The sequence below is a fragment of the Streptacidiphilus neutrinimicus genome (assembly GCF_000787815.1).
Taxonomy (GTDB): domain Bacteria; phylum Actinomycetota; class Actinomycetes; order Streptomycetales; family Streptomycetaceae; genus Streptacidiphilus; species Streptacidiphilus neutrinimicus.
Window position 1 is genome coordinate 91,127 of the sequence record NZ_BBPO01000002.1, and the last position, 54,023, is coordinate 145,149.

Sequence of the window (54,023 nt, forward strand, 5' to 3'; positions counted from 1 at the left end):
CCTCCGGGGGAGGCCCGCCCCGCCTCACCCGTTCACCGCGCGTGGTGGTCGGGACGGACCTCGATGTGGTCCGGGGCGAGACGGTCGCGCCGAGCTCGCGGTTGACGGTCCGGAAGGCCTCGAAGATGCCGGCCCCGGTCTCCGAGGGCGTCACGGTCCTGGTGGCCACCCACGACCCGAACCTGATGGAACTCGCAGACCGGTTAGTGGAGTTGCGCGACGGGCACCTGGTGGAGTGATCCGGGCGGGACGAAGGCCGAATGCTCAGGAGGGGAGCCCGGGCAAGGATGCGAGATAGCGCATGGTCGCCTCCGGGGTGCCGAGCCAGCGCGGGAAGTCCGTGGGGTCGGCGTAGGTCTGGGCGAGCCGGGCGGCGACCGCCGGGTGGGCCGCGGCCTGGGCGAAGGCGAGGCCGATGTGGTCGGGCAGCGGGCCCAGCATGGTGGCGGTGAAGTCCACCGTGTGCCGCGCCTCCTCCCAGTACGCGGCGAAGAGCCCCCGCAACCACGGCTCGTCGAAGGGCAGTTCGCCGCGCTCGGTGACGGCGGCGGCGTAACGGGCAGCGCAGCGAGCGGCGTTGTTGGCGCCCTGGGCGGTGATCGGGTCGTTGAGCACCAGGGTGTCGGCCATGCCGAGGACCGCCGGTCCGGCCGCACCGCCCGGTCGCGCGACGGGATGCCGCACGGTCGGGGTGACCGCGCCGACGAGTGAGGCGCCGCCGTCCGTCGGCTCGGCTGCGGCCAGCGCGTCGTACTCCCACGGGACGTGGCGACGGATCAGTTCCCGCGTGCGGGACAGCAGTTCCTTCGGGTCGGGATCGTCGCCGAAGACGTCCAGCGGTCCGCCCGGCACAGCCTCCCACAGCAGGATCATGCAGGGGCCGCTCAGCGTCACGCCGGGCTGCAGCACGAGCTCGCCCGCGCCCGCGACGATGTGGATCCGCGCCGGGTCGCCCGCCTCGGGGCCGAGATCGGCGGCGGGACCCACGCCGTGCAGGTAGACGGCGGCCAGCGTCCGCTGCGGGGCGTCGAAGCGGCTGCGCGCGTCGTCGCGCGCGAAGACGCCGCCGAGCGCGCCGCGTCCGGCGGCGACCACGGTCAGGTCGTGCCGCTCCGCCAGCGGGACCAGGTCCTCGGCCGCGGCCCGGCGGTACTCCACCCGGCCGCCGCGCTCCTCGAACAGCTCCAGCCACGCGGCGGTCTTGACCCGCTGGTCCACCGAGTGGGCGGGCTGCTGCGGGGCGGCGTCGATCGTGAGCGCCGCCTGCCCGTCCACGCCGACCACGACGTGCAGCGAGCCCGTGTCCGGCGCGACCCCGTCCCACAGGGCCAGCCCGGCGGCGCGCTCCAGCGCCCGCGCCGGGCCGAACATCGCCTGCGTGGAGAGCACCCGTCCGGCCCGGATCTGCTCCGGCGTCCGCTCGGCGACGACCGTCACCCGATGCCCGGCCGACTGCAGCGCCAGCGCCAGATGGAGCCCGGACTGCCCGGCCCCGACGACCGCCACCTCACGCATCCGCCCCACCCCTTCTCATGGCCCACCGACGGCTCCCCGTAAGGCCGTCGGACTCATGCTCGCGGTGGACCGGGCCCAGGGCAAGGAGGCCCGCCTTGCGCCATATGCCGGTCGCCGATATATGTGAGCGACATGAGTCACAGCGCACGGCCCATGCAGGAGCCCACCCTGCTCCTGCTCACCGCCCTGGCCGACGAGCCCCGGCACGGCTACGCCCTGATGCGGGAGGTCGCCGAGATCTCCGACGGACGCGTGCGGCTGCGGACCGGCACGCTCTACGGCGCGCTGGAGCGGCTGCAGCGCGAGGGGATGGTCCGGGTGGAGCGCGAGGAGGTCGTCGACGGCCGGGCCCGCAAGGTGTACGCGCTCGCCGAGCCGGGCGTGACCGCGCTCGCGGAGGAGACGGCGCGGCTGCGCGCGCTGGCGGTGGAGGCCGAGCGACGCCTGGCCCTGCGGCCCGGCTTCAGGGGGGCGACGGCGTGACCCACCACCGGACGAGCGACGCACCGCGCCTGCTGCGCGCCGCCCTGCTCGCCTACCCCAGGACCTCCCGGGCGGCCCATGCGCAGGAGCTGACGGCCATCTTCGCCGAGGCCACGGGCGGTGCGGGCCGGATCGCCACGCTCCGCGAGGCTGTGGACGTCGCCGGGCACGGACTGCGGCTGCGCGGCGGACTGGGCGGCCCGGGCCGCGCCGACGAGGTCGTGGCCCGGGCGGCCCCCGCGGCGGTCGCCCTGTGCGCGGCCCAGGGCGTCGCCTACGTCGTGGCGTTGGGCGTCATGCTGCTCGACCCACCTCAGTTCCGGGGGCTGGGGACGGCCTACGCCCTTGTGCTGGGCGACGCCGTCGGCGCGACCGTCGTCTGGCTGGGCGTCGTCGCCCTGCTGCTGCTCGGCCGCTGGGGAGGTGCGCGGATCCTGGGAGCGCTCGGCACGGCCGCTCAGGTGCCCGTGGTGCTCGCGGCCCTGCCCGGCCTCCAGATGGACCGCACCTACGCGGTGTGCCAGGCGCTGCTCCCGTCCCTGTTCGTCGCGGCGCTGCTGCTTGCCGTGCCGCGCGACCTGACGGGGCCGCTGGGGCCGCGCGACCGCTCCGCGATGGGCTGGGCGGTCCTGTCCGCCCTGGTGCTCGACGCGCTCATGTTCGTGGTCGAACTCCCCTACGTGACCGGGATCCTCATCAGCTTCGTCTGGTTCGTGCCGGTCGCCTGGGCGCTGCTGCGGGTCCGCCGGGACGCCACGGGCCCGGCCGCCCTCGCCCTGACGGCGGTCGTCGGCCTGCTGCGCTTCGGCGTGCCGATGCTGGCCCAGCTGACCTCGCCGCGGGAGGTCGCCGCAGCCGCCGTCGTCCTGGCCGCCGTGGCCTTCGCCTGGCGGCGCCGGTCTCTCCGCAACGCGGAACGGCCGCGTCCTTCCCGATCCACTGGACCGAGCCGACCCTCGAGTGATCTCCACCACCCGTGAACAGTACGAGCTGGTCGAGCGGGACCGCTTGATCAGCCGTCAGGTGGTGGCGGAGCTGTACGGCCTCCCGGTGGCGGACGCCGGCGAGCCGATCTTCTCGAATCCGGCCCGCGCCGTGAAGGTCAACCTGCGCCGACCGCTGCCGTCGGGGAACGTAGGCGAGACGGACGTCTACGGCGTGCAGCAGCACGGCCCCCTGCTCGCGCTGCGCCTGCCGCTCCCGGAGTAGGGCACGCCCGCGTCGTAGGGTGGGCCGGGTGAGTGCACGAACCGGCCCGGGGGTGCTGCGGATGCGGATACGACGGACGGGCGCGGCCGCGGCCGCCGCCCTGCTGTGCGCCGGGCTCGCTGGGTGCGGCGGCTCCGACCGGCCCGCGACGCCGGCCTCGTCGAACCGGCCCGTGCTGGTCGGCTCCGGCCCCTCTTCGCCGTCGTCCCGGCCCTCGCCCTCGGCGACGCCGCTCGCGTCCGGGCCCTACGTCGCCCTCGGCGACTCGTACACGGCCGGGCCGGGCATCCCCGCGCGGACCGGCGTCCCGCTCGGCTGCGACCGGTCCAGCCAGGCCTACCCGGCCCTGCTCGCCGCGCGCCTGCACCTGAGCGCGGCCCAGTTCCGAGACGTGAGCTGCAGCGGCGCGCGGATCGCCGACCTGGACGGCGAGCAGTCCACCTCCGACGGCGTCAATCCGGCCCAGCTCTCCGCGCTCTCGTCGTCCACCCGGCTGGTCACCCTCGGCATCGGCGGCAACGACATCGGCTTCGCGGACCTGGTCGAGCGCTGCGTCGCCGCCGGGCTGCTGCGGCAGACGCCCTGCCGCGAGCAGCTGACCGCAGGCGGCGACAGCGTCGAGGCGCGGATCCGCACGGCGGGGGAGCAGCTCGCGGTCGCCCTGGCCGCGATCCACCGCCGGGCCCCGCAGGCGCGCGTCTACGTCGTCGGCTACCCGGCGATCCTCCCGGCCGACGGCGGGGTCTGCGCCTCGGGCCTCGCGATGACGGTCGACGACGTGGCGTACCTGCGGGTCAAGGAGCAGCATCTGAACGCGATGCTGCGGAAGCGCTCCGAGGCCGCCGGTGTGCGCTTCGTGGACACCTGGACGCCCTCGCTCGGCCACGACGCCTGTGAGACGGCGGGAACCCGGTGGATCGAGCCGCTGTTGCCGAGCGCCCCGGCGGCCGCATTGCACCCCAACGCCCGTGGTGAACAGGGCATGGCGGAGGCGGTCCTGGCAACGCTGGGTGACGATTCCTGAAAACTCCCTGGGAGTCGTCGAACTGATTTGCGGCCCCTCATCAGGGGTTTTACGTACAGGTGACCGAGTTGTGTGCGTCTCCTCTGAAAATCCTCAGAGCTTCTGTTGACGCGTCAGATGACGCACTGCTTGTCTTGGGCGCAGCAAGGCACACCCCCACCTTGTGGTGTCATAAATCCCTGTCCGCCCTGGTTACGACATGCCGCTCAGCAGGTCCTCGCTTGGCATGCTCACGACACTCTGCTGCCTACCGGCAACAGGGCGGCCGACCCCGAAAGGACCCCGCAACCCCATGGGCAAGGGATCTGTTTCGCATCGGAAGACGACGGCCATCGGCATCGCCGTGGTCGCCCTCATCGGCGGCGCAGCCGCCATAGCCGCACCCGCGACCGCGAGTTCGGTGCCGATACAGCCGGCGGCTGCCAGCGCGGCCGGCCACCACGCGCATGCCCGGCACCTCTGCGGCGCTCCCAAGAAGGCCCGCATGATGTCCTGCCTGGCGGAGGTGCGCACCGACGTCGCGCAGCCGCACGTCTTCGCCGCGCACGCCGTCTCCGCCGCCGCCACCCCCTCCGGCTACGGCCCCGGCGACCTGCTCAGCGCCTACAACCTGCCCGCCGACGGCGGCGCGGGCCAGACGGTGGCCATCGTGGACGCCCAGGACGACCCGAACGCCGAGTCCGACCTGGCGACCTACCGCAGCCAGTACGGCCTGCCGGCCTGCACCAGCGACAACGGCTGCTTCAGCAAGGTCGACGAGAACGGCGGCACCAACTACCCGAGCGCGGACTCGGGTTGGGCCGGGGAGATCTCCCTCGACCTCGACATGGTCTCCGCGATCGCGCCCGAGGCGCACATCGTCCTCGTCGAGGCCAACTCGGCGAACATGAGCGACCTGGGCACCGCCGTCAACCAGGCGGTCTCGATGGGCGCGAAGTTCGTCTCCAACAGCTACGGCGGCTCCGAGGACTCCTCCGACCTGTCCGCCGACAACAGCTACTTCAACCACCCCGGCGTCGCCATCACCGTCTCGGCCGGCGACTCCGCCTACGGCGCGGAGTACCCGGCGTCGAGCCAGTACGTGACCTCCGTGGGCGGCACCTCTCTCACCAAGGACTCCAGCGGCCGCGGTTGGAGCGAGAGCGTCTGGTCGACCTCCAGCACCGAGGGCACCGGCTCGGGCTGCTCGGCCTACGAGCCGAAGCCCAGCTGGCAGACCGACACCGGCTGCTCCAACCGCACCGTCGCCGACGTCTCCGCCGTCGCGGACCCGGCCACCGGCGTCGCGGTCTACGACAGCTACGGCGCCTCCGGTTGGCAGGTCTACGGCGGCACCAGCGCCGCGTCGCCGATCATCGCGGGCGTCTACGCCGACGCGGGCGCCCCGGGCGCCAACGACTACCCGGCGCAGTACCCGTATCTGCACACCGACGCGCTCAACGACGTCACCAGCGGCAGCAACGGCACCTGCGACCCGTCCTACCTGTGCACCGCCGGCACCGGCTACGACGGCCCGACCGGCCTCGGCACCCCGAACGGCCTGACCGCCTTCACGGCGGGCTGACCTTTCGCAGCCGCCACTGACCGAAGGGGCGGACGACCGCGGACCCCACGCCGCGGCTCGTCCGCCCCTTCTCCGTGTCGTCGCGCTCCCCGTGGCGTGGGGGATCAGAGGAGTTGAACGTGTTCAAAAACAGGTCCATGATGGTGCGCATGAGCGAAGGGGAGCGCCTCCGGCGCGCGCGGGTGTGGATCGTCCTGTTCCTGTTCGGGCTGGTACTGGCTGGGCTGACGGCCTTTCCGCTGGTCACCGAGTCCGGGTGGCTGGTGTGGTGGGCGAGCGACCGCGGCTCGCCGCTCGCGGGCTTCGCGGGGCACTTCCCCGCCGGGGTGGAGTGGGCCCGGCACGTGCACGCGGGGCTGGCCGCCACCGCCCGCAGCTACCCGTTCCTCGCTTACGGCACCGACTGGCTCGCCTTCGCGCACCTGGCCATCGCCGTCGCGTTCGTGGGGCCGCTGCGCGACCCGGTCCGCAACGTGTGGGTGCTGGAGTTCGGGCTGATCGCGTGCGCCGGGATCCTGCCGCTCGCCGCGATCTGCGGGCCGCTGCGCGGACTGCCGCTGTGGTGGCTGCCGATCGACATGTCCTTCGGCGTCTTCGGTGCGGTCCCGCTCTGGCTGGCCCGACGCCACGTCAAGGCTGCCGAGCGCGCGCGGACCGGGACCGCCGCCGGGGTCACGGCCGCTGTCAGTGCCCTGTGATGGGGTTGGGCAGTGTCCCGGCGAACTGCAGGGCGCCGGCCGGGTCGGTCAGGTCGACCATCTGCCGGTTGTTCCGCAGTTGCAGCCGGTTGAGACACGAGAGCGCGAACCGCTCGGCGAAGAGGTCCAGCTCGGCCAGACGGTCCGCCAGTTCGGGGTGCGCGGCCTCGTAGTCGCGCAGCACGCGGGCCACGACGGCCCAGAAGGCGTCCTGGTCCAGTGTGCCGCCCGCGTGCAGCTCGGCCGAGAGGAAGCGAAGGAAGCAGTCGAAGACGTCGGTGTGCAGGGAGAGCGCCCACTGCTCCCTCGGCACCTGGGCCCGGATCCGCGCGACCTGCGGCGGCAGCGGCGTGCCCGGGTCCAGCACGGCGATCTCCTCGGCTATGTCCTTGAAGAAGACCCGGACCGGCGCGCCCTCGGGGGTGAGCACGAGGATCACGTTCTCGCCGTGCGGCATGAAGGTGAGGCCGTACGCGCAGAGCGCGTGCACCACGGGGGTGAGGTAGGCGGTGAGGTAGCGGCGCAGCCACTCCTCGGGGGCCAGGCCCGAGGAGGCGATCAGCGCCGCGGCGAGTGAGGCGCCGTCACGGTCGGTGTGCAGCAGCGCCGCCATCGTCGCCGTCCGCTCGCCCGCGCGCAGGAACGGGGCCGGGCTCTCCCGCCACAGCGCGGCGAGCTGCTTCTGCTGCGGCGTGCTTTTGGGGTAGCGCGGGTGCCGGTAGCCGACGGCCGCGTGCTCGCGCAGGATCGAGAAGCCGCAACCGGTCAGCGTCGGATCGGCGGCGACGAGGTCGGCGAGCCAGTCGTTGATGGCGGGCGTGTGCTCCATGTAGTCGGCCGAGAGACCGCGCGTGAAGCCCATGTTGAGAACCGACAGGGCCGTCTTCACATACGGCCGCTCGGGCGCGGCGGAGTTGAAGAAGGTACGGATCGACTGCTGGGCCAGGTGGCTGTCGCGTCCCTCCCCGAGCGGCACGATGCGGCCGCGGGCGATCTCGTCCGCGTAGGAGACGCAGAGCCGGTGCCGCCACTGCCACGGGTGGACGGGGATCGGGACGTAGCCCGCCAGCTCCGGCGGCAGCGGCGGCGCGCCCAGGGCGTCCTGGTCCACGTCGCGTGCCCGCGCCCGCACGGCGTGGTCCGGGTGGACGGCCACCCACAGCAGCCGCACCGGCGCGCCCGCCTCCGGCGCGTACCGCAGCTGGTCGACGGCGTCGAAGCCGAGCCGGCCGCTGTTGGCGACGAAGCAGGGGTGGCCCTCGGTCATGCCCGCCTCGATCGACTGGAAGTCCGCAGCGGCGAGCTCGGCCGCGCCCACGGACGGAAGGGAGAGCTTGAACGCCGTCGCGGCCAGGGTGCTGGTGATCTCCTCCAGGTAGAGCGGCAGCACCTCGTCCGACAGCCCGAGGCTGCGCCGCAGCTCCAGCACCAGCTCGCCCGCGTCGAGAGGCAGTTCCACGCCGTCGACGGCGCGCCGCCGCAGCATGCTGTCCGCCTCGATCCGCCAGTGGTCGAGCGCCAGCAGCTCGGCGCGGAAGCGGTAGGCCACCGCGTCGTCGTCGCTCGTGACGCCGTACCAGCCGCCGTTGTCCGGCAGCGGCACGGGCGTGATCAGCCGCTCGTGGGCGAACTCGGCCAGCGCCTTGCGCACCAGCAGCCGGTTGGCCCGCGCCCACAGCTCCGGTGTCAGGTGGGCGAGCGGATCGCGCTCCCGCTCGCCGCTCGCGGCGCGGAACTGCTCCCGGGTGCAAGTGCTGAGCAGAGCCCGCTTGCCGGACTCCGGCAGTGTCACCGGCCGCACCGGCCGGAAGCCGACGGCCGCGTTGAGCCGGTGCACGGCCCGGTTGCGCACGTCGGGCTCGACGACGACCCGGCGCACCGCCGGATCGGCGAACAGGTGCCGCATCACCGCGGTGAGCGCGGCCCGGGTGAAGCCGGGGACGGGCCGCTCGGTCGGCGCCGTCAGGAAGTGCATGCCGACGTCCCCGTCGTCGGTGCGGTGCACGGCGCCGACCTCGGTGTCGACCGGGTTGTAGCGCTCCGTCAGCACCGCCGGCGCGCCGCGGAACCAGCCGATCCAGGCGTCCAGCTTCGCGTACTCCTCGCCGATCTGGGCGACCGTCGCGTCCTGCAGGAGCCAGAAGACGGCCTTGGGATGGGTCACCCAGCCGTGCAGCAGGGCGGCGTCCGCGTCCGGGTCGACGCGGCGGAAGGTGAACTCGTCGGGAGTGGGGGTGTCGTTCATGCGGCGGAGAACTCCTGGAAGGCGATGCGGCGCTCGATCGGGTAGACCTCGCGGCCGGTGAGGGCACGGAGCAGGACGGAGTTGCGGTGGGCGCCCATGCCCAGATCCGGGTCGGAGAGGCTGTGGGTGTGCAGGGCGGCGTTCTGCACGAAGATCTCGCCGCGCCCGACCGCGTCCACCGACCAGTCACGGCGGACGGCCAGCCGGCCCTGCTCGTCCCGGGCGATCCGGTCCGCGATCCCGGCGAGGAACGCGGGTTCGCGGTAGCGGTAGCCGGTGGCGAGCACGAGCGCGTCGGTGCGCAGGGTGTGCGTCACGTCCTGTTCGCGCTGGTGCAGCGTCAGTTCGTAAGCGTCGCAGGATTCGTCGTAACGCGCACGGGTGAGCGCCGTGTTGGTCAGCAACCGGGTCGGCACGGGGCCGCGCAGCGACTTGACGTAGAGCAGTTCGTGGACGGCGTTGACGGTGTCGGCGCTGATGCCCTTGTAGAGCGCCTTCTGCGCCGCGCCCAGCCGGTCGCGGACGGGCGTCGGCAGGGCGTGGAAGTAGTCGATGTACTCCGGGGAGGTGAGCTCCAGCGTCAGCTTGGTGTACTCCAGCGGAAAGAAGCGCGGTGAGCGCGTCGCCCACACGAGCTCGTAGCCGTGGCGGTCGATGTCCCCGAGCAGGTCGAGGTAGATCTCCGCCGCGCTCTGCCCGCTGCCGACGACGGTGATCCGCTCCCGCTTGCGCAGCTCCTCGGCATGGTCGAGGTAGCGGGAGCTGTGCACGGCGGGCCCGCCGACCCCGTCGAGGGCGGCCGGTCGGTGCGGCGGCGTCCCCGTCCCGAGCACCAGCCGACGGGTCCGGTACGTCTCGCCGTTCGCGCAGCGGACGGTGTAGCAGCCGTCCGAGCCGTCGTGCTCGACCGCCGTCACCTCGCGCCCGAAGCGGACCGAGCGCAGCCGGGACGCCGCCCAGCGGCAGTAGTCGACGTACTCGCTGCGCAGCGGGAAGAAGTTCTCGCGGATGTAGAAGGAGTACAGACGCCCCTGCTGCTTCAGGTAGTTGAGGAACGAGTACGGTGAGGCCGGGTCGGCGAGCGTCACCAGGTCGGCGAGGAACGGCGTCTGCAGACTCGCCCGCTCCAGCATCATGCCGGGATGCCAGTCGAACTCCCGCTTGCGCTCCAGGAAGACGCCGTCCAGGTCCGCGAGGGGTTCGCTCAGGCAGGCGAGCCCCAGGTTGAACGGGCCGAGGCCGATCGCGACGAAGTCGTGGATCCCGTGGTGCGTCATGGCGTCCCCTCTCAGGCGGCCTGGTCGGCGGCGAGGTAGGCGGTGGCGTGGGCGTCGAGCAGGTCGAGGACGACGGCGAGGTCGGCGACGGTGCTCGCGGGGTTGAGCAGCGTGAACTTCAGGTGGTGCCGTCCGTCCACGACCGTGCCGGCGACCACGGCCGCGCCGCTCGCCGCGAGCGCCTCGCGCGCGTGCAGGTTGGCGGCGTCGAGCAACGACGCGTCGGCGGGCGCGTGCGGGGGCTGCCAGCGGAAGACGAGCGTGCTGAGCTGCGGTTCCACGACGACGCGGAAGCGCCGGTCGCGGGTCAGCAGCGCGTGGCCCTCGGCGGCCAGGTCCAGCACGGAGTCGAAGAGCGCGCCGACGCCGTCCGCGCCCATCACGCGCAGCGTGAGCCAGAGCTTGAGCGCGTCGAAGCGGCGGGTGGTCTGCAGGCTCTTGTCGACCTGGTTGGGGATGCCGCGCTCGGCCATCCGCCGGGGGTTGAGGTAGTCCGCATGGTGTCCGGCGTGCCGGAGGGCGGCCGTGTCGCGCACCAGCAGCGCGCTGGAACTGACCGGCTGGAAGAAGGACTTGTGGAAGTCGACGGTCACCGAGTCGGCCCGCTCGATCCCGTCCAGCCGGTCACGGCGGGTGGGCGAGACCAGCAGCCCGCAGCCGTAGGCGGCGTCGACGTGCAGCCGGACGCCGTGCCGGGCGCAGACGTCGGCGACGGCGGACAGTGGGTCGATGCTGCCGAAGTCGGTGGTGCCGGCCGTGGCGACGACGGCCGCGGGCAGCTCGCCCGCGCGGTGGCAGCGCTCCAACGCGCGCTCCAGCGCGACCGGGTCCATGCGTCGCTCGTCGTCGGCGCGGACGGCGACCACCGCGTTCGCGCCCATGCCGAGCAGGCGTGCCGACTTCACCACGCTGAAGTGCGCGGCGTCGGAGGCGAGGATCCGCAGCCGGGGGAGGCGGGCGAGGTCACCGCCGAGCGCCTCGTCGCGGGCGATCAGCAGCGCCTGGAGGTTGGACTGCGTGCCGCCGCTGGTGAACACCCCGTCCGCGCCCGGCCCGAGACCGATCCGTCCCGCCGTCCACGCGATCAGCCTGCGCTCGACGAGGGTGGCGCCGGCGCTCTGGTCCCAGGTGTCGAGGGAGGAGTTGACGGCGGTGAGCACCGTCTCGCCGAGGAGCGCGGGCAGCACCACCGGGCAGTTGAGATGCGCGAGGTAGCGGGGGTGGTGGAACCACACCGCGTCGCGCAGGTAGACGCGCGCCAGCTCGTCCAGCGCCGCGTCGGCGTCCCCGAGCGGCGCGTCGAGGTCGATCGGCGCGAACTCGCGCTCCAGGGCGCGGTGATCGATGCCGCTGAACGGGCTCCGGGCGGCGGCGACATGCCGCGCGACGAGGTCGGCGCCCTCGCCGACGAGACCGCGGTAGGCGTCGACGGACGCGGAGTTGAACAGCTGAGCCTGCGGGTGCGGCTTCATGATTTCCCTTCGGGAGCCGGGCGTCGGGGAGGACGCCATGAGGGGGATGCGTGATCGGGGAGACGGGGACGCGGGCGCCTCGGCCGGCGGTCCCGGCGGCAGCCCGGCCCGAGGCCCGGGCGCGAGGCGCAGGGCCCAAGGCGCGGGGCGCGTGGCGCGGTGACGGTGCCACGCGGCCGGGCGAGGCCCACGGTTCGGGCTTGGCCTGGGGCCCGGGGTGTGGGGCGCGGTGCCGGTGCTACGAGGGCGCTCGGCCGGGCGAGGTCCATGGTTCGGGCTGGCCTGGGGCACGAGGCGCGGGGCGCGGTGCCGGTGCCACGCGGCCGGGCGAGGCCCGTGGTTCGGGCTTGGTCCGGGTGTGGCGCGGTGCCGGTGCCGGGCGAGGCTCAGGGTTCGGGCTTGGCCCGGGGCCCGGGATGTGGTGTGGGGGGCGGTGTCGGTGCCACGCGCCCGGGCGAGGCCCCCCACGGTTCGGGCTTGGCCCGGGGCCCGGGATGTGGTGTGGGGCGTGGTGCCGGTGCCGGGCGAGGCCGGCGGTTCGGGCCTGGTCTGGGTGGAGCCCCCTGGCTTCGGGCGGTCGGGAGGCTTGAGACAGAGCCGCGTGACACGGCGGGCCACGTTCAGCGGTGCGCCGGCCAGGGCGCGTGGGTGCGGCTCGGCGGCTCGGCGGGTGGTGACTGCGGTTCGTCCCCAGGACGGTGCGGTTACGCGGCCTCGGCGAGGAGGTCCTCCTCGGTCGCGCCGCGGCGCCAGTAGCCGGTGAAGGTGACGCGGGCGCGGTCGAAGCCGCGTTCTCGCAGCAGGTGGCGGCGCAGGGCGCGGACGCAGCCCGCCTCGCCCGCGAGCCAGGCGTACGGGGTGCCGGGCGGGAGTGCACCCGCGGTCAGTACCGCGCACGGCAGGCCGCCGCGGGCGACCCAGCGCACGTCCACGTCGCCGGGCGCGCCCTGCGCGGCCAGCTCCTGCCGGTCGCGCTCGAACGGCACCTCGATCCAGGCCCGCACCGGTAGTTCAGGGCGTTCGGCGCCCAGCCACGCCATGATGCCCGCGACTGCGGGCAGCGCGGTGAGGTCGGCCGTCAGCAGGATCCAGTCCGTGCCCTCCGGCGGCCGGAAGTCGATGCCGGCGTTGTCCGGCTCCGTCGGTCCGAGCGCGAGGACCCGGTCGCCCGGGGCGGCCGCCGCCGCCCAGCGGCCGGCCGGGCCGGTCCCGTCGTGGAGGGCGAAGTCGACGGCGAGTTCGCCCGGCCGCTGCGCGCGCACGGTGTAGCTGCGCATCACCGCGCGGCGCGCCGGGTCGAGCCGGCGCCAGTGCGCGTACCACTCGGCGCCCGCCGACGTGGGCACCAGCGGCGTCGACTCGCCCGGCTGCGGCAGGAACAGCTTGAACCGCTGGTCCCGGCCGCCCGAGCGGAAGCGGTCGACGTCCGGGCCGCCGTAGACGATCCGGCGCATGGAGGGGCCGAGCGCCTGCGCCCGCAGCACGCGGAGGTCGAGGAACTCCCACGCGGCCCCCATCAGACGACCTTCTTCGCGCGGTCCAGCGCACCGGCCAGCTGCTCGACGAGCGGCGCGCAGCCGGTGTACGAGAACCGCACCTCACTGAGCCACGGCACCACCTGTCCGGCCCGGACGGCCGGCAGCCGCTGCCAGGTGGGCTTGCCGGTCAGGTCCTTGGGCTGGAGCGCCGAGCTGCGGCTGTCGAGCAGGATCAGGTCCGCGCCGTACTTGTCGGCGTTCTCCCAGCTGAGCGGTTCGAAGAAGCCGCCCTGCACCTTGTTCGGGGTCACCAGCTCGACGCCGAGGCTGCGGTAGTAGGCGAGGTCGGGGTAGACCGCGGGGTCGGAGACGTACAGCAGGTCGGCGCTGGCGGAGGCGGCCAGCACCTTCAGTCCGTCACGCGCCTTCGCGGTGCGGCGCAGCGTCTCGACGGCCTGCTGGAAGCGCCGCTTGGCGGCGACCACCGAGGCGGCGGCCAGGTCCGCACCCAGCAGCCCGGCCAACTCCTCGTGGCGCCGCAGCGGTTCGGGCAGCGGCACGTTCGCGATGGTGATCCCGGCGGTCGGGGCGAGGGCGGCGATCTTGTCCTTGCTCGCGTCCGGCACGTACCAGAGCTGCTTCGGCTGCCACATGTCGGTGACCAGCAGTTGCGGGCGCAGCTCGGCGTACTTCTCCAGGTCGAACTCGCCCCAGGCGTTGCCGAGGACGGTCACCCTCGCGATGTCGAGCTGTCCGGCCATCGGGTCGGCCTTGCCGTCGGCGAGCCTGGTCGGCCCGAAGACGCCGACGACGCGGTCGGCCGCGCCGAAGTCGTGGAGGGCGGCGGCGGTGCCGGTGTAGGCGACGACCCGGGTGGGGGCCTGCGGGAGCGAGACGGTGGCACCGCGGTCGTCGGTGAAACGCCAGGGCCCGCGGGCGGCGGATCCGGACGCGGCGGCGTCACCGCTCCGCGTTCCGGAGCTGGATCCGGCGGCGCAGGCGGCGAGGAGCGCGCCGAGACCGGCGACGCCGCCGGCGGCGAGCAGGGTACGGCGGGAGGGCTGAACGGGCATGGCGCGGAACGCTTTCTTGGAGGAAGGCGGAGGAGGAGGAGCCGTGGGCTCAAGGTCAACTTAGGGTAGCCTAACCTAAGTTTCGATGCCGCTGTCCACCCATCCGCCGTCCAGCCCGCGTCGACTCCGCGCTCCACCTCGCCGACCACCCCCGCTGTCCACCGATGTCGACCACCGCCGGAGGCCCTCCGCCATGACCGCGCTCACCGCTGATCCACCCTCACCCGCGCTGCGCGCCCGGCGGCTGCCGCTGGCCTCGGCCGCCCTGCTGCTCGCCGTGCTCGCGCTCTCCCTCGCCCTCGGCGCCAGGCCGCTGTCGCCGACCGCGGTCTGGCAGGGCCTCACCGACCCGGCCGCGCCCGCCTACGACGTCGTCCACGGCATGCGGCTGCCGCGCACCCTGCTCGGTCTGCTCGCCGGAGCCGCGCTCGGCCTCGCGGGCGGCGTCATGCGGGCGCTGACCCGCAATCCGCTGGCAGACCCGGGCCTGCTCGGCGTCAACGCGGGCGCCTCGGCCGCCGTCGTGACCGTCTCCGCCGTCTTCGGGCTCTCCGGATTCGGCGGGGCGGTCTGGTTCGCCTTCGCGGGCGCCGCGCTCGTCGCCGTGCTGGTGCACGCGGTCGGCGGAGGGCGCACGGCCACCCCCGCGCGCCTGGTCCTCGCCGGAACCGCCGTCAACGCCGCCCTGTTCTCCTACGTCAGCGCGATCGAGCTCGTCGACACCGACGCCCTCGACCGGATGCGGTTCTGGACCGTCGGCTCGCTGGCCTCCGCCCAGCTCGGCACCGTCGCCGCGATGACGCCGTTCGTCGTCGCGGGCCTCGTGCTCGCGTTGGCGCTCGCCCGCCCGCTCGGTGCGCTGGCCCTCGGCGAGGACTCCGCCCGCGCCCTCGGCTCCCGCCTCCCCGCGACCCGTGCGGGAGCGACCCTCGCCGTCACGCTCCTGTGCGGCGCGGCGACGGCGGCCTGCGGGCCGCTGGTCTTCGTCGGCCTGTTGACGCCGCACCTCGTCGTCCGCTTCACCGGGCCCGACCCGCGCCGCCAACTGCCCTACTGCGCCCTGTTCGGCCCCGTCCTGCTGCTCGGTGCGGACGTCCTCGGCCGCCTGGTCGCCCGCCCGGGGGAGGTGCAGGTCGGCGTCGTGACGGCGGTCGCGGGCGGACTGCTGCTGCTCGCGTTGGTCTGCCGCCGAGGAGTCGTCGCATGAGCGCCCTGCTCCGCTCCCGGGCCGGCGACGCCGCCCCGGTCCGCGCGGTGGACCGGTCCGTGCGCCGTGCGCGCCTGGTGACGACGCTGCTGCTGCTCGCCGCGCCGACGGTCGCGGTGCTGGCCCTCGCGGGCGGCGGCGATCTGGCCCTCGCACCGGCCGACGTCGTGCGCGCCCTGGTCGACCCGGGCTCCGCGACCGCCGACCCCGCCACGCACTTCGTCGTCTGGGAGCTGCGGCTGCCCCGGGTGACGACCGGTCTGCTCGCGGGCGCTGCCCTCGCGTTGTCCGGCGCGGTGTTCCAGTCACTGACGCGCAACCCGCTCGGCAGCCCCGACGTGCTCGGGTTCACCCAGGGCGCGGCCACCGGCGCGCTCACGGCGACCGTCCTCCTCGGCGGAGGCGGCGGCGTGCTCGCGCTCCCGCTCCCGCTGGGCGCGGTCGTCGGCGCGCTGGCGGCCGGGGGAGCGGTGGTGGTACTCGCCCGGGGCGGCCGGCAGCAACTGGTGCTCGTCGGCATCGCCGTCGGCGCGGTGCTCAGCGGCGTCAACGGGTACCTGCTGACACGCGGCCAACTGACCGACGCCGCCCGCGCGGTGCTCTGGCTGACCGGCAGTCTCGACGGCGGCGACGGGACGGACGCGGCGGTGATCGCGCTCGCGCTGGCGCTGCTCGCACCCGTGGTGCTGGCCCAGGCGCGCTCGCTGGCTCTGCTCGAACTCGGCGACGACGCGGCCACGGCGCTCGGCGTCCCGGTGGCCCGCACGCGTCGCGCGCTGCTGTGCGCCGCGCTGCTGCTGGCCGCGGCGGCGGCCGCCACCGTGGGGCCGGTGGCCTTCCTCGCGCTGACCGCGCCGCAGCTGGCGCGGCGGCTGACGCGCGCACCGGGCCCGAACCTGCTGCCCTCGGCGGCGACGGGCGCGCTGCTGCTCGTCCTCGCGGACTGGGCCGCGCAGCGGGCCGTGCCGGGACACCAGCTGCCCGTCGGTGTGGTCACCGGCCTGCTCGGCGGCGGGTACCTGGTCCGGCTGCTGGTCAAGGAGCGCCGGTCGGCGAGGGTGTGACGGCGGCGGCGTCGCTGTGCGTGGTGCCGCTCCGCACGGCGCCGCTGTGCGTGGTGCCGCTCCGCACGGCGTCGCTGTGCGTGGTGCCGCTCTGTGCGGCGTCGCTCTGGACGGTGCTGCCGGTCCAGGCGCCGCCGTGGCGGGCGCCCGGGACGACGAGCGGGGTGCCGGTCTCCGGGTCCGGCACGACCCGGCACTCCACCTCGAAGACCTCCGCGACCAGCCCGGCGTCCAGCACCTCGCGTGGTGGACCCGCCGCGACGAGGCGGCCTGCGCGCAGCACCACCAGGTGGTCCGCGTAGCGGGCGGCCTGGGCCAGGTCGTGCAGCACCATCACGACGGTCCGGCCCGACTCGCGCTGCAGCCGGACGACCAGGTCCAGCACGTCGAGCTGGTGTCGCAGGTCGAGAAAGGTGGTCGGCTCGTCGAGCAGCAGCAGCTCCGTCTCCTGAGCGAGCGTCAGCGCGATCCAGGCCCGCTGGCGCTGCCCGCCGCTGAGCCGGTCCACGGGCCGGTGGCGCAGTCCGGCCGTCCCGGTGCGGTCGAGCGCGCGCTCGACCGCATCCTGGTCGGCCGCGCTCCAGGCCCCGAACAGCCCCTGGTGCGGATGCCGTCCGAGGCGGACCAGCCCCTCGACGGTGATCCCCTCCGGGGCGACGGGCTGCTGCGGCAGCAGCCCGAGCCGCCGGGCCACCTCCCGCGAGGGCAGCCGGTGCAGGTCGGCCCCGTCCAGCAGCACCGACCCGGAGGCCGGCCTCAACAGCCGCGCGAGCCCGCGCAGGAGTGTGGACTTGCCACAGCCGTTCGGCCCGACGATCGCGGTGACGGCATCGCGGGGCAGCTCGACATCGAGGTCGGCGACGACGGGCGCTGGCGTGGCCGCGGACGAGCGGGCGCGGTCGTAGGAGAGGCGGAGGGCGCGGGTCTCTAGCATATAGTCAACTTAGGGTTGCCTAACCTAAGTATGTCAAGCGCGCCCTGTGCGCCCTGTGCGCCCTGCGCCCATTGGCCTGGCGGCCCTGGCGGACGGGTGTTGTCAGTCGTAGCTGGTAGGACGGAACCCGAGCTGGCAACGGATCGGAAAACCTGGGGGTGGGGGCATGGAGACGACCCTGTCGGACCGTGAGGCGGAGGCGCGGCGGGCGTACGACGCCGTCGCGGAGACGTACGCGACGACGGTCCCCGCGCTGTTCGCGCAGGACGTGTGCGGGCGCGCGATGATCGCGGCGTTCGCCGAGCTCGTGGTCGCGGGCGGGGGCGGGCCGGTCGCCGACCTCGGCTGTGGCCCTGGCCACGTCACGGCGCACCTGCGCGGCCTCGGCGTGCCGGTCTTCGGCGTCGACATCTCGCCCGCGACGGTGTCGGCCGCCCGTCGTGCCCACCCGGAGCTCCGCTTCGAGGTCGGCACGCTCACCACCCTCGACGCGGCCGACGGCGCGCTCGGCGGCGTGTTGTCCTGGTGGTCGCTGCTGCACACGCCGCGGGCCGAGCGGCCCGCCGTCTTCGCGGAGTGGCACCGCGCTCTTGCTCCGGGCGGGCACGCGCTGCTCGGCTTCCATGTCGGCGCGGGGCAGTCGCGCGTCCGGGGAGCTTACGGACACGACGGGGTCGACTACACCATCGAGTTGATACAGCCCGAGGAGGTCGCGGCCGAGCTGGCGGCGGCCGGTTTCGTGCGTCAGGCGCTGATGCGGCTGCCCGGCACGCGTCGCGAGCAGGCCTGCCTGCTCGTCCGCAAGGCCTGACCGCCCGAAGGGCGCCCGGTGAGCCCCGGAGGGCGGTGTCGGTTACCAGTCGGTAGCGCTACAGTGCTGCCCATGGTGTCTGATCGAGTGTCGGAACGTGCCTACGACCTGGTCCTCTTCGGAGCCACGGGATTCACCGGAGGGCTGACGGCGGAGTACCTCGCCGGACACGCCCCGGAGGGCTGCCGCTGGGCGGTCGCGGGTCGCAACCGCGCCAAGCTCGAGGCGCTGCGGGCGCGGCTCGGCCTGCCCGAGCTGCCCGTGCTCGTCGCCGACAGCGCGGACGCCGACGCCCTCGCCGAGGTGGCGCGCTCGGCCCGGGTCGTCGTGACGACGGTCGGTCCCTACCAGCGCTACGGCGAGCCTCTTGTGAAGGCCTGCGCCGAGGCGGGCACCGACTACGTCGACCTCACCGGCGAGCCGGAGTTCGTCGACACCATGTACACCCGCTACCACGCCCGCGCCGTCGAGAGCGGGGCCCGCATGCTGCACGCCTGCGGCTTCGACTCCGTCCCGCACGACCTCGGCGTCCTCTTCACCGTCGGCGAACTCGCCCGCGCCACGGGCCGGGAGGAGCTCGACGGCCCGGTGGCCGTCGAGGGCTACGTCCGCGTCTCCGGCACCTTCTCCGGCGGCACCTTCGCCTCCACGCTGACGGCCTTCTCGCGCCCGGTCCAGATGGGCCAGGCGGCGAAGGCCCGCCGCGCGGTCGAGCAGCGCCCGGCCGGGCGCAAGGCGCGCGGGGTCGCGGTCGGCCCGCGCTGGTCGGGGGACGCGCACGCGTGGGTGGTCCCCATGCCCGCCATCGACCAGCAGGTCATCGTGCGCAGCGCCGCCGCGCTGCCCCTCTACGGTCCGGACTTCCGCTACGGCCACTACGCCGCGGTCAAGCGCCTGCCGATCGCGCTCGCCGGCATCGCGGGCGTGGTCGGCGTCGCCCTCGGCGCGCAGATCCCGCCGCTGCGCCGCAAGCTCGAGGAGCTCCGCCCCTCCGGCGCGGGCCCCGACGAGGCGCAGCGCGCCCGCAGCTGGTTCACCGTCAGGTTCTCCGGCACGGCGGGCGGCCGCCACATCTGGACCGAGGTCTCCGGCGGCGACCCGGGCTACGGCGAGACGGCCAAGATGCTGGCCGAGACCGCCCTCTGCCTCGCCTACGACGACCTCCCCAAGACGGCCGGTCAGCAGACCACGGCGTCGGCCTGCGGCACCGCCCTCATCGGTCGCCTGCGCGCGGCGGGCCTCTCCTTCCGCGTTCTCGCCGCCCGACCTACTGCGGCCCCCGCCCGCTTCCTCGGCTGAGGCCGGACCGGACACCCGGCCCGGTCGCTCATCCGATGGTGATCACCGGGTGGTCGGCCGGGTCGATCCACCGCAGGATGTGGCGCATCACGCTCGCCGGGACGGCCACACAGCCCGCCGTCGGGCCGGCGGAGGCGCTGAGGTCGTGAAGGAAGATGCCCGCGCCGCGCCCCGGGACGGCCGGGTGCCTGTTGAAGTCGATGACGAGCGCGTTGTCGTACTGGACGGGGTAGTTCGCCAGGTGTTCGCTGCCCCGGTCCCCTGCCTCCGTCAGCGGGAAGCCGCCTCGCCACGACTTGCGCAGTGAGTTGTAGTACGGCGACTGCGGGTCCTCCACCCACCAGTCGTCCGGCGTCACCCGGTGGTAGGGAATCCGGGTCCCCTCCGGAGCCGGGCCGTTCCCGAAGCCCTGGGTGATCGTGTAGGTGCCGGTGGGCGTGGTCAGCGTGCCCTGTTTGCGCGTCGTGCCGTCCGCCAGCCCGTGCGCGCCGATGCGTGCCGCCGAGGTGGCGAAGACCTGCTGCCAGCCCAAGGGGCTGAGCTGCCAGGCCGTCACCGTGGCGTGGCTGCCCTGCGCATGGACGGAGATCACCTGCCGGGCGTTCCCGACACCCGGCGCGGTGGCCGTCGGTCCCGACGCCACGGCGGTCGGCGCGACCGTCGCCGCGGCCAGGAGCGCGACGGCGCCGAAGAGGACGGAAAGGCGCACTCCGGTGCGGCGACGATGGGACCCGTGCGACATGACGGCGTGCCTCCTGATGTGGCATCACAGTTCGAACCCCGCACTGCCTATGGTGTTGATCACGGCCCTCGCGGCGTGAGCGACACGGCGGTTCGTCCCCCGGAAGCGGTAGCGTGTGGATCAACGGGAGGAGCTGCATGACGCAGGGGTTCAACGAGGAAGAACAGCGCTCGACGGGCCGGATCGCCCTGGTGACGGGAGCGGGTTCGGGCATCGGCCGGGTCACGGCGCGGGCGCTGGGCCGCGCCGGCTGGACGGTGGTGCTGACCGGACGCCGCGAGGACGCGCTCAGGGAGACCGCCGCGGAGATCGCCCAGGCGTGGGTGCAGCCCGCGGACGTCACCGACGAGGCCGCGGTCGCCGCGCTCTTCGACCGGATCGCCGACCGCTACGGCCGGTTGGACCTGCTGTTCAACAACGCCGGCTCCTTCGGCACCTCCGCCCCCGCGGCCGAGCTGCCTGCGGACCGCTGGCGTGCGGTGATCGACGTCAACCTGACCGGCGCGTTCCTCGTCGCCCAGCGTGCCTTCGTCCTGATGCGCGAGCAGAGCCCGTCCGGTGGCCGCATCATCAACAACGGCTCCATCTCGGCCCAGGTCCCGCGCCCCAACAGCGTCGCCTACACGGCGACCAAGCACGCGATGACGGGTCTCACCAAGTCCCTGGCCCTGGAGGGCCGCTCCCACCGCATCCCCGTGGGCCAGATCGACATCGGCAACGCCGCGACCGAGATGACCGAACGAATGACCCAGGGCATCCTCCAGGCCGACGGCCGGATCGCAGTGGAGCCGGTCATGGACGCAGCGCACGTCGCATCGACGGTGGTCCACCTCGCCTCACTGCCCCTGGACGTGAACGTCCCCTTCATGACCGTCATGGCCACGGGCATGCCCTTCGCCGGACGCGGCTAGGCCGGTTCTGACGGCAGTTGACCGACGGTGTACGGGTCCGGGGCGGGCAGGACCGGCCAGGCGCGCGCCTCAGAAGCCCGGCCCCCGCGGCGGCCGGCTACCGTGCTTCGACCCAGCCGACTACCGCGAGCGCCACGCCCGGGCCCGCGCCTCGCGCAGGGAGGCGGATCAGCCCAGCAGGGCGATCAGCTCCGCGGTCGTGCCCGTCTCGCCGAGCTTGGGGAAGACCCGGGCGAGGCTGTGCTCGTGGGAGACCGGGTCCATGTCGGTGACCGCGTCGGTGGCGATGGTGACGTGGTAGCCGTGCTCGTGGGCGGCGCGCGCCGTCGACTCGACGCCCATGCTGGTGGCGACGCCGGTGACGACGACCTGGGTCACGCCGCGCTCGCGCAGGGCCGCGTCCAGGTCGGTGCCGTGGAACGCGCCCCAGGTCTGCTTGGTGACGGTGACGTCACCGTCCTCGACGGGCAGCACGAGCTCGGCCCAGTCGGCCGGAAGCTCGCGCGGCGGCCGGGAGAAGGAGGTGCGGCCCGGGGCCCCGCCGGTGACGTTGACGTGGACGACGAGGAGGCCGCGCTCGCGGAACGCGGCGGCGAGCTTCTCGGAGTTGGCGAGCACCTCGTCCACGCCGTGCTCGGCGGCGAACGCGGTGATGCCCTTCTGCAGGTCGATCATGATCAGCGCGGTGGTCGGGTCGAGCGTGGTGGCGGTCATCAGGGGCCTTTCGGATTCTTGGACTCAGGGGTGGTCGTGGTTGTCGGGGGGATCAGCGGCCGGGGCGCAGGGCCCGGTCCGCGACGGTGAAGAGCAGGAGCGCGCCGCAGAGGGCGACCATCACGGCGGCGATGTCGTGCAGGCCGCCGTCCGTGGCCCGGGAGCCGTAGAGCAGGGCCAGCACGGAGGACGACAGGATCGCGCCGAGATAGATGGACGTGCGCTGGAGTCCGGCCGCCGAGCCGGTGCCGTCGGCGGGGGCCTGTGCGTAGACGGCGGCCTGGTTGCAGCTCGAGGCGAGGCCCTGGCCGACACCGAAGACGGTGCTGGCGAGCACCAGCACGGCGATCGAGGTGCGGCCGTCGAGGAGCAGCAGCATCCCGGAGCCCGCGCCGAGCAGCAGCGTGAGCGCGACCAGCGGCCTGCGCAGCGTCTTCGTCCGCGCGCCGAGCAGGGAGAAGACCGCGGCGGTGAGCGACATCGGTAGCGCGATCAGGCCCGCGTGGAAGGAGCTGAGGCCGTGCGACTCCTGGAGCCACTGCGAGAAGCCGTAGAGCATGCAGTAGAGCACCAGGTAGGTCAGACCGCTGCGGACGAACGTCCTGGTCAGACCGGGGCTGCGGCCCAGCAGCCGCAGGTCGAGGAAGGGCTGGGCGGCCCGCAGCTCCCAGGCCACCAGCGCGACGCCGAGCAGCACCGCGAGCGCCAGCAGCAGCCAGTCGGGGCGGGCCAGGTCCATCAGGAAGAGCATCATCGTGGAGATCGTCGCCGCGAAGAGCAGCAAACCAGGCGGGTCCAGGCTGATCCGCGCCCGCTCGGCCGGGCGCGGCGGATCGGCCGGGGCCCAGCGCAGCGCCAGCAGCAGGCCGACCACGGCGGCCGGGATGTTCACGGCGAACACCGCCCGCCAGCCCAGGGTCGCCGCGAGCGCGCCGCCGAGGACCGGTCCGACGGCCGCGCTGGCGAGCGACGCCAGCGAGAGCCGCCCGAGTACGGTGCGCGGAGCTTCCACGCCCGTGCGGCGGGACTCGGCACGGAGCATGGCCATCGCGGAGGGGTAGGCGGCGGAGGTGCCGACGCCGAGCAGCACACGCGAGGCGATCAGCCAGCCGAAGGCGGGAGCGAGGGCCCCGACCAGGCCTGCCGCGAGGACGACCACGAGCCCGCTGAGGAAGACCTTGCGCGGCCCGATCAGGTCCGCCAGGCGTCCCATGGTCGGCTGCCCGACCGAGCTGGCCAGGTAGAGGCTGGCCACCAGCCATGCCGTCTGGCCGACGCCGACGCCGAAGGCCTGGCCGACGGCCACGAGCGCGGTGGCGATCATCGTCGAGTTGATCGGGTTCAGCGCCACGCCGAGCAGCAGTGGCGCCATCATTGCGCCGCTGAACGGCTTGCGTATGCCCTGCGCTGCGACCTGGGCGGACGTGGTGGCGCGCGGTTCGGCCTCGGTGCTCACGCCTCGGCTCCCGAGGCGCGCGCCGTGTCCGCTGCGGGGCCGGGCGCCCCGGCGGAGGCCCCCGCGCCGACGTCTCCTCCGGCTCCTCCGGCTGCGACGCCGCCGGCTCCTCCGGCTCCTCCGGCTCCTCCGGCTCCTCCGGCTGCGACGCCGCCGGCTCCGCCACTGACGACGTCGGTGCCGGCGAGTGCGCGCAGCACGGGCAGAGCGGCGGCCAGAGCCGAGCGCTGACCGGCGTCGAGGTCGCCCTCGATGGCGGCGCTGAGCCAGTCCTGCTTGGCCGTGATGATTCCGGCGATCGTCGCCCGGCCCTCCTCGGACAGCTGGACCAGGACCTGGCGGCCGTCGGTGGGGTGGGGCGTGCGGGCGATCAGCCCGCGCTCCTCCAGTGCGCCGAGCGTCATCCGCATCGACTGCGGCCGGACGAACTCGGCCCGCGCCAGGTCGGCCGTGGTGGCCGGTCCCTCGCGCAGCAGGCGCGCGGCGACGGACCGCTGCGAGGCGGTCAGCTCCGTCGCCGCGGTCGCGGCGCGGGCCCTGCGCGAGATCAGGCCGAGCACGGCCTGCAGTTCCGCCGCCAGCTGGGCGGCGTCGGCGGATCCTGTCGGTGGCATACCTCGACCGTAGGGCCTCGGCAGGCAATATGGCAAGTTTGCCTGTTGAGTTTCCCTGTCGATGCGCGCCCACGCGAGCGCGGCCCGTCGCGTCGGTCGGGAGGTCCGACTATGGCAAGCTCATCCCATGAGTGATCGTTTGCACCGGTTCACCCGACTGTGGACGGTCTTCGTCCCGGTGCTCGCGTTGCTCCTGCTGGTCGGCACCTGGGGACGCTCCCTCCCCGGCGGGGTCGTGGCGGTCGTCGCGGTCCTCCTCGCCGGCGCGGTGCTCGCCGCCGTCCATCACGCCGAGGTCATCGCCCACAAGGTCGGCGAACCCTTCGGCTCCCTCGTCCTCGCCGTCGCCGTCACCGCGATCGAGGTGGCGCTCATCCTCACGCTGATGGTGAGCGGACCGGTGAAGAACGCCAGCCTGGCCAGGGACACCGTCTTCGCCGCGGTCATGATCGCCTGCAACGGCATCGTCGGCGTCTGCCTGCTGGTCGCCTCCCTGCGGCACCGCTTCGCGATCTACAACAGCGAGGGCACCGGCGCCGCACTGGCGACGGTCGCGACCCTGGCCACCCTGAGTCTCGTCCTGCCGCGGTTCACCACCAGCACGCCGGGCCCGCGGTTCAACACCACCCAGCTCACCTTCGCCGCGCTCGCGTCCGTCACCCTCTACGGCCTCTTCGTGCTGACCCAGACCGTGCGGCACCGCGACTACTTCCTGCCGATGACGCGCGGCGGCGTGATCATCGAGTCGGAGGAGCACGCCGACCCGCCCAGCGCCCGCAAGGCCTACACCAGCCTGGGCCTCCTGGCCGTCGCACTGATCGCCGTCGTCGGCCTGGCCAAGGTCGTGTCGCCCACGATCGAGAAGGGCATCGCCGCAGCCGGCCTGCCCGCCTCCGCCGTCGGCGTCGTCATCGCCCTGCTGGTGCTCCTGCCGGAGACCATCGCGGCCGTCCGCGCCGCGAGCCGCGACCGGGTCCAGACAAGCCTCAACCTGGCCCTGGGCTCCGCGATGGCCAGTATCGGCCTCACCGTCCCGGCGGTCGCCGTCGCCTCCTTCTGGCTGAGCGGCCCCCTCGTGCTCGGCCTCGACCCGAGCCTCATGGTGCTGCTGGCCCTCACGGTGATCGTCGGCACCCTCACGGTCGTCCCCGGCCGCGCCACGCCGCTGCAGGGCGGCGTCCACCTGTCGATCCTGGCCGCCTACCTGGTGCTGGCCGCGAACCCGTGACCGCGAACCCGTGACACGGCTCAGGTTCCGGGGTCCGTCGTTTCGAGCGTCATCAAATCGTTTGCCCGCGGAGGGCCCCGGCGCGAAGACTGAGAGCGCGGCGGCCGCCGGGCGCACTCGGGGGAGTGCCCGGAGCCGCCGCACCCGAACAGCAACAGGCGCAGCAAAGGAGCCCCGGCCCGCTCGACGCGGGCCGGGGCTCCTTTGCGAAGCCGCACGGAAGGACTACCAGCCCGCGCCCGGGAACGCCGCGCGGACCGTCGGCAGCGCCGCGTCCAGCACCGTGCCGAACCACACCGAGAACGGCTTCTCCGCGCGCAGTGCGGCGAGCTCCGCCGCGCTCACGAACGCCGTGTCCGCGACCTCCTCCGGGTTCGGGGTGAACGCCTGGGCCGCCACACCCACGAACAGGTGGTTGTACTCCTTCTCCACCAGCCCGGACGCCTCGTCGGGGAGGTCGTACGTCACCGTGCCGGCAGCCTCCAGTCGGACCGGCGCCTCGCCGAGCTCCTCGGCCGTGCGGCGGGCGGCGGCGACGAAAGGCGGCTCGTCGGGGTACGGGTGCCCGCAGCAGGTGTTGGACCAGACCCCGGGGGAGTGGTACTTGCCGAGCGCGCGCTGCTGCAGCAGCATCCGCCCCTGCGCGTCGAAGAGGAACACGGAGAAGGCCCGGTGCAGTCGGCCGGGGGCCTGGTGCGCGGACAGCTTCTCGGCCGTGCCGATCGTCCGGCCCTGCTCGTCGACAAGTTCGAGCAGGATCTCGTCCGTCGTCGTCACGGTGGTGGTGGTCATGGATCACCTTTCGCGTCGGTCGCGCGGTTCTGCGGCAGCAACAGCGCCCTCTCGGGCCAGGTACAGTCTGCCCCAAAAGGCCCCCGCGACCGCTGTGGCTTGTCCCGCGACGTGGGGGTCCGCAATGATGATCGGCACGATGGGGTGGGGGCGAACCCTTCGTGAACGTACGTGAAACCGCACTGGCAATCCCTGGAGAATCCACATGATCGGCCTTGTTCCGGCCGCAGGCGCGGGCAGCCGCCTCCGTCCCTACACCGACACCCTGCCCAAGGCGCTGGTGCCGGTGGACGACGAGCGGACCATCCTCGACATCACCCTGCGCAACTTCGCCGAGGTGGAGATGCGCGACGTGGCGATCATCGTGGGCTACTGCGCCGACGCGATCCGTGAGCGCAAGACCGCGCTGGAGCGCCGCCACGGCGTCACCCTGCACCTGGTGGACAACCCCAAGGCCGAGACCTGGAACAACTGCTACACGGTGTGGTGCGCGCGCGACCTGTTCAAGGAGGGCGTGATCCTCGCCAACAGCGACACCATCCACCCGGCCTCGGTCGAGCGGACGCTGTTGGAGGCCAACGCCAAGCTCGCCGCCGAAGGCCGCCAGCCCGGCATCCTGCTCGCCCTCGACACGGTGAAGAAGCTCGCCGACGAGGAGATGAAGGTCACGGTCGACCCGGAGCTGGGCGCCCGCCGCATCACCAAGCTGATGGATCCGGCCGACGCCACCGGCGAGTACATCGGCGTCACGCTGATCAACCCCTCCGCCGCCGCCGACCTGGCCTCCGCGCTGCAGGCCACCTTCGAGCGCGACCCGCAGCTGTACTACGAGGACGGCTACCAGGAGATGATCGACCGCGGCCTGCGGATCGACGTCCAGCCCATCGGACAGGTCGACTGGGTCGAGGTGGACAACCACGACGACCTCGCGCGCGGCCGGGAGATCGCGTGCCGGTACTGACCCGACTGGTCCCCTCGCCCCTGGTGGTCGACGTGCGCTCCGGCGCGCTCGACCACCTCGGCGAGGTGCTGGCCAACCCCGGCATCGCCTCCACCGGCCGGATCGCCGTCGCCGTCAGCAACGGCTCCGGCGCCGCCATGCGCGAGCGCCTCGCGCCGCAGCTGCCCGGCGCGGCCTGGTTCACGGTGAAGGACGGCACGCTCGACGCCGCGGTCAAGCTGGCCGACCAGATCAAGGGCGGCCACTACGACGCGCTCGTCGGCCTGGGCGGCGGCAAGATCATCGACGTGGCGAAGTACGCCGCGGCCCGGGTCGGCCTGCCGGTCGTCGCGGTCGCGACCAACCTCGCCCACGACGGCCTGTGCTCGCCCGTCTCCACACTCGACAACGACGCCGGCCGCGGCTCCTACGGAGTGCCCAGCCCGATCGCGATGATCGTCGACCTCGACGTCATCCGGCAGGCTCCTGCCCGCTACGTCGCCGCGGGCATCGGCGACGCCGTGTCCAACGTCTCCTGCATCGCGGACTGGGAGCTGTCCCAGCGCGAGACGGGCGAGGCCGTGGACGGCCTCGCGGCCGCGATGTCGCGCACCGCCGGGGAGACGATCCTGCGCCACCCGGGCACGATCGCCGACAACGACTTCCTCGTCGCGCTCGCCGAGGCGCTGGTGCTCACCGGCATCTCCATGAACGTCGCGGGCAGCAGCCGCCCCGCCAGCGGCGCGTGCCACGAGATCAACCACGCGCTCGACATCCTCTACCCGGACCGCAAGGCGCAGCACGGCGAGCAGTGCGGCCTCGGCGCCGCATTCGCCACCTACCTGCGCGGCGACCTGCCGGTGGCCGCGCAGATGGTCGAGGCCCTGCGGCGGCACGGGCTGCCGGTGACGGCCGACCAGATCGGCTTCTCCGAGGAGGAGTTCGTCCAGGCCGTGCACTTCGCGCCGCAGACCCGCCCGGGCCGCTACACCATCCTGGAACACCTCGATCTCGCCCCCTCCGCCATCCGGGACGCGTACTTCTCCTATGTCAAAGACGTCTGCTCCTGACCGGGGCGCCGCCATGAACACCAGCAAGCCGACGCTCGCCGAGTTCCGCGCCGTCGCGCACCCGGAGGGCCTGCTGGACCGCCGTTCCGGCGAGCACTGGGCCGGCCGCCTCTACATGCGGCGGATCTCCTCGCGGGTGACCCGCCACCTGGTCAACGCGCCGGTCACGCCGAACCAGCTGACCTGGCTGATGATGGTCGCCGGCGTGCTGGCCGGGGCTGCGCTGCTGGTGCCCGGCCTCTGGGGCGCCGTGCTGGGCGCCCTGCTGATCCAGCTCTACCTGGGCCTGGACTGCGTCGACGGCGAGCTCGCACGCTGGCGCAAGCAGACCTCCACGACCGGGGTCTACCTCGACCGCGTCGGCCACTACCTCTCCGAGGCGGCCCTGCTGACCGGCTTCGGCCTGCGCGCCGCGGACCTGTTCCAGCAGCAGGGCGCCCGCGCCTGGCTGTGGGCGTTCCTCGGCACGCTGGCCGCGCTCGGCGCGATCCTGATCAAGGCGGAGACGGACCTCGTCGACGTCGCCCGGATCCGCCGCGGCCTGACGGCCGTCGAGGACTCGGCCTCGGTGCCGCGCGCGGCGGGCGTCGCCAAGGCCCGCAAGGCGGCGTCGGCGCTGAAGTTCCACCGTCTGATCGGCGGTGTCGAGGCGTCGCTGGTCATCCTGGCGGCGGGCATCGCGGACGCGGTTCACGGCGACCTGTTCTTCACCCGCCTCGCGGTGGCGGTCCTCGCGGCGATCGCGTTGCTGCAGACCGCGCTGCACCTGCTCAGCATCGTCCTCTCCAGCCGACTTCGGTGAGTGTCATGACAGATTCCAAGGAACTGAAGCTCGGCGCGGTGGTCATCACCCAGGGCACGCGCCCGGTCGAACTCAAGGCCCTCCTCGACTCCGTGGCCGCGCAGCGCGGCCCGGTCGTCGAGGTCGCCGTCGTCGCCAACGGCGCGCCGCTGCCGGAACTACCCGACGGTGTGCGCGGCGTGGCCGTGCCGGAGAACCTCGGCATCCCCGGCGGCCGCAACGTCGGCATCGAGGCCTTCGGGCCCGACGGCCGCGAGGTCGACGTCGTGCTCTTCCTGGACGACGACGGGCTGCTGCCGCTGGAGGACACGGCCGAGAAGCTGCGGGAGGCCTTCGCCGCCGACCCGAAGCTCGGCATCGTCTCCTTTCGCATCGTCGACGAGGAGGGCCTGTCGCAGCGCCGCCACGTGCCGCGCCTGCGCGCCTCCGACCCGATGCGCTCCTCGCGGGTGACCACCTTCCTGGGCGGTGCGAGCGCGGTGCGCTCGCAGGTCTTCGCGACCGCCGGGCAGTTGCCGGACGTGTTCTTCTACGGCCACGAGGAGACCGATCTCGCCTGGCGTGCGCTGGACGCGGGCTGGGAGATCGAGTACCGCTCGGACGTCGTGCTGCGCCACCCGCGCACGCTGCCCTCGCGGCACGCGACGTACAACCACAACATCGCCCGCAACCGCGTCTGGCTCGCCCGCCGCAACCTGCCGGCCCTGCTGGTCCCGGTCTACCTCGGCGTCTGGCTCCTGCTGACGCTGGCGCGCCGCCCCTCGGGCGAGGCGCTGCGCGCCTGGCTCGGCGGCTTCGCCGCCGGCTGGCGCCAGCCGGCCGGTCCGCGTCGGCCGATCCGCTGGTCGACGGTGTGGCGCATGACGAAGCTCGGCCGCCCGCCGGTCATCTGATCCGTTGTCGAGCCGGCTCCCGGTCTCCCCGAAAAGGGAGGCCGGGGTTGGTCGTCTCCGTGGCACAGTGGCCTCGTGATCACGCTGACGACCGACCGGCTGCTGCTCCGTCCTCCGGCGCAGGAGGACATCGATCCGCTGCTGGAGATGAACACCGACCCCGAGGTGATGCGGTACATCGGGGACGGCTCCCTCGGGCCGGTCGACCGGGAGTCGACCGCCGCGATCGTGTCGCGGGCGCGCGAGGGATGGGCCCGCAACGGCTTCGGCATGCTCTCCGTGATCACCCGGGATGGCGGAAAGTACGCGGGGTGGGTCACTCTCGCGGTGCCGAGGTTCCTGCCGCAGATCCTGCCCGCGGTCGAGATCGGCTGGCGGTTCCGGCGTGGCTTCTGGGGTCGTGGCTACGCCACCGAGGCGGCGGCGCCGTTGCTGGACTTCGCGTTCGCGGAGGCGGAGCTCGATCGGGTCGTGAGCATCCGTCACCCCGACAACCACCGATCCGGACGGGTCATGGAGAAGCTCGGCCTGCGCTTCGCCGAGGAGGCCGTCGTGCCTGCACACGGCACGCGGGTGCTCGTGGACGCGATCACGCGCGAGGAGTACGCCGCCACCAAGGGGTGACGCCTCCCAGCCGGCGGAGCGGATGGCCGTCGATCATGGTGCGCTGTATCTCCGCCCTGGGCCGGTCTGGCAGCGGAGGGGGAGCGGCGCGGTCCCGCCTTGAGCTGCATCTTCAACCCATCGGTTGACAATGTGCGGAAGGGGCGTAGCGTTGTTATCAACCAATCGGTTGAGAAAGAGGCCGGGAAAGGACGACGGTGGCCGAGGACCAGCTCTCCCGGGCGTTCACCGCGCTCGCCGATCCGACCAGGCGGGACATAGTGGCCCGGCTGTCACTCGCGGACGCCACGCCCGGCCAGTTGGCCGAGCCGTTCGCGATGTCGCTCCAGGCGGTGTCCAAGCACCTCAAGGTGCTGGAGGAGGCCGGGCTGATAAGCCGGAGCCGCGACGCGCAGCGCCGCCCGTGCCATCTGGAGACGGCCGTGCTCGACGAGATGACCGCCTGGGTCGACCGCTACCGGCGCAACGCCGAGGAGCGCTTCCGCCGCCTGGACGCCGTGCTGGCGGCCATGGACGACGACATGCACGACGACGCGCACGACACGCAGCACAACGACGAACACCAGCAGGACGAGGACGAAGGAGTGGCATCGCCATGACCACGCGACCGGTCCACGAGACCGCCATCGAGGCCGACCCCCAGCTGCCGACCATCCGCATCACCCGCGAGTTCGACGCCCCCGTCGCCAAGGTCTTCCGGGCCTGGATCGACCCGGAGCTGGTCGGCCGCTGGCTCGGACCCAAGGACCTCAGCACCGAGTTCGACATCTGGGAGCTGCGCACCGGCGGCCACTACCGCTACCGCCAGCTGCGCGGGGGCGAAGAGGTCGCCGCCTTCTACGGCTCCTTCCACGAGGTGCGCCCCGAGAGCCGCCTCGTGCAGACCTTCACCTACGAGGGCGTTCCGGACGGCGTCGCGCTGGACACCGCGACCTTCGAGGACCTCGGCGACGGCCGCACCCGAGTCACCGTCCTCTCCGTCGTCGAGTCCCTCGTGACCCGCGACATGATCCTGGCCAGCGGCATGGACCGCGGCGTGATCGAGGGCTACGAGCGACTGGACGACGTGCTGTCCGGCCTCGCCTGACGGGGCGCGAGGAGCCGGGCGGGGCGCGGGCGCCCCGCCCGGCGCACCCGCGCGCCAGGGCGTGCGCGGCCTCGGCCCCGTCGCCCCGGGCCTCAGCCGTTGTTCGCGAGGTCGGCGATCGTGACCAGGTGGTACTTGTCTGCCGTCGCCTTGGTGACCACGATCGCGTCCTTGTCCTGGGCGGAGGACTGGCCGAGGACGGTCAGCGGAGCCGGAACGGCCTTCTGCAGCGCCGCGTAGACGTCGGCGGACGAGACCGCGGTGGCCTTGGGGTCGAAGTACACCAGCAGCGCGCCGCTGTACTCGGGGATCAGGTCGATCGAGCCGTCCTTCAGGCCCGGGACGTAGGTCTCGCGGCTGCCGATGTTCAAGCGGGTGGTGACGCTGGCCCCCTGGGCCTGCAGCGCCTTCGCGTAGATCTCCGCGAGCAGGACGCTCTCCTGGAAGTTCGCCGAGCCGATCTTGACGGAGACGCCCTGCGCCGCCGTGCCGGTCTTGTTGAGGCCCTCCGCGGCCAGCCAGCCCTCGGCGACGGCAGCCGGGTCCTGCTTGTCGGTGATGACGTGGACGTCGAGCTGGGCCAGCGTGTTGGTGTCGAGCTTGTCCGAGACCGCCTTGAGGGTGGAGGTGACGCCCGGCGACGCCTTCGCCTTGTTGATCAGCGGCAGCACGTTCTGCGCGGCGTAGAGGTTCTTCGGGTCCTGCAGCACGACGAAGCCGTTCGCCGGGATCGAGGGGTCGGTGGTGAAGATGTCGCCCGCGTCGATCTGACCGTTCTTCAGCGCGTTGATGGTCAGCGGGCCGCCGGCGTCGAGGGTCTTGTAGGAGCCGAAGGTGACGCCGTAGACGCGCTCGAGGCCGGGGATGCCGTCCGTGCGGGTCTTGAACTCAGGCGAGCCGCCCAGGACCAGCTTCGAGGCGATGGTCGTGCCGCCGCCCGACGCGCTGCTGCCGCCGCTGGCCGAGAGTCCGTTCGAGCCGCTGCTGCCACTGCTGCCGCAGGCGGCGAGCGCCGTCGCGCAGACCGCGACGAGGGCTGACGTGAGTGCCTTCTTCATCGTTCGTTCTCCTGGGTAGTGGGAGCGGGGAGTCGGAGGAGTCGGGGGCGTGGGCGCCCCGAGGACGGGGGTCACGCGGTGTGCGTGGACGGCGGCGCGTCGGCCGTGGCGACCGGGTCGCCGACGAGCGTCCGCCGCGAGAAGCGGCCGGAGACGCCGCGCGAGACCGTGTAGCGCTGGGCGAGTGCCAGCACCAGGTCCGCGGCGACCGCGAGCATCGCGACCAGCAGCGCGCCCGCGTCCCGCTCGGCGAAGTTCTGGCTGGCCTGGCCGTCGTAGACGAAGCGGCCGAGGCCGCCGAGGCCCAGGTAGGCGGCGACCGTGGCCGTCGCGATGACCTGCAGCGTCGCGCTGCGCACCCCGGAGAAGACCAGGGGCAGCGCGTTCGGCAGCTCGACCCGGCGCACCACCTGACCGCCGCGCATGCCCATCCCGGCCGCCGCGTCCCGCACGGCCGGGTCCACGTTCTCGACGCCGGCGACGGTGCTGGCCAGGATCGGCGGGATCGCCAGCAGGATCAGCACGATCTCCGTCGGCAGGAGGTAGACGGTGTCGCCCCGGCCGTGGATGTGCGGGGCCAGCATCACGTAGAGCAGGATCAGCAGCCCGACCACCGGCAGCGCGCGCACGGCGTTGGCGACGGTGACCAGCCACCGGCCGCGCCCGGCGTGTCCGATCAGCAGCCCGACGGGCAGGGCCAGGGCGGTGGCGACGACCAGCGCGAACAGTGCGTACTGCAGGTGCGACCAGAGCTGGTCCAGGATGCCGCCCGAGGCGGTCCAGTTCCCCGGGTCGTTGAGCCACTGGATCACGAGCCGCTCACCGCCCGCCGCCACGGGGTCGCCAGCCAGGTGCCGCCGACCACCAGCAGGTCCAGCGCCAGCGCCAGCAGCACGCACAGCACGATCCCGAGGGTGATCGGCGGGTAGTAGGGGCTGCCGACCGAGAGCTGGAAGCCGGTGGTGAACAACTGGCCGAGGTTGGGCACGCCGATGGTGCCGGCCACGGCCACCAGGCTGACGTTGGCGACGACCGCGACGCGCACGCCTGCCGCGATCACCGGCACGGCCAGTGGCAGCTCCACCTTCAGCAGCCGTTGACGCCGGGTCAGGCCCATCGCCGTCGCCGCCTGCGCGACGTCGTCCGGCACCGCGCCCAGCCCGTCGGCCACGACGCGGACCAGCAGGGCGACGCTGTAGACGGTGAGGGCGACCGCGACGTTGATCGGGTCGAGGATCTGGGTGCCGAGGATGTCCGGCATCGCCACGAACAGCGCGATGGACGGGATCGTGTAGAGCAGTCCGGCCGCGGTGACCAGCGGCGGGTAGGTCCACCGGTAGCGGCGCGCCACCCAGCCGAGCGGGAGCGCGATCAGCAGCCCGGCCACCACCGGGACCGCGGAGAGCCAGGTGTGGTACCAGAGCCAGTTGAGCACCTCGTCGCGGTGGTCGTTGAAGTACCCGAACATGCCGAGCGGCGAGGAGTCCTGGGCCAGCGGTGCGACGGGCGGCAAGACGCGCGGGGCTACCCCCGGCGAGACGTGCGGGGAGACAGGGGACGGCATCAGACGACCTCACCGCCCTCCCCGTCGTCCCGCCCGACGTCGGTCTCGGCGTCGAGCCCGGCGTCGCGCGCCGGCGGTCGGCCGTCCGCGACGCGCTGCTGCTCGATCCGGGTGAGCACCTCGGACGCGGTGACGGTGCCGAGCAGTCGACCCGCGCCGTCGACGATCACCCCCCGACCGCTGGGGGAGGAGAGCGCGGAGTCCAGGGCCTCACGCAGGGTCGCCGTCTCGGGGGCGAGCGTGCCGCCGAGGTTCAGCTCCTGTGCGGTGACCGGGCCTGGCAGCGCCGCCTCCGGCAGCCGGTCGGTGCGCAGCCAGCCCTGCGGCCGGTCCTCGGCGTCGGTCACCAGCACCCAGCCGTCCTCGGCCGCGTCGCGGGCCTCACCCAGCCCGCCGCCGAGACGCACGGCGTGCTCCTTGCGCACCGGCAGCCGTCCCGCCTCGGCGAACCCGAGCGCGCGGTAGCCGCGGTCGCGCCCGACGAACCCGGCCACGAAGGCGTCCGATGGATCCGAAAGCAACTCGGCGGGCGGCGCCAACTGCGCCAGGTGCCCGCCGACCTGGAGCACGGCGACCCGGTCGCCGAGCTTGATGGCCTCGTCGATGTCGTGAGTGACGAACACGATCGTCTTGCCCAGCTCGCCCTGCAGCCGCAGGAACTCGTTCTGCAGCTGCGCGCGTACGACCGGGTCGACGGCGCTGAACGGCTCGTCCATCAGCATCACCGGCGGGTCCGCGGCCAGCGCCCGCGCGACGCCGACGCGCTGCTGCTGCCCGCCGGACAGCTGCGCGGGGTAGCGCTTGGCGAAGTGGGCGGGCAGCCCGACCCGCTCCATCAGCTCCAGCGCTCTGCGGCGGGTCTCCTTCTTGTCGCGGCCGAGCAGCTCGGGCACGGTCGTGATGTTGTCCAGCACGGTCCTGTGCGGGAACAGCCCGGCGTGCTGGATGACGTACCCGATACCGCGCCGCAGCTCGTGGGTGGGCACGGTGGCGGTGTCGCGGTCGTCGAGCCAGATCCGCCCGCTCGTCGGCTCGATCATCCGGTTGATCATCCGCAGGCTGGTGGTCTTCCCGCAGCCCGAGGGCCCGACGAGCACGGTGATCTCCCCCGACGGTGCGACCAGCTCCAGGCGGTCGACTGCGAGCGTGCCGTCGGGGTACTTCTTGCTGACGGACTCGAACCGGATCACGAGGCCGCCCCCCTTTCCCTTTCGGCCGGAGACACGTGCGGACACCATCGAACTGTCCGCGACCTCGTCAGCGCGGGCGGCGCGCTGGTGGATGTAGGCCGGACGGGTGAAGCGCACGCCAGGAAAACCGGAGGAGAGGGCGTTGCGGCCTGCGGCACGCTGGTACCGGTTAACCCCGCGCTCGGCTACGACGTGGTGGAGTGCTCGGGCTCAGTCGAGTGGCTGTTCGGGCGCCAGCAGGTGGGAGAGGTCCTTGACGATGTTGTTGCCCAGGTTCTGCGCGTTGAGGTCGGTGGCCGGGGAGTTGGTCACCGACACCGCGATCGAAAGGTCCTTGCCCGGGAGGTAGGCCATGACCGCCGCGTAGCCGGAGAAGGAGGGGTTCTGGACGACCCAGCCGTTCACCACCAGCACGGAGACGCCGTAGTGGTTCTCCTCGGTCTGCGGCAGGCAGACCGTCGCCGGGCACCGCTTGGTCGGCGTGCCCAGCCCGATGGTGCCCGGATCGAGCAGGGTCTTGGAGCCCTTGTACGAGAGCGTCTGCCATGTCGGCACCGTGTTCGAGAATCGGCGCAGGACACATCCGCATCCACTCCGACGGCGGACAGCGGCGGGCGTGGAGCGGCGGGGCTCGCCCCGGGCGCTGCGGCGCGGCATGATGTGCCGCGACAGCAGTCATCCGTCCCCGGCAAGGGGGAAGCAGCATGGCCCGGCAGGCCCTCCGACCGCAGGTGTGGACGCCGCCCCGACGAAGCGGGCGGGCGCGCGCGTGGAAGGGGTACCGCTCGCTGCCCGAGCTGACGCTCGTTCCGCTGTCGGGGCTGGGGCCGGAGGACGTCGTCCTCGACGCGCAGGGGCGGGTCCTGTGCGGGGTGGAGGACGGACGCCTGCTGCGGCTGAGCCCGGACGGCAAGGAGGCCGTGACCCTCGCCGACATCGCGCCAGGCCGCCCGGCCGGCCTGGAGGTCCTGCCCGACGGGCGGGTGCTCGTCTGCGACGCGCGCGCCGGTCGGCTGCTGCGCGTCGACCCGGACACCGGCGCCGTCGAGACGCTCGCGGACCGAGCGGGCGGCGAGCGGCTGCGGCTGGTCAGCAACGTCGTCGCCGCGGCGGACGGCACGATCTACTTCACCGAGTCCAGCCGCCGCTTCGGCATCGACGAGTGGCGTGCCGACATCCTGGAGCACTCCGGTACGGGCCGGCTGCTGCGCCTGCCGCGCGACGGCGGAGAGCCCGAGGTCCTGCTCGACGGGCTGCAGTTCGCCAACGGACTCGCCCTCGGCCCGGACGGCTCCTATCTGGCGATCGCCGAGACCGGGAGCTACCGCCTCCTCCGCTACCGGCTGACCGGCGACCGCGCAGGTCAACGGGAGACCTTCGTCGACCTGCCCGGCTTCCCCGACAACCTCGGCGCGGGCGCGCACGGCCTGCTCTGGATCGCGATGGTCGCCCCGCGCGACCCCCTGCTCGACCTGCTCCACCGCAGCCACCCGCTCGCGCGGCAGGCGCTGTGGCGGGTGCCGCCGCAGTTGCTGCCCGGGCCGAAGCCGACGGTGTGGGTCATCGCCGTCGACACCGCCGGGCGCGTCGTCCACGACCTGCAGGGGCCGAGTGCGGCGTTCCGCGCCGTCACCGGCGTCGCGGAGCACGAGGGCCGGCTCTGGCTCGGGACCCTCACCGAACCCGCCGTCGCCTCCTTCGACCTGGCGGCTGTTCGAATCTGACGTGTGCGAACCGGGCGGCCCGCCACCCGTCAGGGTGAGCGGAGGCGCGCGCCGCGCGCGGGCCGGGTGCACCCGTGAGAACGTCGGGGGGTGACCGGTGCAGTCGCTGACGTGACGGAGCGCGCCGACGAGGGCCTCGCCCCGGCCGAGCTCGCCGCCAAGTACGGCCTGACCCTGAGCGGCCGACGCCCCCCGCTGTCCCGGTACACCGCGGAGCTGTGGGCCCGCCGCCACTTCATCCTGGCCTTCGCCACGGCCCGCCTCACCGCGAACTACAGCTCGGCCCGACTCGGCCAGATCTGGCAGGTGATGACGCCGCTGCTGAACGCGGCCGTCTACTACCTGGTCTTCGGCCTGCTGCTGGAGCAGAACCGCGGCATCCCGAACTACATCGCGTACCTGTGCACCGGCATCTTCACCTTCCAGTTCACCCAGTCCGCGGTGCTGGCCGGCACCCGCGCCATCTCCGGCAACCTGGGCCTGATCCGCGCGCTGCACTTCCCGCGCGCCTGCCTGCCGGTGTCGATGACGATCCTGCAGCTGCAGGAGCTGCTGGTGTCGATGTCGGTGCTGGGTGCGATCATCCTGATCACCGGGGAGCCGCTGACCGCCAAGTGGCTGCTCGTCATCCCGACGCTCTTCCTGCAGACCGTCTTCAACGCGGGCCTCGCCCTGCTGCTGGCGCGCTGGGGCGCCAAGACGACGGACCTCGCCCAGCTGATGCCGTTCATCATCCGCACCTGGATGTACATGTCGGGCGTCTTCTGGAGCGTCCAGTCCCTCAGCGCCCACATCCCGGCCTCGGTCCGGACCCTGCTCTACCTCAACCCGGCACTGATCTTCAACGAGCTGATGCGCTACGCCCTGATGGCCTCCGTCCCGGCGAGCAGCCTCAGCCCGCACATCTGGGCCACGGCCCTCGGCTGGGCGATCGTCGCCGGCGGTGTCGGCTACCTCCACTTCTGGCGCGCGGAGGAGGAGTACGGGCGCGGCTGACACGAGCGGCGTGCTTCAACTGCGACAGTTCAGGCGGGCGCTGACCCTGGTCTGCCCGGACGAGCCGACGGGGCCGGCTAGGCGTCCTTGGGGCCGCCGAAGCGGTGGGCGAGGTTGGGGTCGTCGAGCCACCAGGGGCGGAGCATCTCCGGGTCGTCGTCCGTGGCGACGACCGTCGCGGCGGCCGGGGCCGGGGCGACGGCATCGGGGGGCGCCGCGGTGGTGGCCTTGCGGGCGGCGGCCTCCTCGCGCTGGCGGGCGATCTGGGCGTCGATCGCGGCGTCGACCGCCGCCGTCTCGGCGCGGCCCTTGACCATCCAGCGGCGGACCAGGGCGGCGATGAAGGGCAGGCCGGCCATGTCGCCGAGGGCCCAGACCGTGCAGCCGCCCCACACCTGGTCCTCGCGGATCGACGGCCCCCACGGGCGGCCCAGCGCGGTGTAGTAGTGCTCGGCGACGGTCGAGTGGCCGTAGACCAGCATGATGCCCAGGCCCGCGTCGAAGATCACCTCGGCCATGGTGATGAAGAGGCCGACCAGCGCCGGGTACTCGTGCGCGACCGGGTCGATCTGCAGGCGGGGCCAGAAGTACGCCAGGCCCAGGACGACCAGGATCACGTGCAGGCCCGTGTTCCAGCCGGCGCTGGTCATGGTGTGCTCGTACCAGGGGGTGAAGTAGTAGAGCCACGGCGGCAGCATCAGCAGGGCAGTCGAGATCGCCGGGAACATCAGGATCCGCGACGGCCAGCTGCGCAGCACCTTCAGCAGCCGCTCCCGGCCGCGCTCGCCGACCGTCTCCGCGACCAGGCAGACCGGGCCGCCGAGGCCCAGCAGCAGCGGGACGATCATCAGCAGGGTGACGACCTGGGCCGCGCGGTCGGTGAAGAGGATCCGCTCGTAGACGCCGACGCCGGACATCGTCGACCAGATCCACAGCGCGCAGCCGCCGAACCAGGCGGCGCTGCGGCCCAGCGGCCAGCCGCCGCCCTTGCGGCGGAGCCGGACCAGCCCGAGCGCGTACAGCGCGGCCAGGACCACGGAGATCGTGAGGACGACCGGCTCGAGCTGCCAGCTGGTGATCACGTCCGACCACTGCCAGGCCGGGGGACCGCTGTAGCCCGCCGCGAGTGTCGTTCCCGCCATGCTCCTCGCCTGCCTCTGCCACGTCTCGCCTATCTAGCGCTGACCATCATGACGGACGGCGCACGAACCGGACGCACCGACCCCCCGAAGGTGTGAGGGACGCGTCGCTGTCGGTGGCGGGCGGTAGGTTGGGGCGCATGACGGTTCGCATCGCCACCTGGAACATCAACTCCGTGAACGCCCGGCTGGAGAAGCTGCTGGAGTGGCTTCGCTCGGCGCAGCCGGACGTCGTCTGCCTGCAGGAGCTGAAGACCACCTCGGACGCGTTCCCCCTCGAGGCGGTCCGGGAGCTGGGCTACGAGACCGCCGCGCACGGCACCGGCCGGTGGAACGGCGTGGCGATCCTGTCCAAGCTCGGCCTGGAGGACGTCGTCCGCGATCTGCCCGGCCAGCCCGGGTACCTCGATCCGGCCGTCGCGGGCGAGGAGACGCTGCTGCCGGCCGAGCCCGAGATCGAGCCGCGCGCCGTCGCGGCGACCTGCGGGCCGCTGCGGGTCTGGTCCGTCTACGTGCCCAACGGGCGCGAGATCGGCCACGCGCACTACGCCTACAAGCTGCAGTGGCTCTCCACCCTGCGCGACGCCGTCGTCGCCGACGCGGCGGGCGAGCGGCCGTTCGCCGTCCTCGGCGATTTCAACATCGCCCCCACCGACACGGACGTCTGGGACATCGCCAAGTTCGACGGCGCGACGCACGTGACGGAGGCCGAGCGGGCCGCGCTGGCGGACCTGCAGGCGGCGGGCCTCGCGGACGTCTTCCCGCGGCCGCTCAAGTACGACCACCCGTACACCTACTGGGACTACCGCCAGCTCAGCTTCCCGAAGAACTTCGGCATGCGCATCGACCTGGTCTACGGCAACAAGGCGTTCACCGAGGCCGTCTCCGACTCCTACGTGGACCGCGAGGCCCGCAAGGGCAAGGGCACTTCGGACCACGCACCGGTCGTGGTCGACCTCGCGCTCTGATCCCACGCGCCGACGGCTCCCGTCACCAGCAGGTACTGGCCCGCCAGATAGGTCAGCATGATCCAGAAGTCGGCGGCGGGCAGCTGCGGCCAGTGCGCGAGGCCGGTGGCGATCAGCGAGTCCGAGAGCAGGAAGAGCCCACCGCCCACCGCCTTGCGGGGCAGCCCCACGGGCGGCCCCGACGCCAGTGAGGTGGCCGCGGTGCCGGCCAGCAGCAGGCTGTAGCAGGCGACGGGGATGCGCAGGCCGGCCGGGAGGTCCGGCCAGAGCAGGGTGATCAGCGCCGCCCAGACGACGGCGTAGCCCCCGAGCGCCAGCCGCGCCCGGCGGGTGAGCGGCCGCAGCGCGCCGCCGCGGGTGAACAGGGTGATGTAGCAGACGTGCGCGGCGGCGAAGCCGCCCATGCCCACGAGGAACCAGACGCCGCCGAAGAGCAGCGCGGTGTCCCCGACGCAGGAGGCGAGCAGTGCGCCGATCAGCAGCCTCGGCGCGCGGCGCGGCACGAAGGCCAGGGCGAGCGCGGGCATCAGCAGCGGCTTGAGCAGCTCCGTCGCCAGCGGCAGGCCGACGAGGATCAGCGCGAGGTAGACGCCGGACAGGACCAGATAGCCCGTGAGCCGGTGGTTCGGTGCGAAGGCTCGCGCGGTGGGCGCGTCCGGGGACGGGGCGGCGGACGTGCTCACGCGGCGGCCTCGGCCTTCGGGGGCGCCGGCACCGCGGCGTCGCCGGCGACGGGCGCCCAGCCGGGCCCCCGGAAGAGGTAGCCGAGGCGCTCCCGCCAGCCGTGCGCGGCGGCGAGGTCGCGGCCGATGGACGCGTACTCGTGGGTGGCCACGCGCAGCGGGTTGTAGGTGGCGATGTTCTTGGTCAGCCCGTAGACGGGGCGGTCGGTCTCGGCGGTGAAGGTGCGGAAGAGCCGGTCCCAGACGATCAGGATGCCGCCGAAGTTGCGGTCCAGGTAGCCGCCCTGGGAGGCGTGGTGGACGCGGTGGTGTGACGGCGTGTTGAACACCGCCTCGATCGGCCGCCAGAGCCGGTCGATGCGCTCGGTGTGGATCCAGAACTGGTAGACCAGGCTGACCGAGCCGCAGAAGGCCACGGCTGCGGGGGAGATGCCGAGCAGCACCATCGGCAGGTAGAAGACGCCGAAACTGAGATCCGTCCACGGCTGCCGCAGGGCTGTGGAGAGGTTGTAGTGACGGCTGGAGTGGTGCACCACGTGCTGGGCCCACAGCAGCCGGACCCGGTGGTTGCTCCGGTGCGACCAGTAGTAGCAGAAGTCCTGGAGCAGCAGCATCACCGGAAGCGTCGCCCAGTGCACGCCCATCCGCAGCGGGGTGAGCTCGTAGACGGCGCCGTAGAGGATGACGGTCGGGATCTTCCAGAGCAGGTTGGTGAGGAGACTGCCCAGCCCCATGCTCAGGCTGGTCGCGGTGTCCTTGCCGGCGTAGCCGACCTCCTCCTCGTCCGGATGGATCAGGAAGGAGACCAGCTCCACGACGGTGAGCAGGACGAACGCGGGTATGGACCAGAGCACGGGGTCGGGCAGGTTCGGCATGGCCCGCAGCGTAGGCGCGGGGGGACGTGCTGACTAGATGTCGTTACCGGGAAGTAGTCGCGCGCCGGTCAGAGGGAGGCGCACTCGCCCAGCTTGAGACCCTTCACCATGTTCGGCGCGCCGCCGGAGTCGCCGAGCTGGGCGGCCGGCTTGTTGAGGTAGCAGCCGAGGTCGCCCCTGACGGTGTTGGTGACGACCTCGTTGCCGTCCGGGTCCGCCGTCCTGTCGTCGAGGACCAGGATGTTGGTGCCGACGTGGTTGCGGATCACGCCCATCCAGCAGGAGCGCAGGTGGCTGGTGGTGATGTAGCCGCCGACGGTGTTGTCCTCGAAGTCGTCGTAGGCCGGGGTGCCGGTCCCCAGATTGGGGATGCTCGCGAGCTGCGCCGACGGCGCGCAGGTGAGGCCCGGTCCGTCGGCCAGGGTGGTGATGTCGCCCTTGACCCTGTCGGCGTGCAGGATCACCGCGGTGGCGTGGTCGCTGTTGATGTTGCCGCCCACCTCGTCCTTGGTGGGCGTCGCGCAGTTGGTCTCGGTGTTGCAGCCGAGGCCGAGCACGGCGCCGCGGCCGACCTCGACGTTGCCCTTGACGTGCACGTGGCCCGTGGTGATGGCGTTGAGCGTCGAGCCCGAGGTGACGTAGAGCTGGGTCTCCACGGTGACCTTCGCGCCGTCAGGGACGGTGCAGTCGCCATGGACCACGAGCTCGTAGTAGTCGCCGGAGGCGATGTCGCCTCCGTGGCAGACCACGGTCGTGGCGCCGTGCGGGGCGGCGTGGGCGGCGGGGGCGCCCGCGAAGGCGAGGGCGGACACGGCGGTGAGGGCCACGGGGGCCGACCGGAGCAAGGTACGGAACAACGTCGTTCTCCTCGAAGAGCCCCCCTGACTGGCTGACGCTGGTCACGCTAGGCGGGGTCCCGGGGCCTCGCCACGCAACCGACGGCTGAAGTGACGGCCCGTTCCCTGTGCCGACCGGTCGTCACCGGCCTTGCGGCGCCCGGTTTCACCCGGACGGCGCGCGGCCGGTCGCGTCCTGCCGGACCCTCACCAGACCCGGACCGAGGAGCCCTTCGCGAAGACCGGGCTCGTCGCTCCGGGCGGGGGCGCCGCCAGCGGCCGGTCCACCTCCTCGACCAGGGGCCCGACCTTCGCGGCGATCGGGTCCAGCGCGTCGAGGTCGAAGCCGTAGACGCGCGCCGCGTTGCCGCCGACCATCGCGGCCACCTCCGCGAACGGGACCCCCGCGAAGGAGGTGCGCAGCGCCTCGGTGGTGTAGGGGTAGGTGCCCTCGTCGTGCGGGAAGTCGCTGCCCCACATGATCTTCTCGAGGCCGATCCGGTCGCGCAGCGGCACCTCGTGCGCGCGCATGAAGCTCGCGCCGACGTAGCAGTTGCGCTGCCATGCCGCGCGCGGCCCGTCGCCCATCAGGTCCGCAAGCCCCGCGCCGAACTTCGACTCCGCCGTCGCCGCCCGCGTCGCCGCGCCGACCAGACGCTGGTGGTAGTAGTCGAGCATGTCCAGCACGCCCGGGATCCAGCCGGAGCCCTGCTCGGTGAGGACCAGCTTCAACCCGGGGTGGCGATGGAAGACCCCCGCGAAGGCGAGGTGCCACAACGCCCGGTGCGAGAACCACGTCGTCTCCACCATGAACACCGCCCGCGCGGCCGGCTCCTCCCGAAGCTCCGGGCTGGCCGAGCCCGCGTGGTGGTTGACCGGCACGCCCAGCTCCGCGCAGACCGCCCACAGCGGCTCGTAGACACTCGACCACAGCTCCGGCACCGGCGACCCGGGCGGCACGCCCGGCAGCACCAGACCTCCCGTCAGCCCGGCGGCGTGGCAGTGCCGGACCTCGGCGACGGCGGCGTCCACGTCGTTCAGCAGGATCTGGAAGGTCCCGGCCCGGCGACCGGGCGCCTTGGCGCAGAAGTCCGCCATCCAGCGGTTGTGCGCCTGCAGCCCCGCCCAGCGCAGCTCGAACTCCTGCGCCGTCGGCTGGACCGCGCTGAGCGAAGCGCTGGGGAAGAACGGCGGCACGGTGTTGGGGAAGACGACCTCGGCGACGATGCCGTCCTGCTCCAGCTCGGCCAGGCGCCGGTCGGAGTCCCAGTTGCGGGTGGCCTCGGGCGCCATCAGGTCGGTGAACGGGTTGACGTAGGCGGCGGCCCAGGCGTCGAAGGCCTCGTGGTGACGGATCGCCAGGTAGGGGCGGTACTCCAGCAGGTCCGCGCCCGCGTGGCAGTCGGCGGAGACGACGGTGTAGCGCTCGGGGCGTTCGGGCCGTTCAGGCCGTTCAGGCCGTTCGGGCTGTTCAGGCCGTTCGGGGTGCTCACTCGGGCGGGTCACAGCGTCGTCCCTTCCGTCGGCGCGGCGGTCCCGATGAACGGGAAGTCATGGCCCGTCAGCCAGTGCCGCCCCACCGCCCGCGCGGGAGCCCAGGCCGCCTCGATCGCGGCCTGGTCGCGCGGCTGCCCGAGGTCGGCCGGTCGCGGCCCGATCCGTTCGGCGATCGGCGCGAGTCTGGCCGTGTCGAACCCGAAGACCTCCGCGCAGTTGAGGCCGAGCATCCGCCGCGTCTCGTCGACCGGGATGTCGCGGAAGGTGGTCGCCACCCACCGGCGGGTCTCGGGCCAGGTGCCCTCGGGGTGCGGGTAGTCGCTGCCCCAGCAGATCGTGCCGACGCCGATCTCGTAGCGGTGGGCGAGCTCGCGCCGCTTGGTGTTGGTCGCGGCGACGAAGCAGTTGCGGTCCACGTACGAACTCGGCGGCATCGTGAGCTCGCTGAACGGCGAGAGCTTCTTGCCGCCGTGCGCTCCGAGGTAGAGCCGGTCCATGAACCACAGCAGGTTCGGCAGCCACCAGCAGCCGGACTCCGCGACGCCGAACCGCAGCCCCGGGAACCGCTCGAACACCCCGGACCAGAGCAGGAACCACAGCGGCCGGGCCGGCCAGAACGTCACCTCGGTCACGTAGATGCCGAGGTGATTCCCGTACTCGTGCCGCGGCGCGGCGCCGGAGTGCGTGACGACCGGCATCCGCAGCTCCTCGCACACGGCCCACACCGGGTCGTAGCGGCGGTCGTGGTACGGCTCCTTGTCCACCCACATCGACGGGATCATCACCGCCCCGAGCCCGTCCGCGTGCGCGCGCCGCACCTCGGCGACGACGAGGTCCGGCTCCGCGGTGATCGGCAGCAGGGCGACGCCGCAGCGCCGCTCCGGGCTCCCGCCGGCGCGGATGAACTCCGCGAGCCACCGGTTGTGCGCGCGGGCGCCCGCCATCCCGAGGACCGGGTCCTGATCCCCGCTCAGCCCGAGGCCCACGCCGAAGGGCGCGGCGGTGCGCGAGTCCACGGCGTCGGCGTCCGGGAACACGACCTCGGCCGCGACCCCGTCCCCGTCCAGCTCCTTGTCGCGCTGGGCGGCGTCCCACCCGCCGCGCAGGCCCTCCTCGTGGTCCTCGAACCACTTCTGCGCGAAGGCTTCGTTCCGCACCCCGAGGCGCGTCGCCTCGTCCCGCCGGGCCTGGGCCTGCGCGAGGAACTCGTCGAACGCGCGATGGTGCGCGGCCTCCAGGTACGGGCGGTACTCCTCGGTGGGGAGTCCGGCGTGGCAGTCGGAGGAGATGACGAGATAGGGATCTTCGTAGGACATGAACTTCCTCCTCTCTGGGAAGTTTCACTTCGCCAGGGCCCTGCGCGTTGAGGACCTACCGCTCATCAGTGGCTTGTCGCGCAGTTCCCCGTGCCCTGGGGGCTACTCGTCGAGAATGAACTGTTCGAGGTAGCCCGGGTTCTCCCGGGTGAGCATGGACCGGGACCGCGCCCGGATCTGGCGGTCGCTGTGCTCGCTCGGCGGCAGCAGCCAGAAGCGGTCGGCGCGGATCCCGTCGGCGACGAAGTCCGCGACCTCCTCGACGGGCGTGAAGTGGACCTCGTGGCCGGAGGCCTCCATCGCCGCCTCCCACTGGGCCAGCGACCGGTACGGCGTGCGCCGTGGCCGCTGCTTCGCGAAGCGTTCGGGGCGGTTGCGGTGGGACTCCCACAGGCCGGTGCGCAGCATGTGCGGGCCCGGGAAGAGGACGGACGCGCCGATGGGCGCGCCCTCGGCGCGCAGGTGGGCGTAGAGGGACTCGGTCATGGTGACCACCGCCGCCTTGGTCACGGCGTACACCGACGCCGTCGGCAGCGGGGCGATCCCGCCGTCGCCGGAGGAGGTGTTGACGACGTGTCCGGGCTCGCCGCCCGCCAGCATGCGCGGCAGGAAGGCCTGCACGCCGTGGAAGACGCCCCAGACGTTGACGGCGAACGCCCACTTCCAGTCGTTCGGCTCGTGCTCCCACATCCGGCCCTCGGCGCCCGAGCCGACGCCCGCGTTGTTGCACAGGGCGTGGACCCCGCCGTACGCGTGGTACGCCGCCTCCGCCAGCGCCTCGACGCTGTCGCGCTCGGAGACGTCGGTCAGCTGCCCGATCGCCTCCGCGCCCTGCTCGCGCAGTCCGGCGACCGCCTTGTCGAGCGCGGCCTCCTCGACGTCGGCGACGACGACGCGCAGGCCGTCCGCCGCGAAGCGGCGGGCCATGGCGAGGCCGATGCCGCTCGCGCCACCGGTGACGACGGCGACCTGTCCCTGCGTCAGCTCCATCCTCACCCCTCCTGCGGCGGCGTGACGGAGTCGAGGACCTGCGCCGGGTCGTCGTAGCGCTGGTGGACGAACGGGAGCAGCGCCCGCGCGCTGACCCGCTCGACCACGCGGCCGCGCTGGTCGGAGGTCTTCTCCCCGACGGTGATCTCCAGCAGCCGCCGGACCGGCAGGTCCGCGACGGGGTCGAACGCGGACTCGCGCAGGATCACCTCCCCGGTCACCGCCTCCAGCCGGCGCACCCGCTCGACGCGGGTGCAGTGGACGAGGACCGGGTCGAGGTCGAAGCCCTCGCCGTCCACGGCGGGGAGGAACTTGAAGTAGAAGTCGACCTTCTCGGCGGGCTCGGGCACCGGCAGCTCGCCGGTGACGCGGCCGTGGACCTCGACGAAGTCGACGCCGTGGCGGCCCAGGCGGGCCGTGACCACGTCGCCGTCCCGGGCGACGGACACCTCGCCGAGCTTCTTCGGCTCGCCGAAGACCTCCCGGCCGCCGATCAGGGCGCGCTCGGTGGTCATCGGCATGACCAGCGGATACCAGCCGCTCTGCCCGCCGTGCTGGGCCGAGACGGCGAAGGACCCGGCGCCGAGCGGGCTGCCGAAGATGTCGACCTGGCTGATGTTCACGCGCACCAGAGGCCGTCCGCCCGGCTTCAGCGGCGCGGGCAGCACCTGGGCGACGGCGTCCGGGTCGCTCTCCCAGACCGCCGCCACCCCGGTGGACCAGATGTCCGGCAGGACCGAACGGGCCTGCTTGGCCGCGCTGATCTCCTCCTCGGTGCGCGCGCCGTAGCGTACGCGTGCCATGGCGGTACCGTCCCTTCGCCGACGTTCCCGGTCGTTCTCTGTAACGGTGTTACTTACTCCGAACGGCGCGAAGGGTGAAGACTCATGACGGTAATTCAGTTCGTTTGTCCGGCCCGTTGGGTGGTCGCGATGCAGGCGAGGACGAGGAGGGCCGCGATCGGTGCCGCGGCGGGGATGCGCTCGTGGAGCAGGAGCGCCGCCCACAGCAGGTTGAGCAGCGGCTGCGCGAGCTGGATCTGCGCGGCCCGCTGGACGCCGATCAGCGCCATGCCCTGGTACCAGGGGATGTAGCTGACGAACTGCGACAGGCCGAGGAACAGCACCCCGGCCAGTGCCGTCGCGCTCACGCGCACCGGCTCCCCGGTGACGGCCGGGATCGCCAGCACCGCGGTGACGGGCAGGACCGCGACCAGGGCCCAGGCGATCACCTGCCAGCCGGGCATCTCCCGCGCTAGCCGTCCGCCCTCCGCGTACCCTGCCGAGCACAGCAGCAGGGCCGCGAACAGGTAGAGGTCCGCCGCGCTCGGCGCGCCGCCGTGTTCGAACAGGGTGAAGGCGACGACGGTCGCCGCGCCGGCGAGGGCCGCGGCCCAGAAGGCGCGTGGCTGGCGGCTGCGGGTGCGCGCGGCGGAGTAGCAGGAGGTCGCGAGCGGCATCAGGCCGATCACGACGGCGGAGTGCGCGGTGGTCGTGGTCCGCAGGGCGAGGGTCGTCAGGGCCGGGAAGCCGACGACGCAACCGAGCCCGACCGTGGCCAGTCCCGCCCAGTGCCGTCGTTCAGGCCGGGGTGCCCGGAACAGCGCCAGACAGACGGCGGCGATGACGGCGGCGATCGCCCCGCGCAGGCCGACGACGCTCCACGGACCGAACCCGCGCAGGGACCACTCGGTGGCGGCGAAGGAGAGCGAGAACAGGCCGACGCCGGAACCGGCCAGCAGTACGCCGCCGCGACCGCTCCGCTCAGCTGCGGCGGAGCCGACCGCTATCGGCTGAGGGAGAGTAGCGCTATTGTGTGCCTTCATGAACGACGGTAGCAGTGTCACCGAGCTCACGGAAACACTGCGTCGTGCCTGGGAGCGCTATCCGACGGGAGAGAAGCTGCCGTCCAGCCGTGCGCTGGTGGAGCGGTACCGAGTGAGCCCCGTGACCGTCTCGCGGGCGATCGGCGCGCTCGCCGCGGAGGGGCTGGTCGTCAGCCGCCCGGGTGCGGGGGTCTTCCGCGCCGAGCGGCGCGCGCCGAGCCGGGGCGGGGGTGACCTGTCCTGGCAGGAGGTCACCCTCGGCGCCCATGACGCGCTCGCCGCGCCGCGCGCGGACGCGAGCGGCCTGCTGGCCACGCTGACCCTGCCGCCCGCCGACGTCGTCGACCTGAGCAGCGGCTACCCGCACCCGTCCCTGCTGCCCGAGCGGGCCCTCGCCGACGCGCTCGCCCGCGCGGCGCGCCGACCGGACGCGTGGAGCCGTCCGCCTGTGGAGGGCCTGCCGGAGCTGCGCTCCTGGTTCGCGCGAGAGATCGGCGGCCCCGAATCCGCCCTGTCCGCGGCGGACGTGCTGATCACCGCGGGCGGCCAGAGCGCGCTGACCGTCGCACTCCGCGCCCTCGCCCCGGCGGGCGCGCCGGTGCTGGTCGAGTCCCCGACGTATCCCGGCGTCCTCGCAGTCGCCCGAGCGGCAGGCCTGCGCCCCGTCTCCGTCCCCGTAGACGCGGACGGGCTGCGCACCGACCTACTCGCCGACGCGTTTGCGGTGACCGGCGCGCGGCTGCTGGTCTGCCAGCCGCTGTTCCAGAACCCGACCGGTGCCATGCTCGCGGCGGGTCGCCGCGCCGAGGTGCTCCGACTCGCCCGTGCGGCAGGCGCGTTCGTCGTCGAGGACGACTACGCCCGGCTGCTCGCGCACGCCGACGCGCCCGCGTTGCCGCGACCCCTCGCCGCGGACGATCCGGACGGCGTGGTCGTCCACGTCCGCTCGCTCACCAAGGCCGCGTCCCCGAGCCTGCGCATCGCGGCGCTGAGCGCGCGTGGCCCCGTGTTCGAACGCCTGCGCGCCACGCAGGCGGTGGACAGCTTCTTCGTGCCGCGCCCGCTCCAGGACGCCACGTTGGAGCTGGTCTCCGCCCCGGCCTGGGCGCGCCATCTGCGGAGCTTGGCCGCCACGTTGAGCGAACGGCGGGCCGCGCTCGGCGCGGCGCTGGCTCGTGGCCTCCCGGATCTCCCGCCCGCGCCCCTGGCTCCCGGCGGTTACCTCGCCTGGCTCCCTCTCCCGTCCGGCTCGGACGAGGCGTCGGTCGCATCGGCGGCGCTTCGCGCCGGCGTCGCGGTCACCCCGGGCGCGGCGTACTTCGCGGCCGAGCCGCCCGCCCCCCACCTGCGGCTCACCCATGTGGCAGCCGTCAGCTCCGCCCAACTGGCCGAGGGGGTAGCCCGGTTGGGGCAGGCGTGGGCGAGCCTTCGGCAGGGATGACGCTTGCCTCCCGGGGTGCTCCCGTCCCCGCCCGTGCCGCCCTGCGGGCCTTGGTCGGCCGACCGGCGCCGTGACGGCACGAGCGCCTTGCGGACGGCCTCCTTGCGGTCTCCGCGGAGTCAGTAGGCGACGCCGACCACGGCCCGCTCGGTCTCGGGCATCGAGAGGGTGCGCAGCATCAGGTCGGCCACGTCCGCGCGGGAGATCTTGGTGCCGCCGCGCAGGTTGTGGCCGAGCGCGGTGCGGTAGTGGCCGGTGTGCGGCATGTCGTTGAGCTGCGGCGGGCGGACGGCCGTCCAACTGAGGCCGCTGGCACGGAGCTCGTCCTCCATCGCGGCCAGGTCCGCGTAGTGGTCGCGGAAGACGCGTTTGACGGCGGGGCTGAGCAGGTGCCGCATGAAGAAGCCGTCGCCCTCGTCGTGGCGGGACGGATGCGGGCGCGCGGGTGACGGGACGGTGCCGATCGGCGCGGCGCTGACGACGACGAGCCGCTCGCTGCCGACGGCGGTCATCGCCTCGATCAGCGCGCGGGTGCCCCGGGAGGCGACGCCGTGGTCGGCCTTCGTGCGCGCGCCGAGGCCGGAGAGGACCGCGTCGGCGCCGGCCACAGCCGAACGCAGGGCGTCGGCCTGGCCGTCGGGCGCGGAGAGGTCAACGGCGACGGCGTCCACCTCGACGTCGAGCCGGGCCGGGTTGCGGACCACGGCGGTGACCTCGTGCCCGGCCGTGAGCGCCTGGGCCAGCAACTGTCGGCCGATGCCGCCGGTGGCGGCCACGATGGTGAGCTTCATGGGACTTCCCCTGCCGATGCGAGGTGCGGGTAAGGTTCCTTTGTAAGCCGTACACTATGGAGACCATAACATATGAGTTCCAAAGTATCTAGCGACGAAGCCGCCCGTGGGGACAGCCCTCAGAACGGCCGCCGGGACGCTCGGCGCGAGGTCAGGGAGGCACTGCGCGAGCTCGGCGTCCAGCTCGCCCAGCTGAACCGCCGGGTCAGCGGACGGCTCGGGCTGCGCGACGCGGACATGGACTGTCTGGACCTGATCGGCCGGCTCGGCCCGATCGGCGCGGGCCCGCTGGCCAAGGCGGCAGGCCTCCATCCGGCGACCCTCACCGGCGTCCTGGACCGCCTCGAGCGCGCCGGGTGGATCGTCCGCGAGCGCGACGCCGAGGACCGGCGCGCGGTCCGGATCCGGGCACTGCCCGAGCGCGGCAAGGAGGTGCTGGCGCAGTTCGCCGGGATGAACGGCGCGGTGCAGGAGATCTGCTCCCGCTACGACGAGCAGCAGCTCGGCGTCATCGCCGACTTCCTCGCGCGCGTCGCGGAGGCGGGCCGCGCCTCGACGCTCGCGCTGGACGACGCGGAGCGGTAGCTCCTCCGCGTCACGCCCATCTGTGGTATTCCGGAGCACAGTTGGCAACGCGTTCGCGCGGACGCGAGGGGGGTGCGGGATGGCCGTGAAGGACGCGCTCAGCCGGGGCGCGGTGCTGGACGCCGCCGCCGAGCTCGTCCGCGCCCACGGGCCGGGTGCGCTGACGATGCGTCGGCTCGCCGCCGAACTGGGCTGCGCCGTCACCGCGATCTACTGGCACGTCGGCAACCGTGAGGCGCTGCTGGACGAGTTGGTCGCACGCACGGTCAAGGAGATGGGGGAGATCCGCGCGGAGGGCCGCACGCCCGTGGAGCGCGCGGAGTCGGTCGCCCTCGCGCTGCGCCGCAAGCTGCGAGCCCGCCCGCACCTGATCGCGCTGGTCCACGAGCGCGGCCTCACCGAGCTGATGATGCTGCCCGCGCAGCGCGCCCTGGTCCACGAGGCGCACGCCGCCGGCCTGCGCGGCGCGGCCGCCGCCGAGGCCGTCCGGGCGCTCCAGTTCCAGATCGTCGGCTTCGTCCTGGTCGAGCGCAATCGCGAACGGGCTCCCGCCCAGCACCCGGGAGAGCCCGACCTCTGGACCCCGGAGGCCGCCGAGCAGGACCCGGAACTCGCCACCTCCTTCGCGGCGCCCCCGGACCCCGACATCCTCTTCCGCGCCTCGGTCCGAGGCCTCATCGCCTCCCTCTGGGCGGTTCGCGGCTAGCCAGTCGCCGGGGCGGTTCCCTCCGCGAGCAGAGCACCCGATGCGGATAAAGGAAATGCTAGCACCGCTAGACATCGGGTCGGCGCTATGTCTAGCATTGCTAGTAGATCGAGCAGCGCTCGGCGCGGGGCCGATGTCGCGAAGGAAGGGGAACACCCGTCATGCCTACCGCCGTCACCACCGTCGCCGTCGTCCTCGCCTGGGTCGTCGCCGTCGGGATCACGTTCATCGGCGCCCGCAACCTGTGGACCCCGCAGGGCGCCGTGGATTTCGGCATCCCCGGCACCCGCCCGGAGGACGCGAGCTTTCGCGCCTGGCTCCGCGTCAAGGCGGACCGCGACATCGGCGCCGGGCTCGTCATGGCGGTCGTGCTGATCGGCGGCAGCGCCCACCTGATCGGCTGGTTCACGCTGGTCGGGGCGGTGATGCCGCTGTGCGACGCGCTGATCGTCAGGAGGAGCGGCGGATCCGCGCCAATCTATCTCGGGGTCCACGGCGCCACAGCCGCGGTCATGGTCGCCGCCGGCGCGCTGCTGGCGCTGTCCTGACCGCGCACACCGACGGGCTCCGACGGGAAGACCCTCGTGGGGCCCGTCGTCATGGTGCGTTCTGCCCGGCGCGCCAGCCGCGGATCCGGCCCGGGACCCCGGGCTCAGGCGGTCTGTGTGAGGAAGACCCAGATGTGACCGAAGGGGTCGCGCAGCACCGCCCGACGTGCGGGGTAGGGCATGTCGGTCGGCGGGGAGAGAAGCTCCGCGCCCGCCGCCACCGCCTGGGTAGTCAGGCCGTCCACGTCCGGGACGTAGACGTGCAGGCCGACGGAGCAGCCGCCGGCGCCCGGGGCCGCGTACGGGGTGTGCGCGTCGCCGAGCATGAACCTGGAGTCGTGAACGGTGATCTCGGCGTGGGCGATCCGTCCGTCCTCGTTCTCCCGCCGAAAGTGCTCGGTCGCTCCGAACGCGGTCGCGTAGAACGCGATCGCCTCGGCCGCGCCGTCGACCATCACGTGCGGGATGACGGCGTACTTGTACTGCTCGGGGATGTCCATGGCCGTCACGCTAGAGCCTGACGGTCGGTCAGGAATCGAGCGAACCTCGAGAGCGGTGGACGCTAGCTCTCCTCCGCGACCAGGTGCGCGGTGAAGCTGAAGCGGTCGCCCCGGTACAGGGAGCGGACGCACTCGACGGGGCGGCCGTCGCGGTCGCGGGTGACGCGGTTGAGCAGCAGCATCGGCAGGGCCGGGCTGGTGCCGACCAGTTGCACCTCGCGCGGGGAGGCGAGCACCGTCTCGATGCGCTCGTCGGCGTCCGCGAAGACCACGCCCGCCGCGCGCAGGTACGCGTAAAGCGAGGTGCGCGGGTCGAACTCGGTGGCCAGCGCCGGGAACCGCTCCGCGGAGAGGTAGGTGCTCTCCAGGCCCACCCGCTCCTCGTCCGCGAACAGCAGGCGCTCCAGGTGGAAGACCGGCGCGCCCGCCTCGACGAGCAGGCCCGACGCGAGCGCCGGGTCCGCGGCGAGCTGCTCGAACGCCACCAACTCGCGGCCGGGCCGCCTGCCCTGGCGGCGCAGTCCCTCGGTGTAGCTGGCCAGGATCAGCGGCTGCACCAGCTTGGGCCCGGCCGCCACCGTCGACCGCCCGCTGCGCTGGACGCGCCCCTCCAGGCGCAGCTCGCGGATCGCCTGCCGCACGGTCATCCGCGAGACGCCGAACCGCTCCGCGAACTCCCGCTCGGTCGGCAGCGGCGTCCCCTGGCCCAGCTCGTCCAGGACCGCGTCGATCTTCTGCTTCACCTGGAAGTACTTCGGCAGTTCCCCCCGCTCGGGCACCCCGGCCCGCGAGGCGGCCAGCATCGCCGGACTGACGGGCGCAAGAGGCGCGCGGGGCGCGGCGGGCAGGGCAGGCACGACGGGACCGGTCGCGCTCGGCGGTTCGACGGGCAGGCTGCTCACGCCCGGAGCCTAACCCAGGCGGCCATAACGGTCGGCATGACGGAGCAGGCGGACATTCCCCCGACGGGCACCCCCCGACGGGCACCCCCCGCCGGACACCCCCCGCCGGACGTCCCGCCCGGCCCGGTCCGGATCCGCGGGTCCGAGCCCGGCCCGGTGCCTCACTCCTCGCCGGAGAAGCGCTCCCAGGCGGACTGCCGGGTGACGCCGAGCGACTCGCCGATCCTTGCCCACGTGACCCCGCGGCGGCGGAGCTCCTGGACCCAGGCGCGGAGGTCGGCCTCGGCCTGGTCGATGTGCGAGGCGACGCGGGGGATGTGACCGAGCATCTCCTCGTCCGAGAGGGAGGCCCAGACCGGCGTGCTCGGGCCCGCTGAGGCGGTCGGGCCGGCGTCGACGACCGATGCGGCCAGGGTCACGCACGCGTCGCAGATGTAGACGCCCGGGCCGGCCACGAGCCTGCGGACGGCGGGGTTCGGCTTGCCGCAGAAGGAGCACCGGGCGATCTCGGTCGCGCTCTCGGTCAACGGACTCTCCTCGGTTGTCAGGGATCCCCTGACGCCCACCGTAGGCCGTCAGGGGATCCCTGACAGGAAGCGGAGGCGCGACCGCACCGCTTCCAGCGCCGCGTCGTTGGTCACGGCAGCGGAATCGACGGACGGG

At 73.2% G+C, this 54,023-nt stretch carries 57 protein-coding genes and 1 pseudogene; 27 read left to right on the top strand and 31 right to left on the bottom strand.

Features of this window, described 5'->3' with window-relative positions:
• Positions 1-239 (top strand): P-loop NTPase family protein (locus TR48_RS45100; protein WP_500799091.1); only part of this gene is annotated, 239 nt, incomplete at its 5' end.
• Between the two features lie 25 nt (positions 240-264).
• On the opposite strand, the gene TR48_RS01805 is transcribed toward TR48_RS45100, so the two are convergent.
• The gene (locus TR48_RS01805; RefSeq protein WP_042364014.1) at positions 265-1,515 is read right to left on the bottom strand and encodes a styrene monooxygenase/indole monooxygenase family protein; all 1,251 of its coding nucleotides are present in this window, start codon (positions 1,513-1,515) and stop codon (positions 265-267) included.
• A 153-nt stretch (positions 1,516-1,668) separates the two neighbouring features.
• Here TR48_RS01805 and TR48_RS01810 point away from each other — a divergent pair, with 153 nt between their 5' ends.
• From TR48_RS01810 to TR48_RS01835, 6 genes are all read left to right on the top strand, one after another.
• The gene (locus TR48_RS01810; RefSeq protein WP_084728694.1) at positions 1,669-1,998 is read left to right on the top strand and encodes a PadR family transcriptional regulator; all 330 of its coding nucleotides are present in this window, start codon (positions 1,669-1,671) and stop codon (positions 1,996-1,998) included.
• On the top strand, positions 1,995-2,978 hold the full coding sequence (locus TR48_RS01815) for a hypothetical protein (protein WP_042364016.1): 984 nt from the start codon (positions 1,995-1,997) through the stop codon (positions 2,976-2,978). Before TR48_RS01810 ends, TR48_RS01815 begins: the two co-directional genes overlap by 4 nt.
• Positions 2,959-3,207 (top strand): DUF4387 family protein, encoded by a 249-nt coding sequence (locus TR48_RS01820; protein ID WP_052442334.1) that lies wholly within the window; start codon positions 2,959-2,961, stop codon positions 3,205-3,207. The genes TR48_RS01815 and TR48_RS01820 overlap by 20 nt, the downstream gene beginning before the upstream one ends.
• 28 nt (positions 3,208-3,235) lie before the next feature.
• A complete protein-coding gene (locus TR48_RS01825; protein ID WP_236651965.1) occupies positions 3,236-4,231 on the top strand; it encodes an SGNH/GDSL hydrolase family protein in 996 nt (331 codons plus the stop codon).
• Positions 4,232-4,523: 292 nt separating this feature from the next.
• Positions 4,524-5,795, top strand: a complete 1,272-nt coding sequence (locus TR48_RS01830; protein WP_042364019.1) for a S53 family peptidase — start codon at positions 4,524-4,526, stop codon at positions 5,793-5,795.
• Between the two features lie 149 nt (positions 5,796-5,944).
• Positions 5,945-6,493, top strand: a complete 549-nt coding sequence (locus TR48_RS01835; RefSeq protein WP_042364199.1) for a hypothetical protein — start codon at positions 5,945-5,947, stop codon at positions 6,491-6,493.
• Here the strand turns inward: TR48_RS01835 and TR48_RS01840 are convergent.
• The 6 genes and pseudogenes from TR48_RS01840 to TR48_RS01860 all read right to left on the bottom strand — a co-directional run bounded on the left by TR48_RS01840 (position 6,480) and on the right by TR48_RS01860 (position 14,038).
• Positions 6,480-8,255, bottom strand: a complete 1,776-nt coding sequence (locus tag TR48_RS01840) for an IucA/IucC family protein (RefSeq protein WP_236651984.1) — start codon at positions 8,253-8,255, stop codon at positions 6,480-6,482. The genes TR48_RS01835 and TR48_RS01840 overlap by 14 nt on opposite strands.
• Positions 8,256-8,291: 36 nt before the next feature.
• Positions 8,292-8,738 (bottom strand): annotated as a pseudogene (locus tag TR48_RS45105) (GNAT family N-acetyltransferase); the annotation flags it as partial.
• Positions 8,735-10,015, bottom strand: coding sequence for a lysine N(6)-hydroxylase/L-ornithine N(5)-oxygenase family protein (locus tag TR48_RS01845; protein ID WP_042364020.1), 1,281 nt, complete (start codon positions 10,013-10,015; stop codon positions 8,735-8,737). The gene TR48_RS01845 and the pseudogene TR48_RS45105, both read right to left, overlap by 4 nt.
• Positions 10,016-10,026: 11 nt before the next feature.
• Positions 10,027-11,487: a pyridoxal phosphate-dependent decarboxylase family protein gene (locus TR48_RS01850; RefSeq protein ID WP_042364021.1), complete on the bottom strand. Its 1,461-nt coding sequence runs from the start codon at positions 11,485-11,487 to the stop codon at positions 10,027-10,029.
• A 704-nt stretch (positions 11,488-12,191) separates the two neighbouring features.
• On the bottom strand, positions 12,192-13,004 hold the full coding sequence (locus TR48_RS01855; protein WP_042364022.1) for a siderophore-interacting protein: 813 nt from the start codon (positions 13,002-13,004) through the stop codon (positions 12,192-12,194).
• Positions 13,004-14,038: an ABC transporter substrate-binding protein gene (locus TR48_RS01860; protein ID WP_042364023.1), complete on the bottom strand. Its 1,035-nt coding sequence runs from the start codon at positions 14,036-14,038 to the stop codon at positions 13,004-13,006. Before TR48_RS01860 ends, TR48_RS01855 begins: the two co-directional genes overlap by 1 nt.
• A gap of 193 nt (positions 14,039-14,231) precedes the next feature.
• Here TR48_RS01860 and TR48_RS01865 point away from each other — a divergent pair, with 193 nt between their 5' ends.
• Both TR48_RS01865 and TR48_RS41525 read left to right on the top strand, forming a co-directional pair.
• On the top strand, positions 14,232-15,245 hold the full coding sequence (locus tag TR48_RS01865) for a FecCD family ABC transporter permease (RefSeq protein ID WP_201777079.1): 1,014 nt from the start codon (positions 14,232-14,234) through the stop codon (positions 15,243-15,245).
• Complete coding sequence (locus TR48_RS41525) at positions 15,242-16,309, top strand: FecCD family ABC transporter permease (protein ID WP_052442335.1); 1,068 nt, start codon at positions 15,242-15,244, stop codon at positions 16,307-16,309. The genes TR48_RS01865 and TR48_RS41525 overlap by 4 nt, the downstream gene beginning before the upstream one ends.
• Here TR48_RS41525 and TR48_RS41530 read toward each other — a convergent pair.
• On the bottom strand, positions 16,281-17,243 hold the full coding sequence (locus TR48_RS41530) for an ABC transporter ATP-binding protein (protein ID WP_152627747.1): 963 nt from the start codon (positions 17,241-17,243) through the stop codon (positions 16,281-16,283). The two genes, TR48_RS41525 and TR48_RS41530, sit on opposite strands and share 29 nt — an antisense overlap.
• 166 nt (positions 17,244-17,409) lie before the next feature.
• Here TR48_RS41530 and TR48_RS01880 point away from each other — a divergent pair, with 166 nt between their 5' ends.
• Together TR48_RS01880 and TR48_RS01885 are read left to right on the top strand one after the other, a co-directional pair.
• Positions 17,410-18,054 (top strand): class I SAM-dependent methyltransferase, encoded by a 645-nt coding sequence (locus tag TR48_RS01880; protein ID WP_042364025.1) that lies wholly within the window; start codon positions 17,410-17,412, stop codon positions 18,052-18,054.
• Positions 18,055-18,126: 72 nt separating this feature from the next.
• A complete protein-coding gene (locus TR48_RS01885) occupies positions 18,127-19,353 on the top strand; it encodes a saccharopine dehydrogenase family protein (protein WP_042364202.1) in 1,227 nt (408 codons plus the stop codon).
• 28 nt (positions 19,354-19,381) lie between these two features.
• Here the strand turns inward: TR48_RS01885 and TR48_RS01890 are convergent, their stop codons facing one another.
• Positions 19,382-20,095, bottom strand: a complete 714-nt coding sequence (locus TR48_RS01890) for a L,D-transpeptidase family protein (protein WP_052442336.1) — start codon at positions 20,093-20,095, stop codon at positions 19,382-19,384.
• Between the two features lie 137 nt (positions 20,096-20,232).
• Between TR48_RS01890 and TR48_RS01895 the strand changes: the two genes are divergently transcribed.
• Positions 20,233-21,006 (top strand): SDR family oxidoreductase, encoded by a 774-nt coding sequence (locus tag TR48_RS01895; RefSeq protein ID WP_042364026.1) that lies wholly within the window; start codon positions 20,233-20,235, stop codon positions 21,004-21,006.
• A gap of 168 nt (positions 21,007-21,174) precedes the next feature.
• Here TR48_RS01895 and TR48_RS01900 read toward each other — a convergent pair whose 3' ends face one another.
• From TR48_RS01900 to TR48_RS41535, 3 genes are read right to left on the bottom strand one after another with little or no spacing between them, the layout of a single operon-like run.
• Positions 21,175-21,720, bottom strand: a complete 546-nt coding sequence (locus tag TR48_RS01900) for an isochorismatase family protein (RefSeq protein WP_042364027.1) — start codon at positions 21,718-21,720, stop codon at positions 21,175-21,177.
• Between the two features lie 52 nt (positions 21,721-21,772).
• Positions 21,773-23,176 (bottom strand): MFS transporter, encoded by a 1,404-nt coding sequence (locus TR48_RS01905; RefSeq protein WP_042364028.1) that lies wholly within the window; start codon positions 23,174-23,176, stop codon positions 21,773-21,775.
• The gene (locus TR48_RS41535) at positions 23,173-23,790 is read right to left on the bottom strand and encodes a MarR family transcriptional regulator (protein WP_063770876.1); all 618 of its coding nucleotides are present in this window, start codon (positions 23,788-23,790) and stop codon (positions 23,173-23,175) included. Before TR48_RS41535 ends, TR48_RS01905 begins: the two co-directional genes overlap by 4 nt.
• A 127-nt stretch (positions 23,791-23,917) precedes the next feature.
• On the opposite strand from TR48_RS41535, the gene TR48_RS01915 reads away from it, so the two are divergent.
• Positions 23,918-25,018, top strand: coding sequence for a calcium:cation antiporter (locus tag TR48_RS01915; RefSeq protein WP_042364029.1), 1,101 nt, complete (start codon positions 23,918-23,920; stop codon positions 25,016-25,018).
• Between the two features lie 225 nt (positions 25,019-25,243).
• Here the strand turns inward: TR48_RS01915 and idi are convergent, their stop codons facing one another.
• Positions 25,244-25,810, bottom strand: coding sequence for an isopentenyl-diphosphate Delta-isomerase (gene idi / locus TR48_RS01920; RefSeq protein ID WP_042364030.1), 567 nt, complete (start codon positions 25,808-25,810; stop codon positions 25,244-25,246).
• A 205-nt stretch (positions 25,811-26,015) separates the two neighbouring features.
• Between idi and TR48_RS01925 the strand changes: the two genes are divergently transcribed.
• The 7 genes from TR48_RS01925 to TR48_RS01955 all read left to right on the top strand — a co-directional run bounded on the left by TR48_RS01925 (position 26,016) and on the right by TR48_RS01955 (position 31,226).
• The gene (locus tag TR48_RS01925; protein ID WP_042364031.1) at positions 26,016-26,771 is read left to right on the top strand and encodes a phosphocholine cytidylyltransferase family protein; all 756 of its coding nucleotides are present in this window, start codon (positions 26,016-26,018) and stop codon (positions 26,769-26,771) included.
• Positions 26,759-27,820 (top strand): iron-containing alcohol dehydrogenase family protein, encoded by a 1,062-nt coding sequence (locus tag TR48_RS01930; RefSeq protein WP_042364032.1) that lies wholly within the window; start codon positions 26,759-26,761, stop codon positions 27,818-27,820. Before TR48_RS01925 ends, TR48_RS01930 begins: the two co-directional genes overlap by 13 nt.
• Before the next feature lie 13 nt (positions 27,821-27,833).
• Positions 27,834-28,622, top strand: coding sequence for a CDP-alcohol phosphatidyltransferase family protein (locus TR48_RS01935; protein ID WP_042364033.1), 789 nt, complete (start codon positions 27,834-27,836; stop codon positions 28,620-28,622).
• Between the two features lie 5 nt (positions 28,623-28,627).
• Entirely contained in the window at positions 28,628-29,515 is an 888-nt protein-coding gene (locus TR48_RS01940) for a glycosyltransferase family 2 protein (protein WP_174501661.1), read from the top strand.
• Positions 29,516-29,590: 75 nt separating this feature from the next.
• Positions 29,591-30,139, top strand: coding sequence for a GNAT family N-acetyltransferase (locus TR48_RS01945; RefSeq protein WP_042364034.1), 549 nt, complete (start codon positions 29,591-29,593; stop codon positions 30,137-30,139).
• A 197-nt stretch (positions 30,140-30,336) separates the two neighbouring features.
• Complete coding sequence (locus TR48_RS01950; protein WP_084728698.1) at positions 30,337-30,738, top strand: ArsR/SmtB family transcription factor; 402 nt, start codon at positions 30,337-30,339, stop codon at positions 30,736-30,738.
• Positions 30,735-31,226 carry an SRPBCC family protein gene (locus TR48_RS01955; RefSeq protein WP_042364035.1) on the top strand — a complete coding sequence of 164 codons (492 nt, stop codon included), beginning with the start codon at positions 30,735-30,737 and terminating at the stop codon, positions 31,224-31,226. Before TR48_RS01950 ends, TR48_RS01955 begins: the two co-directional genes overlap by 4 nt.
• A gap of 92 nt (positions 31,227-31,318) precedes the next feature.
• Here TR48_RS01955 and TR48_RS44855 read toward each other — a convergent pair whose 3' ends face one another.
• The 5 genes from TR48_RS44855 to TR48_RS01985 all read right to left on the bottom strand — a co-directional run bounded on the left by TR48_RS44855 (position 31,319) and on the right by TR48_RS01985 (position 35,593).
• On the bottom strand, positions 31,319-32,284 hold the full coding sequence (locus TR48_RS44855; protein WP_052442337.1) for a glycine betaine ABC transporter substrate-binding protein: 966 nt from the start codon (positions 32,282-32,284) through the stop codon (positions 31,319-31,321).
• Between the two features lie 71 nt (positions 32,285-32,355).
• Positions 32,356-33,096 carry an ABC transporter permease gene (locus tag TR48_RS01970; protein ID WP_201777080.1) on the bottom strand — a complete coding sequence of 247 codons (741 nt, stop codon included), beginning with the start codon at positions 33,094-33,096 and terminating at the stop codon, positions 32,356-32,358.
• A complete protein-coding gene (locus tag TR48_RS01975) occupies positions 33,093-33,797 on the bottom strand; it encodes an ABC transporter permease (RefSeq protein ID WP_236651966.1) in 705 nt (234 codons plus the stop codon). The genes TR48_RS01970 and TR48_RS01975 overlap by 4 nt, the downstream gene beginning before the upstream one ends.
• 50 nt (positions 33,798-33,847) lie before the next feature.
• A complete protein-coding gene (locus TR48_RS01980; protein ID WP_042364210.1) occupies positions 33,848-35,038 on the bottom strand; it encodes an ABC transporter ATP-binding protein in 1,191 nt (396 codons plus the stop codon).
• A 210-nt stretch (positions 35,039-35,248) separates the two neighbouring features.
• Positions 35,249-35,593 carry a hypothetical protein gene (locus TR48_RS01985; RefSeq protein ID WP_042364037.1) on the bottom strand — a complete coding sequence of 115 codons (345 nt, stop codon included), beginning with the start codon at positions 35,591-35,593 and terminating at the stop codon, positions 35,249-35,251.
• A 149-nt stretch (positions 35,594-35,742) separates the two neighbouring features.
• Between TR48_RS01985 and TR48_RS01990 the strand changes: the two genes are divergently transcribed.
• Both TR48_RS01990 and TR48_RS01995 read left to right on the top strand, forming a co-directional pair.
• Complete coding sequence (locus tag TR48_RS01990) at positions 35,743-36,762, top strand: SMP-30/gluconolactonase/LRE family protein (RefSeq protein WP_084728699.1); 1,020 nt, start codon at positions 35,743-35,745, stop codon at positions 36,760-36,762.
• 111 nt (positions 36,763-36,873) lie between these two features.
• Positions 36,874-37,758 carry an ABC transporter permease gene (locus TR48_RS01995; protein WP_236651967.1) on the top strand — a complete coding sequence of 295 codons (885 nt, stop codon included), beginning with the start codon at positions 36,874-36,876 and terminating at the stop codon, positions 37,756-37,758.
• A 77-nt stretch (positions 37,759-37,835) separates the two neighbouring features.
• On the opposite strand, the gene TR48_RS02000 is transcribed toward TR48_RS01995, so the two are convergent.
• Positions 37,836-38,900 (bottom strand): cytochrome c oxidase assembly protein, encoded by a 1,065-nt coding sequence (locus TR48_RS02000; RefSeq protein ID WP_052442338.1) that lies wholly within the window; start codon positions 38,898-38,900, stop codon positions 37,836-37,838.
• A gap of 137 nt (positions 38,901-39,037) precedes the next feature.
• On the opposite strand from TR48_RS02000, the gene TR48_RS02005 reads away from it, so the two are divergent.
• On the top strand, positions 39,038-39,865 hold the full coding sequence (locus TR48_RS02005; RefSeq protein WP_042364039.1) for an exodeoxyribonuclease III: 828 nt from the start codon (positions 39,038-39,040) through the stop codon (positions 39,863-39,865).
• Here TR48_RS02005 and TR48_RS02010 read toward each other — a convergent pair.
• The 8 genes from TR48_RS02010 to TR48_RS02045 form a co-directional block, all read right to left on the bottom strand.
• A complete protein-coding gene (locus TR48_RS02010) occupies positions 39,790-40,548 on the bottom strand; it encodes a lysoplasmalogenase (protein ID WP_063770877.1) in 759 nt (252 codons plus the stop codon). The two genes, TR48_RS02005 and TR48_RS02010, sit on opposite strands and share 76 nt — an antisense overlap.
• Positions 40,545-41,423 (bottom strand): sterol desaturase family protein, encoded by an 879-nt coding sequence (locus tag TR48_RS02015; RefSeq protein ID WP_042364040.1) that lies wholly within the window; start codon positions 41,421-41,423, stop codon positions 40,545-40,547. The genes TR48_RS02010 and TR48_RS02015 overlap by 4 nt, the downstream gene beginning before the upstream one ends.
• 68 nt (positions 41,424-41,491) lie before the next feature.
• A complete protein-coding gene (locus tag TR48_RS02020) occupies positions 41,492-42,280 on the bottom strand; it encodes a hypothetical protein (protein WP_042364041.1) in 789 nt (262 codons plus the stop codon).
• A gap of 186 nt (positions 42,281-42,466) precedes the next feature.
• Entirely contained in the window at positions 42,467-43,642 is a 1,176-nt protein-coding gene (locus TR48_RS02025; RefSeq protein WP_042364214.1) for an amidohydrolase family protein, read from the bottom strand.
• 119 nt (positions 43,643-43,761) lie between these two features.
• The gene (locus TR48_RS02030; RefSeq protein ID WP_042364042.1) at positions 43,762-45,072 is read right to left on the bottom strand and encodes an amidohydrolase family protein; all 1,311 of its coding nucleotides are present in this window, start codon (positions 45,070-45,072) and stop codon (positions 43,762-43,764) included.
• A 102-nt stretch (positions 45,073-45,174) separates the two neighbouring features.
• Positions 45,175-46,062, bottom strand: coding sequence for an SDR family NAD(P)-dependent oxidoreductase (locus TR48_RS02035; protein ID WP_042364043.1), 888 nt, complete (start codon positions 46,060-46,062; stop codon positions 45,175-45,177).
• Between the two features lie 2 nt (positions 46,063-46,064).
• The gene (locus TR48_RS02040; RefSeq protein ID WP_042364044.1) at positions 46,065-46,865 is read right to left on the bottom strand and encodes an acetoacetate decarboxylase family protein; all 801 of its coding nucleotides are present in this window, start codon (positions 46,863-46,865) and stop codon (positions 46,065-46,067) included.
• Between the two features lie 95 nt (positions 46,866-46,960).
• Positions 46,961-47,887, bottom strand: a complete 927-nt coding sequence (locus tag TR48_RS02045) for a DMT family transporter (RefSeq protein ID WP_042364045.1) — start codon at positions 47,885-47,887, stop codon at positions 46,961-46,963.
• On the opposite strand from TR48_RS02045, the gene TR48_RS02050 reads away from it, so the two are divergent.
• Positions 47,886-49,328 carry an aminotransferase-like domain-containing protein gene (locus tag TR48_RS02050; protein ID WP_042364046.1) on the top strand — a complete coding sequence of 481 codons (1,443 nt, stop codon included), beginning with the start codon at positions 47,886-47,888 and terminating at the stop codon, positions 49,326-49,328. The genes TR48_RS02045 and TR48_RS02050 overlap by 2 nt on opposite strands.
• A 119-nt stretch (positions 49,329-49,447) precedes the next feature.
• Here TR48_RS02050 and TR48_RS02055 read toward each other — a convergent pair whose 3' ends face one another.
• Entirely contained in the window at positions 49,448-50,119 is a 672-nt protein-coding gene (locus tag TR48_RS02055) for an NAD(P)-dependent oxidoreductase (protein ID WP_042364047.1), read from the bottom strand.
• A 72-nt stretch (positions 50,120-50,191) separates the two neighbouring features.
• Here TR48_RS02055 and TR48_RS02060 point away from each other — a divergent pair, with 72 nt between their 5' ends.
• From TR48_RS02060 to TR48_RS02070, 3 genes are all read left to right on the top strand, one after another.
• Entirely contained in the window at positions 50,192-50,704 is a 513-nt protein-coding gene (locus TR48_RS02060) for a MarR family winged helix-turn-helix transcriptional regulator (RefSeq protein WP_042364048.1), read from the top strand.
• 79 nt (positions 50,705-50,783) lie between these two features.
• Positions 50,784-51,410: a TetR/AcrR family transcriptional regulator gene (locus tag TR48_RS02065; RefSeq protein ID WP_042364049.1), complete on the top strand. Its 627-nt coding sequence runs from the start codon at positions 50,784-50,786 to the stop codon at positions 51,408-51,410.
• A gap of 161 nt (positions 51,411-51,571) precedes the next feature.
• On the top strand, positions 51,572-51,958 hold the full coding sequence (locus TR48_RS02070; RefSeq protein WP_042364050.1) for a DUF4267 domain-containing protein: 387 nt from the start codon (positions 51,572-51,574) through the stop codon (positions 51,956-51,958).
• A 104-nt stretch (positions 51,959-52,062) separates the two neighbouring features.
• Here TR48_RS02070 and TR48_RS02075 read toward each other — a convergent pair whose 3' ends face one another.
• From TR48_RS02075 to TR48_RS46215, 3 genes are all read right to left on the bottom strand, one after another.
• Positions 52,063-52,458 carry a VOC family protein gene (locus tag TR48_RS02075; protein WP_042364215.1) on the bottom strand — a complete coding sequence of 132 codons (396 nt, stop codon included), beginning with the start codon at positions 52,456-52,458 and terminating at the stop codon, positions 52,063-52,065.
• A 62-nt stretch (positions 52,459-52,520) separates the two neighbouring features.
• On the bottom strand, positions 52,521-53,261 hold the full coding sequence (locus TR48_RS02080) for a GntR family transcriptional regulator (protein ID WP_042364216.1): 741 nt from the start codon (positions 53,259-53,261) through the stop codon (positions 52,521-52,523).
• Positions 53,262-53,521: 260 nt separating this feature from the next.
• Positions 53,522-53,887 carry a ClpX C4-type zinc finger protein gene (locus tag TR48_RS46215; protein ID WP_042364051.1) on the bottom strand — a complete coding sequence of 122 codons (366 nt, stop codon included), beginning with the start codon at positions 53,885-53,887 and terminating at the stop codon, positions 53,522-53,524.
• Between the last annotated feature and the right edge of the window lie 136 nt (positions 53,888-54,023).

What these genes read in the sequence shown, in the direction of transcription:
- TR48_RS01805 (WP_042364014.1), bottom strand. Translation starts at nt 1,515, where the DNA reads ATGCGTGAGGTGGCGGTCGTCGGGGCCGGGCAGTCCGGGCTCCATCTG.
- TR48_RS01810 (WP_084728694.1), top strand. Translation starts at nt 1,669, where the DNA reads ATGCAGGAGCCCACCCTGCTCCTGCTCACCGCCCTGGCCGACGAGCCC.
- TR48_RS01830 (WP_042364019.1), top strand. Translation starts at nt 4,524, where the DNA reads ATGGGCAAGGGATCTGTTTCGCATCGGAAGACGACGGCCATCGGCATC.
- TR48_RS01835 (WP_042364199.1), top strand. Translation starts at nt 5,945, where the DNA reads ATGAGCGAAGGGGAGCGCCTCCGGCGCGCGCGGGTGTGGATCGTCCTG.
- TR48_RS01845 (WP_042364020.1), bottom strand. Translation starts at nt 10,015, where the DNA reads ATGACGCACCACGGGATCCACGACTTCGTCGCGATCGGCCTCGGCCCG.
- TR48_RS01850 (WP_042364021.1), bottom strand. Translation starts at nt 11,487, where the DNA reads ATGAAGCCGCACCCGCAGGCTCAGCTGTTCAACTCCGCGTCCGTCGAC.
- TR48_RS01855 (WP_042364022.1), bottom strand. Translation starts at nt 13,004, where the DNA reads ATGGGGGCCGCGTGGGAGTTCCTCGACCTCCGCGTGCTGCGGGCGCAG.
- TR48_RS01860 (WP_042364023.1), bottom strand. Translation starts at nt 14,038, where the DNA reads ATGCCCGTTCAGCCCTCCCGCCGTACCCTGCTCGCCGCCGGCGGCGTC.
- TR48_RS01865 (WP_201777079.1), top strand. Translation starts at nt 14,232, where the DNA reads ATGACCGCGCTCACCGCTGATCCACCCTCACCCGCGCTGCGCGCCCGG.
- TR48_RS41525 (WP_052442335.1), top strand. Translation starts at nt 15,242, where the DNA reads ATGAGCGCCCTGCTCCGCTCCCGGGCCGGCGACGCCGCCCCGGTCCGC.
- TR48_RS41530 (WP_152627747.1), bottom strand. Translation starts at nt 17,243, where the DNA reads ATGCTAGAGACCCGCGCCCTCCGCCTCTCCTACGACCGCGCCCGCTCG.
- TR48_RS01880 (WP_042364025.1), top strand. Translation starts at nt 17,410, where the DNA reads ATGGAGACGACCCTGTCGGACCGTGAGGCGGAGGCGCGGCGGGCGTAC.
- TR48_RS01885 (WP_042364202.1), top strand. Translation starts at nt 18,127, where the DNA reads ATGGTGTCTGATCGAGTGTCGGAACGTGCCTACGACCTGGTCCTCTTC.
- TR48_RS01890 (WP_052442336.1), bottom strand. Translation starts at nt 20,095, where the DNA reads ATGTCGCACGGGTCCCATCGTCGCCGCACCGGAGTGCGCCTTTCCGTC.
- TR48_RS01895 (WP_042364026.1), top strand. Translation starts at nt 20,233, where the DNA reads ATGACGCAGGGGTTCAACGAGGAAGAACAGCGCTCGACGGGCCGGATC.
- TR48_RS01900 (WP_042364027.1), bottom strand. Translation starts at nt 21,720, where the DNA reads ATGACCGCCACCACGCTCGACCCGACCACCGCGCTGATCATGATCGAC.
- TR48_RS41535 (WP_063770876.1), bottom strand. Translation starts at nt 23,790, where the DNA reads ATGCCACCGACAGGATCCGCCGACGCCGCCCAGCTGGCGGCGGAACTG.
- TR48_RS01915 (WP_042364029.1), top strand. Translation starts at nt 23,918, where the DNA reads ATGAGTGATCGTTTGCACCGGTTCACCCGACTGTGGACGGTCTTCGTC.
- idi (WP_042364030.1), bottom strand. Translation starts at nt 25,810, where the DNA reads ATGACCACCACCACCGTGACGACGACGGACGAGATCCTGCTCGAACTT.
- TR48_RS01925 (WP_042364031.1), top strand. Translation starts at nt 26,016, where the DNA reads ATGATCGGCCTTGTTCCGGCCGCAGGCGCGGGCAGCCGCCTCCGTCCC.
- TR48_RS01935 (WP_042364033.1), top strand. Translation starts at nt 27,834, where the DNA reads ATGAACACCAGCAAGCCGACGCTCGCCGAGTTCCGCGCCGTCGCGCAC.
- TR48_RS01940 (WP_174501661.1), top strand. Translation starts at nt 28,628, where the DNA reads ATGACAGATTCCAAGGAACTGAAGCTCGGCGCGGTGGTCATCACCCAG.
- TR48_RS01955 (WP_042364035.1), top strand. Translation starts at nt 30,735, where the DNA reads ATGACCACGCGACCGGTCCACGAGACCGCCATCGAGGCCGACCCCCAG.
- TR48_RS44855 (WP_052442337.1), bottom strand. Translation starts at nt 32,284, where the DNA reads ATGAAGAAGGCACTCACGTCAGCCCTCGTCGCGGTCTGCGCGACGGCG.
- TR48_RS01990 (WP_084728699.1), top strand. Translation starts at nt 35,743, where the DNA reads ATGGCCCGGCAGGCCCTCCGACCGCAGGTGTGGACGCCGCCCCGACGA.
- TR48_RS02000 (WP_052442338.1), bottom strand. Translation starts at nt 38,900, where the DNA reads ATGGCGGGAACGACACTCGCGGCGGGCTACAGCGGTCCCCCGGCCTGG.
- TR48_RS02005 (WP_042364039.1), top strand. Translation starts at nt 39,038, where the DNA reads ATGACGGTTCGCATCGCCACCTGGAACATCAACTCCGTGAACGCCCGG.
- TR48_RS02015 (WP_042364040.1), bottom strand. Translation starts at nt 41,423, where the DNA reads ATGCCGAACCTGCCCGACCCCGTGCTCTGGTCCATACCCGCGTTCGTC.
- TR48_RS02030 (WP_042364042.1), bottom strand. Translation starts at nt 45,072, where the DNA reads ATGTCCTACGAAGATCCCTATCTCGTCATCTCCTCCGACTGCCACGCC.
- TR48_RS02035 (WP_042364043.1), bottom strand. Translation starts at nt 46,062, where the DNA reads ATGGAGCTGACGCAGGGACAGGTCGCCGTCGTCACCGGTGGCGCGAGC.
- TR48_RS02040 (WP_042364044.1), bottom strand. Translation starts at nt 46,865, where the DNA reads ATGGCACGCGTACGCTACGGCGCGCGCACCGAGGAGGAGATCAGCGCG.
- TR48_RS02050 (WP_042364046.1), top strand. Translation starts at nt 47,886, where the DNA reads ATGAACGACGGTAGCAGTGTCACCGAGCTCACGGAAACACTGCGTCGT.
- TR48_RS02045 (WP_042364045.1), bottom strand. Translation starts at nt 47,887, where the DNA reads ATGAAGGCACACAATAGCGCTACTCTCCCTCAGCCGATAGCGGTCGGC.
- TR48_RS02055 (WP_042364047.1), bottom strand. Translation starts at nt 50,119, where the DNA reads ATGAAGCTCACCATCGTGGCCGCCACCGGCGGCATCGGCCGACAGTTG.
- TR48_RS02060 (WP_042364048.1), top strand. Translation starts at nt 50,192, where the DNA reads ATGAGTTCCAAAGTATCTAGCGACGAAGCCGCCCGTGGGGACAGCCCT.
- TR48_RS02065 (WP_042364049.1), top strand. Translation starts at nt 50,784, where the DNA reads ATGGCCGTGAAGGACGCGCTCAGCCGGGGCGCGGTGCTGGACGCCGCC.
- TR48_RS02070 (WP_042364050.1), top strand. Translation starts at nt 51,572, where the DNA reads ATGCCTACCGCCGTCACCACCGTCGCCGTCGTCCTCGCCTGGGTCGTC.
- TR48_RS02075 (WP_042364215.1), bottom strand. Translation starts at nt 52,458, where the DNA reads ATGGACATCCCCGAGCAGTACAAGTACGCCGTCATCCCGCACGTGATG.
- TR48_RS02080 (WP_042364216.1), bottom strand. Translation starts at nt 53,261, where the DNA reads ATGCTGGCCGCCTCGCGGGCCGGGGTGCCCGAGCGGGGGGAACTGCCG.